General features: G+C 66.7%; 44 protein-coding genes and 2 pseudogenes (1 of these 46 running past the window's edge). 21 read left to right on the top strand and 25 right to left on the bottom strand.

The window, feature by feature from the left end; translation table 11 throughout:
• Positions 1 to 96: 96 nt before the first annotated feature.
• On the bottom strand, positions 97 to 654 hold the full coding sequence (locus tag ASG67_RS16745) for a helix-turn-helix domain-containing protein (protein ID WP_056532417.1): 558 nt from the start codon (positions 652 to 654) through the stop codon (positions 97 to 99).
• An 85-nt stretch (positions 655 to 739) separates the two neighbouring features.
• On the opposite strand from ASG67_RS16745, the gene ASG67_RS16740 reads away from it, so the two are divergent.
• The 3 genes from ASG67_RS16740 to ASG67_RS16730 are packed head-to-tail and all read left to right on the top strand — an operon-like array spanning position 740 to position 3007.
• Positions 740 to 1189 carry a DUF6456 domain-containing protein gene (locus ASG67_RS16740; protein WP_056532416.1) on the top strand — a complete coding sequence of 150 codons (450 nt, stop codon included), beginning with the start codon at positions 740 to 742 and terminating at the stop codon, positions 1187 to 1189.
• 25 nt (positions 1190 to 1214) lie between these two features.
• Positions 1215 to 2162, top strand: a complete 948-nt coding sequence (gene dapF / locus ASG67_RS16735) for a diaminopimelate epimerase (RefSeq protein ID WP_056532414.1) — start codon at positions 1215 to 1217, stop codon at positions 2160 to 2162.
• Between the two features lie 26 nt (positions 2163 to 2188).
• Positions 2189 to 3007, top strand: a complete 819-nt coding sequence (locus ASG67_RS16730) for an oxygenase MpaB family protein (RefSeq protein ID WP_056532413.1) — start codon at positions 2189 to 2191, stop codon at positions 3005 to 3007.
• Here the strand turns inward: ASG67_RS16730 and ASG67_RS16725 are convergent.
• From ASG67_RS16725 to ASG67_RS16695, 7 genes are all read right to left on the bottom strand, one after another.
• The gene (locus ASG67_RS16725) at positions 3004 to 3744 is read right to left on the bottom strand and encodes a GIN domain-containing protein (RefSeq protein WP_156460885.1); all 741 of its coding nucleotides are present in this window, start codon (positions 3742 to 3744) and stop codon (positions 3004 to 3006) included. The genes ASG67_RS16730 and ASG67_RS16725 overlap by 4 nt on opposite strands.
• A gap of 36 nt (positions 3745 to 3780) precedes the next feature.
• On the bottom strand, positions 3781 to 4512 hold the full coding sequence (locus ASG67_RS16720; protein WP_162244375.1) for a head GIN domain-containing protein: 732 nt from the start codon (positions 4510 to 4512) through the stop codon (positions 3781 to 3783).
• Between the two features lie 116 nt (positions 4513 to 4628).
• Entirely contained in the window at positions 4629 to 5162 is a 534-nt protein-coding gene (locus ASG67_RS16715) for a CarD family transcriptional regulator (RefSeq protein WP_056532407.1), read from the bottom strand.
• A 208-nt stretch (positions 5163 to 5370) separates the two neighbouring features.
• A complete protein-coding gene (locus ASG67_RS16710; protein WP_082543600.1) occupies positions 5371 to 6387 on the bottom strand; it encodes a proline iminopeptidase-family hydrolase in 1017 nt (338 codons plus the stop codon).
• 7 nt (positions 6388 to 6394) lie between these two features.
• Positions 6395 to 6736, bottom strand: coding sequence for a ferredoxin FdxA (gene fdxA / locus ASG67_RS16705; protein WP_056532406.1), 342 nt, complete (start codon positions 6734 to 6736; stop codon positions 6395 to 6397).
• A 51-nt stretch (positions 6737 to 6787) separates the two neighbouring features.
• Complete coding sequence (locus ASG67_RS16700) at positions 6788 to 7099, bottom strand: S4 domain-containing protein (RefSeq protein WP_056532404.1); 312 nt, start codon at positions 7097 to 7099, stop codon at positions 6788 to 6790.
• Positions 7092 to 9563, bottom strand: a complete 2472-nt coding sequence (locus ASG67_RS16695; protein WP_056532402.1) for a helicase-related protein — start codon at positions 9561 to 9563, stop codon at positions 7092 to 7094. Before ASG67_RS16695 ends, ASG67_RS16700 begins: the two co-directional genes overlap by 8 nt.
• A 210-nt stretch (positions 9564 to 9773) precedes the next feature.
• On the opposite strand from ASG67_RS16695, the gene ASG67_RS16690 reads away from it, so the two are divergent.
• Positions 9774 to 11246, top strand: a complete 1473-nt coding sequence (locus ASG67_RS16690) for a M23 family metallopeptidase (RefSeq protein WP_056532400.1) — start codon at positions 9774 to 9776, stop codon at positions 11244 to 11246.
• Positions 11247 to 11249: 3 nt separating this feature from the next.
• Here ASG67_RS16690 and ASG67_RS16685 read toward each other — a convergent pair whose 3' ends face one another.
• The gene (locus tag ASG67_RS16685; RefSeq protein ID WP_082543599.1) at positions 11250 to 12374 is read right to left on the bottom strand and encodes a DUF1176 domain-containing protein; all 1125 of its coding nucleotides are present in this window, start codon (positions 12372 to 12374) and stop codon (positions 11250 to 11252) included.
• A gap of 75 nt (positions 12375 to 12449) precedes the next feature.
• On the opposite strand from ASG67_RS16685, the gene ASG67_RS16675 reads away from it, so the two are divergent.
• A complete protein-coding gene (locus ASG67_RS16675) occupies positions 12450 to 13319 on the top strand; it encodes a 3-hydroxybutyryl-CoA dehydrogenase (protein ID WP_056532493.1) in 870 nt (289 codons plus the stop codon).
• A 2-nt stretch (positions 13320 to 13321) separates the two neighbouring features.
• Here ASG67_RS16675 and ASG67_RS16670 read toward each other — a convergent pair whose 3' ends face one another.
• The gene (locus ASG67_RS16670; RefSeq protein ID WP_156460884.1) at positions 13322 to 13978 is read right to left on the bottom strand and encodes a hypothetical protein; all 657 of its coding nucleotides are present in this window, start codon (positions 13976 to 13978) and stop codon (positions 13322 to 13324) included.
• 149 nt (positions 13979 to 14127) lie between these two features.
• Here ASG67_RS16670 and ASG67_RS16665 point away from each other — a divergent pair.
• The 3 genes and pseudogenes from ASG67_RS16665 to ASG67_RS16660 all read left to right on the top strand — a co-directional run.
• Positions 14128 to 15351 (top strand): annotated as a pseudogene (locus ASG67_RS16665) (esterase-like activity of phytase family protein); the annotation flags it as partial.
• A 174-nt stretch (positions 15352 to 15525) separates the two neighbouring features.
• Positions 15526 to 15639, top strand: a pseudogene (locus tag ASG67_RS19910) (PEPxxWA-CTERM sorting domain-containing protein); the annotation flags it as partial.
• Positions 15640 to 15730: 91 nt separating this feature from the next.
• Positions 15731 to 16282: a fasciclin domain-containing protein gene (locus tag ASG67_RS16660; protein ID WP_056532492.1), complete on the top strand. Its 552-nt coding sequence runs from the start codon at positions 15731 to 15733 to the stop codon at positions 16280 to 16282.
• 36 nt (positions 16283 to 16318) lie between these two features.
• Here the strand turns inward: ASG67_RS16660 and ASG67_RS16655 are convergent, their stop codons facing one another.
• Positions 16319 to 17083, bottom strand: coding sequence for a MerR family transcriptional regulator (locus tag ASG67_RS16655; protein ID WP_056532390.1), 765 nt, complete (start codon positions 17081 to 17083; stop codon positions 16319 to 16321).
• 48 nt (positions 17084 to 17131) lie between these two features.
• Positions 17132 to 18391 (bottom strand): NupC/NupG family nucleoside CNT transporter, encoded by a 1260-nt coding sequence (locus tag ASG67_RS16650; RefSeq protein ID WP_056532388.1) that lies wholly within the window; start codon positions 18389 to 18391, stop codon positions 17132 to 17134.
• 163 nt (positions 18392 to 18554) lie between these two features.
• Between ASG67_RS16650 and ASG67_RS16645 the strand changes: the two genes are divergently transcribed.
• The 5 genes from ASG67_RS16645 (at position 18555) to ASG67_RS16625 (ending at position 22206) form a co-directional block, all read left to right on the top strand.
• Complete coding sequence (locus ASG67_RS16645) at positions 18555 to 19223, top strand: queuosine precursor transporter (RefSeq protein WP_056532386.1); 669 nt, start codon at positions 18555 to 18557, stop codon at positions 19221 to 19223.
• Between the two features lie 63 nt (positions 19224 to 19286).
• Positions 19287 to 20201, top strand: a complete 915-nt coding sequence (gene argB, locus ASG67_RS16640) for an acetylglutamate kinase (RefSeq protein ID WP_056532383.1) — start codon at positions 19287 to 19289, stop codon at positions 20199 to 20201.
• An 86-nt stretch (positions 20202 to 20287) separates the two neighbouring features.
• Positions 20288 to 20590, top strand: a complete 303-nt coding sequence (locus ASG67_RS16635) for a YggT family protein (protein WP_056532381.1) — start codon at positions 20288 to 20290, stop codon at positions 20588 to 20590.
• A gap of 135 nt (positions 20591 to 20725) precedes the next feature.
• A complete protein-coding gene (folD, locus tag ASG67_RS16630) occupies positions 20726 to 21592 on the top strand; it encodes a bifunctional methylenetetrahydrofolate dehydrogenase/methenyltetrahydrofolate cyclohydrolase FolD (protein WP_056532379.1) in 867 nt (288 codons plus the stop codon).
• On the top strand, positions 21589 to 22206 hold the full coding sequence (locus ASG67_RS16625) for a MarC family protein (protein ID WP_056532489.1): 618 nt from the start codon (positions 21589 to 21591) through the stop codon (positions 22204 to 22206). Before folD ends, ASG67_RS16625 begins: the two co-directional genes overlap by 4 nt.
• A gap of 17 nt (positions 22207 to 22223) precedes the next feature.
• Here ASG67_RS16625 and ASG67_RS19055 read toward each other — a convergent pair whose 3' ends face one another.
• The 3 genes from ASG67_RS19055 to ASG67_RS16615 form a co-directional block, all read right to left on the bottom strand.
• Positions 22224 to 22391 carry a hypothetical protein gene (locus ASG67_RS19055; RefSeq protein ID WP_156460883.1) on the bottom strand — a complete coding sequence of 56 codons (168 nt, stop codon included), beginning with the start codon at positions 22389 to 22391 and terminating at the stop codon, positions 22224 to 22226.
• Between the two features lie 119 nt (positions 22392 to 22510).
• On the bottom strand, positions 22511 to 23314 hold the full coding sequence (locus ASG67_RS16620; protein WP_056532377.1) for a sialate O-acetylesterase: 804 nt from the start codon (positions 23312 to 23314) through the stop codon (positions 22511 to 22513).
• A gap of 101 nt (positions 23315 to 23415) precedes the next feature.
• Positions 23416 to 25197 carry a hypothetical protein gene (locus tag ASG67_RS16615; protein WP_056532485.1) on the bottom strand — a complete coding sequence of 594 codons (1782 nt, stop codon included), beginning with the start codon at positions 25195 to 25197 and terminating at the stop codon, positions 23416 to 23418.
• A 78-nt stretch (positions 25198 to 25275) separates the two neighbouring features.
• Between ASG67_RS16615 and ASG67_RS16610 the strand changes: the two genes are divergently transcribed.
• Entirely contained in the window at positions 25276 to 25695 is a 420-nt protein-coding gene (locus ASG67_RS16610; protein ID WP_056532375.1) for a GtrA family protein, read from the top strand.
• Positions 25696 to 25698: 3 nt separating this feature from the next.
• Positions 25699 to 26427 (top strand): class I SAM-dependent methyltransferase, encoded by a 729-nt coding sequence (locus ASG67_RS16605; RefSeq protein ID WP_056532373.1) that lies wholly within the window; start codon positions 25699 to 25701, stop codon positions 26425 to 26427.
• Here the strand turns inward: ASG67_RS16605 and ASG67_RS16600 are convergent.
• Both ASG67_RS16600 and ASG67_RS16595 read right to left on the bottom strand, forming a co-directional pair.
• On the bottom strand, positions 26329 to 27405 hold the full coding sequence (locus ASG67_RS16600; protein WP_082543598.1) for a glycosyltransferase family 2 protein: 1077 nt from the start codon (positions 27403 to 27405) through the stop codon (positions 26329 to 26331). The genes ASG67_RS16605 and ASG67_RS16600 overlap by 99 nt on opposite strands.
• A gap of 45 nt (positions 27406 to 27450) precedes the next feature.
• Positions 27451 to 28875 (bottom strand): M48 family metalloprotease, encoded by a 1425-nt coding sequence (locus tag ASG67_RS16595; RefSeq protein ID WP_056532371.1) that lies wholly within the window; start codon positions 28873 to 28875, stop codon positions 27451 to 27453.
• A 449-nt stretch (positions 28876 to 29324) separates the two neighbouring features.
• Between ASG67_RS16595 and ASG67_RS16590 the strand changes: the two genes are divergently transcribed.
• The gene (locus ASG67_RS16590) at positions 29325 to 31688 is read left to right on the top strand and encodes a TIM-barrel domain-containing protein (RefSeq protein WP_056532481.1); all 2364 of its coding nucleotides are present in this window, start codon (positions 29325 to 29327) and stop codon (positions 31686 to 31688) included.
• Here the strand turns inward: ASG67_RS16590 and ASG67_RS16585 are convergent, their stop codons facing one another.
• The 4 genes from ASG67_RS16585 to ASG67_RS16570 form a co-directional block, all read right to left on the bottom strand.
• Positions 31689 to 33788: a RelA/SpoT family protein gene (locus tag ASG67_RS16585; RefSeq protein WP_056532369.1), complete on the bottom strand. Its 2100-nt coding sequence runs from the start codon at positions 33786 to 33788 to the stop codon at positions 31689 to 31691.
• A gap of 90 nt (positions 33789 to 33878) precedes the next feature.
• On the bottom strand, positions 33879 to 34967 hold the full coding sequence (locus ASG67_RS16580; RefSeq protein ID WP_056532367.1) for a TonB family protein: 1089 nt from the start codon (positions 34965 to 34967) through the stop codon (positions 33879 to 33881).
• A 48-nt stretch (positions 34968 to 35015) separates the two neighbouring features.
• Positions 35016 to 35285: a DUF2061 domain-containing protein gene (locus ASG67_RS16575; protein WP_056532365.1), complete on the bottom strand. Its 270-nt coding sequence runs from the start codon at positions 35283 to 35285 to the stop codon at positions 35016 to 35018.
• A gap of 123 nt (positions 35286 to 35408) precedes the next feature.
• Complete coding sequence (locus ASG67_RS16570; protein ID WP_056532363.1) at positions 35409 to 36617, bottom strand: LL-diaminopimelate aminotransferase; 1209 nt, start codon at positions 36615 to 36617, stop codon at positions 35409 to 35411.
• Between the two features lie 138 nt (positions 36618 to 36755).
• Between ASG67_RS16570 and ASG67_RS16565 the strand changes: the two genes are divergently transcribed.
• The 3 genes from ASG67_RS16565 to clpS all read left to right on the top strand — a co-directional run bounded on the left by ASG67_RS16565 (position 36756) and on the right by clpS (position 39932).
• Positions 36756 to 38528, top strand: a complete 1773-nt coding sequence (locus ASG67_RS16565; RefSeq protein ID WP_056532361.1) for a PHA/PHB synthase family protein — start codon at positions 36756 to 36758, stop codon at positions 38526 to 38528.
• Positions 38529 to 38612: 84 nt separating this feature from the next.
• Complete coding sequence (locus tag ASG67_RS16560) at positions 38613 to 39437, top strand: phasin family protein (RefSeq protein WP_082543596.1); 825 nt, start codon at positions 38613 to 38615, stop codon at positions 39435 to 39437.
• A gap of 162 nt (positions 39438 to 39599) precedes the next feature.
• Positions 39600 to 39932 (top strand): ATP-dependent Clp protease adapter ClpS, encoded by a 333-nt coding sequence (clpS, locus tag ASG67_RS16555; RefSeq protein WP_056532357.1) that lies wholly within the window; start codon positions 39600 to 39602, stop codon positions 39930 to 39932.
• A gap of 132 nt (positions 39933 to 40064) precedes the next feature.
• Here the strand turns inward: clpS and ASG67_RS16550 are convergent, their stop codons facing one another.
• Positions 40065 to 40814: a Crp/Fnr family transcriptional regulator gene (locus ASG67_RS16550; protein WP_056532355.1), complete on the bottom strand. Its 750-nt coding sequence runs from the start codon at positions 40812 to 40814 to the stop codon at positions 40065 to 40067.
• A gap of 127 nt (positions 40815 to 40941) precedes the next feature.
• Between ASG67_RS16550 and murA the strand changes: the two genes are divergently transcribed.
• Positions 40942 to 42225 (top strand): UDP-N-acetylglucosamine 1-carboxyvinyltransferase, encoded by a 1284-nt coding sequence (gene murA / locus ASG67_RS16545; RefSeq protein ID WP_056532353.1) that lies wholly within the window; start codon positions 40942 to 40944, stop codon positions 42223 to 42225.
• Positions 42225 to 43964: a bifunctional metallophosphatase/5'-nucleotidase gene (locus ASG67_RS16540; RefSeq protein WP_056532351.1), complete on the top strand. Its 1740-nt coding sequence runs from the start codon at positions 42225 to 42227 to the stop codon at positions 43962 to 43964. Before murA ends, ASG67_RS16540 begins: the two co-directional genes overlap by 1 nt.
• A gap of 304 nt (positions 43965 to 44268) precedes the next feature.
• On the opposite strand, the gene ASG67_RS19735 is transcribed toward ASG67_RS16540, so the two are convergent.
• The 3 genes in view from ASG67_RS19735 to ASG67_RS16530 are tightly spaced (each overlapping or abutting the next) and all read right to left on the bottom strand, a layout consistent with a single transcriptional unit that may run on beyond the window.
• The gene (locus ASG67_RS19735) at positions 44269 to 44394 is read right to left on the bottom strand and encodes a hypothetical protein (RefSeq protein WP_268796299.1); all 126 of its coding nucleotides are present in this window, start codon (positions 44392 to 44394) and stop codon (positions 44269 to 44271) included.
• Positions 44391 to 44906, bottom strand: coding sequence for a phosphoribosyltransferase (locus ASG67_RS16535; RefSeq protein ID WP_056532349.1), 516 nt, complete (start codon positions 44904 to 44906; stop codon positions 44391 to 44393). Before ASG67_RS16535 ends, ASG67_RS19735 begins: the two co-directional genes overlap by 4 nt.
• Positions 44906 to 45983: the 3' portion of a cystathionine gamma-synthase family protein gene (locus ASG67_RS16530; RefSeq protein WP_056532347.1), read on the bottom strand. 236 nt of this gene lie beyond the right edge of the window; the window shows 1078 of its 1314 coding nt (coding positions 237–1314); the start codon falls outside the window, past its right edge — the gene reads right to left on this strand; its stop codon occupies positions 44906 to 44908. The genes ASG67_RS16535 and ASG67_RS16530 overlap by 1 nt, the downstream gene beginning before the upstream one ends.

Raw genomic sequence — 45983 nt, 5'->3', positions numbered from 1 at the left:
TGGCCAACGACCTCGCGTCGAAAGGCCGGATACGTTTTCGCAGACTGCTCAGAATATTAGACACAAACCGCTTGCCGACGGGGCGAGCCATACGTTTTACAACGACCTGACCAGCCGGACCGGCAGCGCGAGCCACGCCGGGTCGTCCACCTGCTCACGCGGGGACGCGGGCGGCAGCAAGCGGATCACCTGACCCTCGATCGCCACCAGCCGCCCGAACGCAAATCGGCCGGCGGGCCGGGGGGCGAGCACATCGCGGTCGAGCGCGCGGGCGAAGTCGGCGGGGGCCAGCGTTTCGCACCATAACATGTCGCCCGCTCGGTAATCGCCGGTCGCGGTGCCGACGGTGATCGCCACCATGCCCGGCAGGACCACGGGTGGGGCGGCGGTGGCGGGGCGCCGCAGGGCATGGGCGCCAGTTTCGTCCAGCAACGCTGCAATGGGCAGATCCTGCCGATCGGGCAGGCGGACCAGGTCGGCCGCGGCCACGCCCAGCGCGGCGGCGATGCGGTTCAGCCAATCGACCGACACTGTGCGTGTACCGGTTTCCAGCCGTCCGATCGTCTGTGCGGTGGTCGGCGGCACGCATGCCTGCGCGACCTGATCCAGCGTCATGCCCTTGGCGCGGCGAACCTCCCGAATGGCGGTTATCATCGAATTTCTCCAACCGGATAGGTTCGCCACTGTCCTGCAACCGTGCCGTTATGGCAAGCCCATGCCGTCGGATAGGAGATGACGGATGCGTGAACTGGTGGAACGGACCTTGGGTGGCGAGGATGGGTCACGCGGGCGGCGGGTGATGATGAACGTCGCCGAATCACCGCTCGGCTGGCTGCGGGCGCGGGGGCTGGTAACGCCCCGGCAGTTCGAGGCAGGGGAGCGGTTGCGCACCGATTACGAACGCGCCTCGCTCGGCCCCAGCGTGACAATGCAGTGGAGCGCCCGCGTCGACGGATCGCGCGGCGGGATGGCGGACGACCCCGCCACCGCGCAACTGGCGGCCAAGCGCGGCTTCGATGCGGCGGTGGCGGCGGCGGGGCCGGGACTGGCCGACATCTTGTGGCGGGTGGTGTGTGCGGGGGAGGCATTGCCGGCGGCGGAAAAGGCGATGGGGTGGCCGGCACGGGCGGGGCGGCTGGTCCTGACACTGGCGCTGGACCGTGTGGCATCCCATTATGGGGTTCACTGACCACCTGCACCCGGACCCCATTCCCATGCGCCTGTCGATCGTCAAATGCCACGGATCGGGTAACGACTTCCCGCTGATCGACGCGCGTGGGCTGTCGCTATCGGATGGCGAGTGGGCGGGCGTGGCGCGGGCGCTGGCGGACCGGGCGGGGCCGGTGGGGGGCGACGGCCTGTTGCTGTTGCTGGACGGCAATGCGACGCACCCGATCGGTTTTCGCATGTTCAATGTCGACGGATCGGAGGCGGAGACGTGCCTGAACGGCCTGCGCTGCGTCGCGCGGGCAGGGTTCGATGCGCTGGCCGTCGAGCAGGCGGGCGTGCGACTGGTGAACTCGCTGGCGACCGTGGCACGCGATGCGGATATCGCGGCTGGGGTGTACACGGTGCGCGAGACGGCGGGGCCGGCGTCGCTGGATGTCACACGTTGGCCGATGCATGTCGGCGCCAGCCGTATCGTCGATGCGGCCGTCGCGCCGCTCGGCGAGCGGCTGTTCACGGCGGTGGCGATCCCCAATCCGCATCTGGTGAGCTTCGTCGAGGCGATCGAGAAGCCCGAGCTGGTACGGATCGGCGAGCAATGCGAAGCGGCGCCCGACTGGCTGCCGAACCGCGGCAATGTCAGCTTCGTGGTGGTCGGTGCCGATTCGCTATTTGTGCGCACCTATGAACGCGGTGTCGGCCTGACCAACAGTTGCGGCAGTGCGATGGCGGCATCGACCTATGCGGCGTGCCTGACCGGCCGGTGGCGGTTTGGTGAGCCGGTGACGGTGCTGAACCGTGGCGGACTGGTCCGTGCGGTGGCGGACGAAGACGCCATGGTGACGCTGTCGGGCAATGCGACGTTCGAATGGGCTGGCGAGGTGACCGTCGATATCGCCGCCGGGGTTGCGAGCGATCTGGTGGTGACGGCGCGCTATCCGGCCGAGGTCGAGGCGTGGGCGGCGGTGGCGGCGCAGGCGACCGCCTTTCGTTGACGGGTCGGACGCCCCATAACTGTTTGATGGATATACGACAGGCGATCGGTGGACGGGTCCATGGGCTGGTGGGGTCCGGGGAGATGGACCTGTCGCGGCCGGCGGGCGATCCGGGGCTGTTCGGGCCGGGATCGGCTACCTGGGCGGTGCATGGCGACTTCACCAGCATGATGATCGGCGGCGTCTGTTCGCTGCTGGTACAGATGCTGCACCCCGCCGCGCTGGCGGGAGTGTTGGACCACAGCGATTTTCGCCGCGACATGACCGGGCGGCTGAAGCGGACGGCGCAGTTCATCTCCACCACCACGTTCGGGTCCACGGCGGCGGCGGAGCGGATGATCGGCCGGGTGCGATCGATCCATGACCGGGTGGCGGGGACGCTGCCCGACGGCACGCCCTATTCGGCGAACGATCCCGACCTGCTGACCTGGGTCCACGCGGCGGAGATCGACAGCTTCCTGCGGGCGCATCTCCGCTATCGCGATCCGGCGATGCCGGTCGCGCGACAGAACGCCTATGTCGCTGAGATGGGCGAGGTCGCGCGGCGGCTGGGCGCGGTGGACGTGCCGGCAACGCGGGCGGCGCTGACCACGTACCTGACGGCGATGCGGCCGGCGCTGCGCGTCGATGATCGCACGCGCGAGATGGCGCGGCGGTTATTGCGGCAGCCGTCGCCCAGTTTGCTGAACGCGCCCGTCAATGTGGTAATGATGCAGGCGGGCGTCGACCTGATGCCGCGCTGGGCGGCGACGCTGCATGGTTTAGATGTGCCGGTGGCGGGCAAGCCGGCTATCCGGCTGGGGGCGATGGGGGTGGGCCGGCTGATGCGCTGGGCGCTGCGTTAATTGCCTGTTCCACAGGTAACGGGGCCACCGTTGCCGCGACGGATGGTGCATTTGCCGTTGCCGGTCACGGTGACGCTGCCGACGCCGGTGTTCGATATCTGCGCTGTGTAACGGGCGTGGCCGGCGATGCTGCCGGTGCCGTCGAGCAGGACGATCAGGTCGCCTGCCTCCAGCTTGGCCGCGTCCAGTGTTGCCGGGCCGTTGGCGACGAGTCGCGCGCGGGTGGTGCGGCCGGCGACGGTAATGGTGCCGGCACCGACGATCGTCGCGTTTAGGTCGGTCCCGGTCGCCTGATCGACCGCCACGGCACCGGCGCCGGTGACGGACAGGTCGATGCGGTCGCCCTTGGCGGCGGTGGCGGTGATGCGGGCGCCGGCCACCGACGAGATTGCGGCGAGGGACGGGGTGCCGAGCGATACCGTGAGTGGCTCTCGATCGATAGAACCGTGCGGGCGCTCTCCCCAGGCGCTGGTGGCGGCGGGGCGGATGACGAGGGTGCGGCCGTCGAGCCGCACGTCGATCGCCTCTATTGCGTCACGACCGCCGGTGATGCGGGCGGCGGGGGACGCGCCGGTCGTGACGCGAACCTCGATCGGTCCATCGACCCGCAACCGGTCGAAGCTGCCGATGCCGACCGTCCGCTCCGCACCGAATGCAGGGGCGGCGATCAGCGCGAAGAGGAGGATGGCCCGCATCGGCGGACTGTCGCGCGGCAACGCGTCGGGCGCAAGTCGCACCGTGAGCCCGTCATAGGGTGACGGTGCGGCGGCGGATCAGCCGCAATGCACCTTGCCGGCGCCCATCTTCGTAACCGAGCATTTCGCGCCGCCGGTGATGGTGACGTCGCCCGACCCCATGATCGTCACGTCGGCGTTGCGCAGCACCGTCGCCTGCACGTCGCCGGCGCCGGCGATCGTCACCTCGGCGGTGTCGGCGCGCAGCGGCTGGGCGCGGACCTTGCCCGATCCGCCGATCGAAATCTCGAGCGACCGGGCGGTGCCGGCGGCGGCGATATCGCCCGATCCGCCGATCGCGAATTCGGCCTTGTCCACCTTCAGCCCGCGAATATCGAGCCGGCCGGAGCCACCGATATTACCATTGAACGACGAACCTTCGACCCGGTCGACGACGATCGTGCCAGACCCGCCGATGTCGGCACCGGTGATACGGGGCATGGTGATGAGGAAGCGGATCTTGTCGCTGCTGCCCCAATTGAAGCCCTTGCGACGCGACAGCTTAAGTGAGGTGCCGTCGCGTTCGATCTTGATCTTGTCGAGCGCGGCGGGGGTGCCGATGGCCTTGACCGAATAGTCGGGACCGACGCGAACCTCGACATCGCCACCCGCACCGAGGCCGATGCTGGTGAAATCGGTGACGGCATAGCTGCGCTCCGATCCCGTTCCCGATGCGGCGATGCCGTCATCGTCGGACCGGCCCATCGAACAAGCGGCAACCGGGATGGCGACTAGGGCGAGCAGAACGGACAGGTGGCGTGAGCGGATCATGAGGCATCTCCCCTTTGTGTATTGGTGTGTTAATACACAACAGTTAGGAGTGCAAACGAGAAAGGGCGGCCCGTCACCGGACCGCCCTTCCATATCGAACTGCCGATCGACGCCCGTCAGGCGGTCGGCTTATCTTTATTGTAGATCGCGGCGGCGGCACGGAGGATCTCGAGAATCTTCTCCTGTGCCTTGGGCTCGTCGACCTCTTCCATCGCAGCGAGTTCGCGGGCGAGGCGGCTGGTCGCCGCTTCGAAGATCTGGCGCTCGGAATAGCTCTGCTCGGGCTGGTCGTCGGCGCGGAACAGGTCGCGGACCACTTCGGCGATCGACACGAGGTCGCCCGAATTGATCTTCGCCTCATATTCCTGTGCACGGCGCGACCACATGGTCCGCTTGACCTTGGGCTTGCCCTTCAGCGTGTCCATCGCCTCCTGCATCGTCTTGTCGGACGACAGTTTGCGCATGCCCACGCTTTCGGCCTTGTTGGTCGGCACACGAAGCGTCATCCGCTCCTTCTCGAAGCGCAGCACATAGAGTTCCAGCGTCATGCCAGCGATTTCGGAGCGTTGCAGCTCGATCACGCGGCCGACGCCGTGCTTTGGGTACACGACATAATCACCGACATCGAAGGACAGTGCCTTGACAGCCATTTGCAAAGGGCCTTTCTGGATCAGATTCCGCAGGCGGGTGTGTGGCGGCGGGGGTGTCGCACACGAACCGGACGGGAATGATGGATCGAACGTCTCCAGGCGGGCGGTAATTTATACCGCACCCGATGACGCAGTTTAACATGTCTGTAAGAAAATTACCAGCGACAGGAATCGTGTAACGCGACCGGCGGCGGATTTTGCGTGGCCGTTACGCTCTGCGTGGGTCGTGGCGTGACAGCCAAGGGCGGAGCACGCCTAGCGTTTCATCCGGCCGGTCGCCGAACAGATGGTGCGATGCCCCCGGCACCACCGCGAATTCGGCGCCCGGAACCCGCATCGCGAATGCTTCGGCCGTGTCGGGCCGCGCCTCGTCATACTGGCCGACGATGAACAGCGTGCCGGGGCCGTCCAGCCGGGCGAGTAGCGGTTCGCCGTCATAGTCCTTCAGCGTGCCCGTCGCGACGAACTCGCTAGCGCCCCACATCGTCCGGTAGAGTAATGGGTTGAAGCCGCCGCCCTGGCGTGACTGACGGGCGGCCAGCGTCGCCGAGCTGGGCGGTTCGCGGCCGTTGAACTGGCGATAGAAGGCGCCGGTTGCGGCAGAGCAGGCGGTCTCGGCCGGGGGCGTGGGTGAATCGCAGGCGATCAGCGTCTTCTGCACCGCGGCGGGCAGACGGGTGCGCAGGATATCGGCATCGGCGATCCAGCTACGGGTCGAGATCAACGGGCTGGCCAGCACCAGTCCTGCCAGTGCCGCCGGTCGCCGCGCGCCATATTCCAGCGCGACCGTGCCGCCCCAGCTATGCCCGCAGACGTGCCAGCGGGGGATGCCGAGCGCGGTGCGGATCGCTTCCAGCTCATCAGTGAAGCGGGCGACGGTCCAGTTGGCGGGATCGTCGGGCCGGTCCGACCGGCCGCTGTCGAGCTGGTCGTACAGGACGACGGCGCGGTGCGGACCCTGGCGGGGGTCGGCGAGCGCCAGCGCATCCAGATAGCCGTCATGCGTGCCACCCGGTCCACCATGGACGAAGACGACGGGCATTTGCGGACCGGCGAGGTCGCCGTTGATGCGGACATAGACACGGCCACCGGTGACGGGGACCATCAGTTCGCGCGTCGGTGCGGGGAACCGGTCGAATCGGGCGAGCGCCGGTGCCGCCAGCCCGGCCATGACGCCGACCCCGATACCGGCGATCAGCGTGCGTCGGTCGAGCGCGGCGGTCATCGGCCGGTCAGTCGCCGGCGCCGGGTTCCGGATTGAAATATTTGTCGAACTTGCCCTCGACGCCCTTGAACTCATCGGCGTCGGGCGGCGTCTGCTGCGCGTTGCGGGTGACGTTGGGCCATTGCGCCGAGAAGGTGGTGTTCAGCTCCAGCCACTTCTCCAGCCCGTTCTCGGTATCGGGCAGGATCGCCTCGGCCGGGCATTCCGGTTCGCACACGCCGCAGTCGATGCATTCGGACGGATTGATGACGAGCATGTTCTCGCCCTCGTAGAAGCAGTCCACGGGACATACCTCGACGCAATCCATATACTTGCAGCGGATGCACGCGTCGGTGACGACGTAGGTCATGGGAAGCTCCGGAACATAACGCGGCGCTGCTATGCCGCATGGCGATAGACGTCAATCAAGCTGATCTTGCTGCGAGACGTTAGCAGCTTGCAGATCGATATAGCACCCCCCGGCTTCGGCGGGTGGGCCGCGCCGGTGCGGCAGCGATTCGATGCGCAGGACGCGGATCTGGCCGCCATGGGTAGCGAAGGTCAGGATGTTGCCGATGCGGACACCGACATGCGCGCGGTCGATCGCGCGGCCGTTCAGGCGGAGGTGTCCATCGCCGGCGATCGCCTTGGCCGCCTCACGCGTCTTGGCCAGTCGTGCCCACCACAGAAAGCGGTCGAGGCGCATGGTCGCGGCGCCCGGCAGGTCAGCCATGGCCGAACAGTCCCGCCAGACCGGCGAACGCATTTTCGCTCGCTGGCACGACGACCGCGCGTCGGGCGGGCGGGCGGCCGCGCCAGACCCAGGCGTCGTTCGCGGGACGGAAGCCGAGTTCGGTCATCAGCCGCGCGAGCGTACCCGGTTCCAGCCCGATCGAGGTGGCAAGCGCAGGGTCGGGCATAAACGGCTTGCGGCCGGCGCGGGCATCGTGCGCGGCGCGGGCGATGCGTTCGACCAGATCGACGCGCACCGCCTGTGCGCCGAGCGGACGGAAACCGGCGGCGACACTCGCGCCCGGTGCGTCGCGTAGGAGGACGGTGGCGCCGGCGACCGCCATATCTGGCGGAGTTTCGCGAACCGCCAGCAACGCGCGGCGCCATTCGGCGGCGGCGGGTTTCAGCAGGCGCGGGTCGAACAGGTCGAGCGCGCCGACGACGAGGCCGAACCCGCGCAATCGCCGCCGCTCCTCTGGTGCCAACGCGTCGAGCGACAGTCTGAGCGGCAGGCGTGGCACGATGCCGCCGGCCGACTCGACCGCCGCCGCGACCACGCGAAACGCGGACGTAGCGGCGGGATCGCGGGCGGCATCGGCCAGCGCGACGAGCGCCGGCACGCGGCGGCGAGCGGTGTCGGCGAACCAGCGCGCCAGCCGGTCAGCGATCCGGTCGCGCGCAGCGCGATCGAGCGAATCGAGCTCGTGGTCGAGCACCAGTCGCGGCCGGGCGAGCGATCGACCGGCCGCGAGGGTCGCGACGCGGTGGCCGGTCCACAATACCTCGCCCGCCGCCAGCGCGAACGCGGTGTCGGGCGCGTCGGCCAGCGCGGCGGCGCGGCGGCCGCGTTCGGCGCCGAGCCGCTTTTCGGCGGCGGCGAGCAGCATACGCTTGTAGCTGGCGCGGGCGCCGGGTTCGACGGTGAAACGGAAGCCGTCGAGGCGACCGATCGGGTGGTCCTCCACCGTCACCTCGCCCTCAGGCCCGACGACGACGGGCAGCGCGCCGGCATCGGCCCCGATCTGGCGGATCAGCGCGGTGGTGCGCTTGTCGACGAACCGCTGCGTCAGGCTGGCGTGGAGGCCGTCGGACAGGCGTTCCTCGATCGCGGCGGTGCGGCCGGCCCATTCGGCGGGGTCGGCCAGCCAGTCGGGGCGCTGCGCGATATACGCCCAACTGCGGATCGCGGCGAGGCGACCGGCCAGCGTCTCGACATCGCCGGCGATGGTGTCGAGCCGGGCGATCTCGTCCGCGAACCATTGGTGCGGGATGTGGCCGCGACCCTCGGTCAGGTGTTTGAATACGCGCTCGACGAAGCGGGTGTGTGGGTCAAGGCCGAGCTTGCGGAAATCGGGGATCCCGCACGCCGCCCACAGCCGCCTGACCATCGATGGATGGCGGGTACGGTCGCGGACCCACGGCTCGTCGGCCAGACGCTTCAGTACCAGCAGATCGGTCGAGGCGGGGGGCGCGCGCAGCACGCCGGGCGGTGGTGGGCGTTCCAGACCGGCGATCAGCGCGTCGACGCTGCCGGTGTCGGGACTGCCATCGCGCCAATAGAGGTTTTCGAGACGGGGAAAGCGGTGTTCCTCGATCGCGAAGACCTCTTCGGGCAGGAACGCGCCGGGGCCTTCGTCGACCAGCGCGCCGAACGTGCCATCGCGCTGGTGGCGGCCGGCGCGGCCGGCGATCTGCGCCATTTCCGCCACCGTCAGGCGACGCTGGCGCTGGCCATCGAATTTGTTGAGCGAGGCGAAGGCGACATGGGCGACATCCATGTTCAGGCCCATGCCGATCGCGTCGGTGGCGACGAGGTAATCGACCTCGCCCGCCTGGAACATCGCGACCTGCGCGTTACGGGTGCGGGGGGACAGCGCGCCCATCACCACCGCCGCACCGCCGCGCAACCGGCGCAGCATCTCGGCGACCGCGTACACCTCCTCCGCACTGAACGCGACGATGGCGGAGCGTTTGGGTAGGCGGCTGATCTTCTTCGCGCCGGCATAGCTGAGCGTCGAGAAGCGCGGGCGGCCGACGATTTCGGCATCGGGGACCAGCGCTTTCACCATCGGGCGCAATGCCTCGGAGCCGAGGATCATCGTCTCTTCGCGCCCGCGCATCCGGAGCAGGCGGTCGGTAAAGACATGGCCGCGCTCGCGATCAGCGCCCAGTTGCGCCTCGTCCAGCGCGACGAAGGCGGCGTCGTGATCGGCGGGCATCGATTCGGCGGTGCAGAGGAACCAGCGCGCCTGGGGCGGCACGATCTTCTCCTCGCCGGTCACCAGCGCGACGCTGGCCGCGCCCTTGATCGCGACGACGCGGTCGTAGACCTCGCGCGCCAGCAGGCGCAGCGGGAAGCCGATGATGCCGCTGGAATGCGCGGTCATCCGCTCGATCGCGAGGTGCGTCTTGCCCGTGTTGGTCGGGCCGAGAACGGCGGTCACGCCGGAGACGCGGCTGGTCATGGCCGGTAACATCGGGGCTCTCGCGTTGTTGCGCAACGGGTTATCGACGGTTCCGTGTCCGAATGCGGGTCGGCGCGAGGGTGCCACCGCCCGTCGCAGCCAGGCGGCATCGGCCGGCGGGTTAATTTGACTTTAGCAAGTCGCGTGCACAATCCTGACGACCGACGCCGGGGGGAACGGCGATATCATCCGTGTCGAGAGTGTCGCCCGTTGTATCTGAAAACCGATCAGGGTCTGGAATTCGCCGGCGGCACCAGCGCGCGTGGTTTTGGCCGAGCAGTGGCAGTTCCCGTCGCCAGCGACTGGCGTGCGCGCGCTGCGGCGATCGACTGGGTGCCCGATCTGGGTGCGCGGATCGGCAGCCGCGACTGGTGGCGGGGGCTTGCGACCTGCACGGCGCTGTGTGCCGCGACCATCGCATTGTCGCCCGGATTTCACCGGCCATTGGTGGGGTCCGTCCCCGCCCGGCTGAACGATGCCGAGCAGGAGCAGGCGCGCGCGCAGGCGATCGCGCCGCTGGCGCTGGGCAGCGGCACCGGCCGGCGGCTGGTGGACAGCGACCTGGTCCGTCCGCTCGCCGAGGCACCCGAGCGGCCGCAGATCGATCTGTCTGCCACACTGGGGCAAGGAGACTCCTTTCAACGGGCGCTAGAACGCGCCGGGGTCGGACGGCCGCAGGCGGACGAGGCGACACGGCTGGTTGTTGGGGCGGCATCGCTGTCCGATATCCCCGCCGGGACGCGCATCGCGCTGACGCTGGGGCGACGCGCCAGCCGGGCGATGCCGCGGCCGTTGGAGCAACTGTCGCTGCGCGCGCGCTTCGATCTGGCGGTGGCGGTGGTGCGTGACGGCAACGGGCTGCGGCTGGATCGCAAGCCGATCGCGGTGGATCACACGCCGCTGCGCATCCAGGGGCTGGTGGGATCGAGCCTCTATCGATCGGCGCGGGCGGCGGGTGTGCCGGCGCGGGCGGTCGAGGCGTATATCAAGGCGATGGCCACGCGATTGTCGATCGGCCGCGACGTGCAGGCAGCGGACAGTTTCGACATGGTGATCGAACAGGATCGCGCCGCGACGGGTGAGACGAAGCTGGGCGATCTGTTGTTCGCCGGGCTGGATCAGGGCCGCAAGGCGATCCGGCTGCTGCACTGGACGGGCAATGGCGAGCGCGATGCGGCGTGGTTCGACGCCGCCGGGCAGGCCGAACGGCGCGGCACGATGGGGATGCCGGTGGCGGGGCGCGTGACGTCGAATTTCGGGATGCGGATGCATCCGTTGCTGGGCTTCATGCGGATGCACAAGGGGCTGGATATCGCTGCCCCTTATGGCGCGCCGATCCTCGCGGCGATCGACGGTGTCGTCGCCAGCGCTGGGCGGAATGCGGGCTATGGCAATTTCGTGAAGCTGAACCATGCTGCTGGCCTTGCCAGCGGGTACGGCCATATGAGCCGGATCGCGGTGCGACCCGGGGAGCGCGTGCGGCAGGGGCAGGTGATCGGCTATATTGGATCGACGGGCATGTCGACGGGGCCGCATCTGCACTGGGAAGTGTGGCGCAACGGACAGTCGATCAACCCGCGCTCGATCTCGTTCAGCAGCGTCGCGCGCTTGTCGGGCGAGAATCTGCGGGCGTTCAAGCGGCAGGTGGCGAACCTGCTGGCGGTGAGGCCAGGCGGCCGCTGATCATCAGCGGCGGACGATCTGCGCCCGCCATGTCGGGATATAGTTGGGATTACCGCGACACTCGCCCATCTCGCTCTGTTCCGACAAGCGCAGGCGGGTGCCGTCCCAGACGAACGTTTGCGCGACGCCGCAATCGCCGAGGCCGCGACCCTTGGCGAAGCTGCGCAGTTCGCCGTCCTTCCACTCGCCGTTGACGACGCTCGATACCGCCGAGTCGGGGCCGGCGGGGGTTTCCGAAAAACCAGACGGCGCATCGGTGAGCGCCGGTTCCACCTGGTCGCCGCGCAGGATGAACATCGCCGCCGACATGTTGTATGCGCCGAGCGAGCAGGGCAGCAGCACCAGCGTCGCGCCGCCACCCAGCGCATAGGTTTCGGGCCGGAACAGGTCGCCATTATCGATCCGCGATGGCTCGCACTGCGCTCGGCGTCGCATCGCGGCGAGTTGTTGCTTGTTGGGGTCGGCGGCGGTGCCGCTGGGCGTGACGGCCTGAATGATCGGGGCAGGCTGCCGGGCTGGCACGGCGGATGCGGGTTTGTCACCTTTGGCGACGAGGGCGGTCGTGGTGCTGACCCGGCCCTGCTGATCGTCGATCCAGCGCAGCGCCGCCGAAGCGCCCTTTAGCGACAGACGCGCGCGGGGGCGGTCACCAGCCTCGATCACCACAAGTTTTTTTCCTGAGGCCATCGCCGTCACAGCCTTGTCCGCGTCGGTGCCGGTCAGGGTAGGCAGGGCTACCCGCCGGCCGTCGACCGTCACTGCGACCGGTTTGACGGCAGATCCGTCACCCAGCGGCGTAAAGGCGATTTCCATCGCACCGTCCGGCCCCGGCTGGCGCATGATCGCCATCGTGACGGGCGGGAATTCGCCGCCATCGGGGCCGAGCGAGGCGAGGGTACAGAGGCGGGTGTTGTCGCAACCTACCGCCCAGTCGCCGAAGGTCTTTAGCGTTCCCGGCTTCACGGCGGTGGCCGTGGCGGAGGACGCGGACGCGACGGCAGCGGAGGTAGCGGTCGCCACGGGGGCGGGCGAGTCAGCATTGGCGACGGTATCGGTCGCGGCCGGCTCGGTGGAGCAGCCGGCAAGGGCGGTGGCGGCCAACAGGGCGGCAGAGATCGTTACGCGCATGGCGATGATAACCGCCGCCTAGCCGCCTCGTTCCCCGATCTGTATGTCGGCCCCAAACGACATGGAGAGAGCATGATGCAGACGATAGGTGTGATCGGGGCGGGACAGATGGGCGCGGGGATCGCGCAGGTATCGGCCCAGGCGGGCTTTCGCGTGCTGCTCGCCGATGTGTCGCTGGCGCAGGCCGAAAACGGTCGTGCCGGTATCGCCAAGGCACTCGACCGACTGGTGACGAAGGAAAAGATCACCGCCGAGGCGCGTGACGCAACGCTGGCGGGAATCGAGCCGGTCGAGAGCGTCGCGGTGATGGGCGATTGCACGCTGGTGATCGAGGCGGCGACCGAGCGGGAGGCGATCAAGCGCCAGATTTTCGCCGATGTCGGAAAGGTGCTGGGCGCGGATGCGGTGTTGGCATCGAACACCTCGTCGATCCCGATCACGCGGCTGGCACAGGCATCGCCCGATCCGGCTCGGTTCGTGGGCGTGCATTTCTTCAACCCAGTGCCGGTGATGGGCCTGATCGAACTGATCCGCGGTCTCGCCACCTCGGACGAGACGGTCGCCAAGGTCGAAGCCTATGCGCAGGCGCTGGGCAAGCGGGTGGTGCGGGCCAACGACGCGCCGGGCTTCATCGTCAACCGCGTGCTGATGCCGATGTTGAACGAGGCGTGCTTCGCGTTGGGCGAGGGCGTGGCGACGATCCCGGATATCGATGCCGCCTGCCAACTGGGGCTGAACCACCCGATGGGGCCGTTGACGCTGGCAGACTTCATCGGCCTCGACACCTGTCTGGAGATCACGCGGGTCCTGTTTGAGGGGACGGGCGATCCCAAGTTCCGGCCGGCACCGCTGCTGGTGAAATATGTCGAGGCGGGCTGGTACGGGCGCAAGACCGGGCGTGGATTTTACGATTATTCGGGCGACGAGCCGGTGCCGACGCGCTGATCTCAGGTCAGGCGGGGCAGTTCGCTACGGGTGATCCTGCCGTCGTAATTGGTGTCGAGCGTGGCGAAGCGCTGTTCGGCGGCGGCCTGCATCTCGGCGCGGTCGATGCCGCGGTTCATGTTGCGGTCGGCGGCGACGATGGGTTCGGGCAGCGCGAGATAGCCGTAGCGGCCGGCACCCTGTAACCCGGCGCGGGTCGGGGTGGCGCCGCCTGGTGGGCCACCACGACCGCCGCCTCCCCGTTCACCGCTGGGCGATCCGCTGCGGCTGCCACCATTGCCGCCGCGCACGCGGATTTCCGGCGCCACCACGGTTTCGTAGCGAACGATGTCGGCCGGATCGATCTCGCCATCGACGCCTTGATCAAGCACCGCGAAGAACCGCATCGCATCGGCGACGAATTCGGCGCGGGTCAGGTGGCCGTCGCCGTCGCGATCGGCACCGATGAACCACAATTGGTCGGGGCTGTGCGCGGCGTGGAATGGTTCGCCGGCCGGGCTGATGAACAGGCGATCGCCCGGTGCCGGGCCGAAGTCCGGGCCGCCCGGCGGCGGGCCGTCGGGACGATGCGCGCAGCCGACGAGGCAGAGGGCGGTCAGCCCGAACAGCACGGCGGGGGCGAAGGCGAAGGCGGGGCAGGACAGAACGCGGCGGGGCATCGACAATGGCTCCATGAAGGTCCGCTGCCTCGGCCCGCCACGTTGCGTCGGTGTTTCAAAACGTAACAGGACGGGCGCCTCCGCCACCGGCCGTCACGTGGCTGTCACCGAAGTCCTGTTTATCGCGGATAATTAACAGGGGAATAACCATGCGCCATTCGTTTTCCGCCTCCGTGGCCGTCGCCGCCGTGCTTGCCGTCACCGCACCTGCCAGCGCAGCGACGCTGGTATCGCAATTCAGCGTTGCGGGCGGCACCACCGACCTGTCGGGTCTAACCGGCGCCGGATCGAACCGGCTGGGCGGGTTCGGATCGGACCTGAGCTATGACGCTGCGACCGGCATGTTCTGGGGCATGACCGACCGGGGGCCGGGTGGCGGCGTGCTACCCTATACGCCGCGGTTGCAGGGTTTCACGCTGGATATCGATAACAACAGCGGCGCGATCAACGGCTTCAATCTGCAAAGCACGGTGCTGTTCAAACAAGCGAACGGACAGGACTTCAGCGGCCTGAACCCGCAGATCCTGAACGGCAGCGCGGCGACGCTGGGCGGGTCACTCGATCCCGAAGGTCTGGCGAGACTGCCCAACGGCAATCTGTTGGTGTCCGACGAATATGGTCCGTCGGTGTACGAGTTCACGCCCGCCGGCAATTTCGTTCGTGCGTTCGCGACGCCCGCCAATCTCGTGTCCAAGGATGCCACAGGCACGACCAATTACGTCGATGGCCGTCCCACGATCACCACGGGCCGGCAGGACAATCGCGGGTTCGAGGGGCTGACGGTCAGTCCGGACGGCAAGACCGCCTATGCCGTGTTGCAGGACCCGCTGGTCAACGAGGGCCAGAACACCAATAACGGCACGACCAACTCCGAAGGCCGCTTCAGCCGCAACGTCCGCATCGTCGCCTATGACGTCGCAACGGGCGCGGAGAAGGCGCAGTACATTTATCAGCTGGAAGCGATCGCCGACATCAACGGCCGCATCCCCGGCACCTCGAACGATTTCAACATCAACGCGCAGGGCCGCTCGATCGGCGTGTCGGCGATCCAGGCGGTGAATGACGGTACGCTGCTGGTGCTGGAACGCGACAATCGCGGGTTGGGTGTGGACGATCCCACGGCGGCGATGCCCGTCGCCTCCAAGCGCATCTACAGGATCGACCTGGCCGACGCGACCGATGTCAGCAAGATCAGCCTGTCGGGCACCAACACGCTGCCCGCCGGGGTGAATCCAGTGGTAAAGACGGCGACGCCGTTCCTCGACATCGCCGCGGCGCTCCGCGCGATGGGCATGACCGTGCCGGAGAAGATCGAGGGCTTCGCGTTCGGACCGCGGCTGGCGGATGGCAGCTACACGCTGATCGTTGTGACCGACAATGACTTCTCGGTCACGCAGAGTGGCGCGGCCAACACCCAGTTCGACGTCTGCACCAGCGGCGCGGGCGGGACGAGCAGCCAGGTGGCGCTGGGTGCGGCATGCCCGACCGGGCAGACGCTGATCCCGAACCTGATCTACAGCTTCAAGCTGAGCGAGGCGGAATACCGCACGCTGACCGGCGCGGTGCCGGAGCCGACCACCTGGGCGATGATGGTACTGGGCTTTGGGCTGGTCGGTGCGGCGGCGCGGCGCCGGTCGCGGGTGCGCGTCCGCTTCGCCTGATCGATATCTGTCGGGGCTTTGCGTCGTTTTGCGGCGCGGCCCGTATCTTCTGTCGGCCGCCGCTGATGGTAGCCGACAGGAGACGATGTCCATGAGACGATCGATACGGACGATAATGCTGGCCGCCGCGCTTGCCAGCGGCGGCGCGGTGATCGCGGCGCAGAAGAACCCGATGGTCGGCGGCGCGGCGATGTATCCGACGAAGACGATCGTCGAAAATGCCGTGAACTCGCGGGATCACACCACGCTGGTCGCCGCGGTGAAGGCGGCCGGGCTGGTCGATACGCTGTCGGGACCGGGGCCGTTCACGGTCTTCGCGCCGACCAACGCGGCCTTTGCGAAGCTGCCGGCCGGCACGGTCGACACGCTGCTGAAGCCGGAGAACAAGGATCAACTGGTCGCCGTTCTGACCTATCACGTCGTGCCCGGCCGCATCACCGCCGCCGATATCGCCGCGAAGGCCAAGGCAAATGGCGGCAACGCGGTCTACACCACGGTACAGGGTGAGCCGCTGACGTTCCACAAGGCCGGCAGTGGCTGGGCGATCATGGACGGCAAGGGCCATATGGGCCGCATCACCATCGCCAATGTGATGCAATCGAACGGCATCATCCACGTGATCGATACGGTGGTCACGCCCTGACGGATGCGACGGGAGGCCGATTGGCCTCCCGTCCGTTCAGCCACCGCGGCGGAGGGCGCCGACGCTGGTGATGAACGCCCAGACCTGAGGCGGGAAGGGCGGTTTCTGTTCTCCCTTCCAGCTGTCCATGTCACCGTACATGCGGTTGACGCCGGTCATCATCGCGGGCGTCGCGACGCTGGTGAACGGGGCGAGCAACGCCTGCCATTCGTCGAAGAAGGCGCCGGCCCGATCGCTGGCGGGATCGAGCGGCAAGGCGGCCTCGATCCGCGAGGCGAGGTCGGTCCACTGGGCAGCATAGCTTGCTTGATCGAACCCCTCGGGCATCGTCGGGGCGGTGCGGGCGAAATCGGCCTTGGCCTCGTCCGACAGATAGCGGTCCGATATCGCCTGCCAGTTCTGTTGGGTCATCGTCGTGTCTCCTTGTCTGATGAGCGAGCAAAGGGTCGCGACGTCGATCGGCTCGCGGCGATCGAGGCGGGACTGAACGGCGAGGAGGAGGGCGCGCGCCTCGGCGATCTCGGCGGCGCGCGCGTCGATCGCGGCCAGTTGCGCGGTGATCAGGCGGGCAAGATCGACCCGGCGGTCTCCGAGCAGACCCGTGATCTGCGTCAGGGTAAATCCCGCGCGCTTCAGCGCGACCACGGCGTGGAGCCAGGCAAGTTCGCCACGGCCATAGATGCGGCGTCCGCCGGCGGTACGCAGAGGCCGGACCAGCCCGCGGGCTTCGTAGAATCGGAGCGCGCGCGGAGTGAGGCCGGTCGCGGATGCCACCTCGGTAATGTCGATCGTCTCTTCCATGAAACGGTCGATAGCGGTTGACGCTACGTCAACCGCAAGCGGAAAAATTCAGCTGATGAGCAATCCCGCCAGCGCCGCAGACATCAGATTGGCAAGGCTGCCCGCCACCAGCGCGCGGATGCCCAGCCGGGCGATCTGCGGACGCTGATTGGGGGCGAGGCTGCCCGTCACCGCCATCTGGATCGCGATCGACGAGAAATTGGCGAAACCGCACAGCGCGAAGGTGACGACCGCGACGGTGCGCGGCGACAGGACGGCGGCCTGCTTGCCAAGATCGATATAGGCGACGAATTCGTTCAGGACGATCTTCTGCCCGAACAGGCCGCCGGCGATCCCCGCCTCGCTCCACGGGATGTTCAGCAGGAACATAACCGGCGCGAAGACATAACCGAGCAGCCCCTGAAACGAGAGGTCGGCGATCCCGAACCAGCGGCCGACCCCGCCGAGCAGGCCGTTGGCGAGCGCCACCAGCGCCACGAAGGCCAGCACCATCGCGCCGACCGCGACGGCCAGCTTCACGCCGGTTTGCGCCCCCTGCGCGGCCGCCATGATGAGATTGGCGGGCTTTTCCTCGTCATGGCTCGCCTCGGCAATGGCGATTTTCTCTTCCTCGATGTTGTCGCCGAGCGGCAATTGGCCTTCGGGTGTTTCGTCGCGGTCGGGCATGATGATCTTGGCCATCAGGATACCGCCGGGTGCCGCCATGAAGCTGGCAGCGAGCAGATATTCGATCGAGATGCCCATCGACGCATAGGCGGCAAGGATCGTACCGGCGACGCCGGCCATGCCGCTGGTCATCACCGTGAACAGCTGCGCCGGGGTCAGCCCCGCCAGATAGGGGCGGATGACGAGCGGCGATTCGGACTGGCCGACGAATACGTTGGCCGCGGCGCAGAGCGATTCGACCTTCGATACGCCGATCACCTTTTCGATGCCGCCGCCCAGCCAGCGCACCACCAGCTGCATGATGCCGAGATAGTAGAGGATCGAGACCAGCGCCGCGAAGAAAATGATGACCGGCAGCGCCTGGATCGCGAAATTGCGGCCCAGCGGATCGCTCGCCAGCGCGCCGAACAGGAACGAGGTGCCGGCATTGGCATAGCCGAGCAGATTGGCGACGCCGCCCGACATCCATTGCAGCACATGCTTGCCCCACGGCACGTAGAGCACGAGCACCGCGATCCCTGCCTGCAACGCAAAAGCCGATCCGACCACGCGCAGCCGGATCGACCGGCGATCGACGGACAGAACATAGGCTATGCCGAGGATGACGAGAATGCCGGCGATGCCGATCAGGAAACGGCTCACCGGTGGCTTCCTGCCGAAAAGAAAGTCACGAAAGTCACGCCAAACGACCCCTTCTTCGGGCAAAACGCCCGTCCCATCCCCGGTTGAACCCGGCCACTCACCATAAAATGCGCAAAGAGGACAGCCGATTGTGCATCCGCGAAGCCGGCGCTAGCGTCCGACGATGGAAACCCCCGCCGCGCCCGCGCCCATGATCTCACTCTCGCTGTTCGTCTTTTCGGTCCTGTACGGCGGTATGGTGTGCATCGCCGGCGTGCTGGGGGTGAAGCAGGTCGCGCTGGGGCCGCTGGCGGTGGAGGCGGGGATCTTCGCCTTCCTGCTGCTGGTGGTGATGTCGAGCGCGATTGCCGAACTGCATGGCCAACGTACGGCGACCATGCTCGTGCGGCTGGGCTTCGTGCCGCTGATCGTGTCGGCGGTGCTGATCCAGATCGTGCTGCTGCTGCCACATGATCCGGGCATGTACCCGCCCGCAATCGACGCGTTTCCGGTAGTGGTCGGGCAGAGTTCGCGGATGATGCTGGCGGGGCTGGTGTCGTACGGCATCTCGCAGACGCTGAACGTGCTGATCTTCGCCAAGCTGTCCGGCGCGGGCGGCGCGACGGGCGGCGGGCGGCTGATGTGGCTGCGCGGGATGATCGCCAGCATCGTCAGCCAGATCGTCGATACGGTGCTGTTCATCACCATCTCGTTCCTGGGCGAGCGGCCGATCGTGGGGCTGATGGCCGGGCAGATGCTGACCAAGGTGGTGTTGTCGATCGTGCTGGTGCCGCCGGCGATATATCTGTTTGTGGCGATCGGGCGTCGGCTGGATCGGACGCCAGCGGCATAGGCTCAGATTCAGACACATGCAGGCGGGGTGACGGCGGGGGCGGGTGCCGTTAAAGGCGCGGCCATGACCAGCCACGCTCCCGATCCGGCCCTCCTCGCCAAGGCGGAAACGCTGACCGAGGCGCTGCCGTACCTGCAACGCTATGCCGGCCAGACGTTCGTCGTGAAATATGGTGGTCACGCGATGGGCGACCCGGAATTGCAGCGCGATTTCGCCGAGGACGTGGTGCTGCTAAAGGCGGTCGGCATCAATCCCGTCGTCGTTCATGGCGGCGGGCCGCAGATCGGCGCGATGCTGACGCGGCTGGGGGTCGAATCGCGCTTCGTGAATGGCCTGCGCGTAACCGACAAGGAAACCGCGCAGATCGCGGAGATGGTTCTGGCGGGATCGATCAACAAAGACATCGTCGGCTGGATCGGTCAGGCGGGCGGCCGCGCGGTCGGCATTTCGGGCAAGGATGCCGGGCTGGTGCTGGCCGAGAAGGTCGGGCGGATGGACCCCGATCCGTTGCAGGGCATCGAGCGCCATGTCGATCTGGGCTTCGTCGGTGAGCCGATCGCGGTCGATCGCCGGATCCTCGACACGCTGTCGACCGCGGGCATCATTCCGGTCGTGGCCCCGGTGGGCATTGGCGCGGATGGGCATACGTACAACATCAACGCCGATACGATGGCGGGCGCGATCGCATCGGCGATGGGCGCATCGCGATTCTTCCTGCTGACCGATGTGGCGGGCGTGCTCGACAAGCATGGGTCGTTGCTGACCGCGCTCGACCCCGTCGCGGTCGCCAAGCTGCGCGCGGACGGGACGATCACCGGGGGGATGATCCCCAAGATCGAGACGTGCGTGGCGGCGGTGCAATCGGGCGTCGACGCGGCGGTGATCCTCGACGGGCGCATCCCGCATGCGATGCTGCTGGAGATCTTCACGCGGGCGGGGGCGGGAACGCTGGTGAGCGCCAAGGCACAGGCGCGTTAACCGGACGCGCACCTAATCCGGCGCAGGGCTTCTATGGGGGGCTTCTGCTCCCTATAAAGTCATCACGTCCCCACCGGAGTCATGCCTTGATCGCGCTTCTTCAGATCGTCCAGTTGCTGCTCAACATCGTGTGGTGGATCATCGTCGTCCAGGCGATCCTGTCCTGGTTGATCGCATTCAACATCATCAACACGCATAGCGATTTCGTCCGCACGGTCTGGACCGCGCTCGGCCGGATGACCGAGCCGCTTTACCGGCCGATCCGGCGCATCCTGCCCGATTTCGGCGCGCTCGACCTGTCGCCGATGATCGTCCTGTTAGTGATCTATATCCTGGGGCAGATCGTGATCCCCAACATCGCAGCGAGCTATCTTAGCGCCGCTTATTGAGAGCCGCTGTTGAGCATCGGGCCGATGGCAACGTCGACGACGACCCGGTGACGATGTGCGGGTGAAGCGGCCGCACATCGACTACGGTGCCGCTGTGCTGGCGGAAATCGCCCACACGCTCTATGCGGCGGCGCCATGACCGCCACGATCATCGACGGCAAGGCGCATGCCGCCCGCCTCCGCGCCACCATTGCCACCCATGTTGCGACCTTTCGCGCACAGGCGGGCCGTGCGCCCGGTCTGGCCGTCGTGCTGATCGGCGAGGACCCGGCGTCGTCGGTCTATGTGAAGAGCAAGGGCCGCGCGACGCGCGAGGCGGGGATGGAAAGTATCGAGCACCGCCTGCCCGCCGATACCGACAACGCGACGTTGCTGGCGCTGGTCGAGGCGCTGAACGCCGATCCGGCGGTCGACGGCATCCTCGTCCAGCTGCCGTTGCCGAAGCATCTGGATACGCAAGGGGTGTTGCTGGCGATCGATCCCGACAAGGACGTCGATGGTTTCCACCCGGTCAATGCCGGGCGGCTGGCGACGGGGATGCCGGGCTTCGTGCCGTGCACGCCGCTTGGCTGCGTGATGCTGTTGAAATCGGTGCTGCCCGACCTGACCGGGCTGGACGCGGTGGTCGTCGGCCGGTCGAACATCGTTGGCAAGCCGATGGCGCAGTTGCTGATCGCCGAAAGCTGCACCGTCACCGTCGCGCACAGTCGCACGCGCGATCTGCCGGCCCGGGTGCGGCACGCGGATATTGTCGTCGCGGCGGTCGGCATCGCGAATTTTATCAAGGGCGACTGGATCAAGCCGGGCGCGACGGTGATCGATGTCGGCATCAACCGCACCGATGCCGGGCTGGTCGGCGATGTCGATTTCGCCGCGGCGGTCGAGGTGGCGGGGGCGATCACGCCGGTGCCGGGCGGGGTGGGGCCGATGACGATCGCCTGCCTGCTCCGCAACACCTATGTCTCGGCATGCCGCCGCACGGGTGTCGAGGCGGCGTTGTGATCGAGCTGTTCATCTCGTCGCTCATCACGTTCTTCGTGGTGATCGATCCGCCGGGCTGCGCGCCGATCTATGCCGGGTTGTCGGCGGGCGCGACGCCGATGGTGCGCCGGGCGATGGCGATCCGCGCGGTCGGCGTGGCGACGGCGATCTTGCTGGTGTTCGCACTGTTCGGCGAAGACCTGTTGAAGGGTCTGGGTATCGAACTCGCCAGTTTCCGCATCGCGGGCGGCATCATGCTGTTCCTGATCGCACTGGAGATGGTGTTCGAAAAGCGCACGCAACGTCGCGAGGATCGCGCCGCGAACCTGTCGGCGGACGAGGTGGAGGACGTGTCGATCTTCCCGATGGCGATGCCGATGATCGCGGGGCCGGGATCGATCGCGTCGGTGATGCTGTTGATGAGCCGCAATGACGGGATCGAGCGGACAGCGGTGGTGCTGGCGGCGCTGTTCACCATCCTTGGCCTAACGCTGGTGGCGCTGCTGGCGGCCGGTCCGTTGATGCGGTTGCTGGGGGCGAAGATCGAGGCGGTGATTACCCGGCTGCTCGGCGTTCTGCTGGCTGCGTTGGCGGTGCAGTTCGTGATCGATGGGCTGCAGGTGACGCTGCGCTGAAGTCCCGCACTGATTAATCAGTGCGGTCTCACCGTCGCAAGGCTGGCGTCGCCGACAAGTTGCTCAAGCGCGCCGTTAAGCGAGATGCCGACCATATCCAGGCCCAGCGTATCGGCCAGCTCAAGCGACTGGGTAATGAGGCGGGCCAGCGCGCGGCGCTGATCGGGGCGGGGAAGGTCTTGCATGGCCCGGCCCCTACGCAAAAGCGGATGGTTAAGGTGCACCGAGTTCGGAAACGGACTGTTTTCCTTTATAATGCCTACTGGTCCAGGGTGACTACCCGGACGACGGGTCTGGCACGCGTCTATTCGGTTGCCTGTGCGAGATGCGATCTAACCGTCGCGGCGAGCTGCTGACCCAGCCATGTCTGCGCGACCGATGTTAAATGGCATTTATCATCCTGCCGCCTGCTCATAGGAATGCGGTCTAGATCGGGACCGATCACGACCCGGTCATATTCCCGCGCCAGCCGATCGCGGGCGTCATCCAGCGGCTGCCATTTGGTTGGCGATTTGCCGCAGATGCTTTCGCGTGTGACGATCCAGGTCGCGGTTGGATCGACCGATATCAACTGACGAAGCTGGTCATAATATCTAGCGGCGGAGTTCTGCAGCGCGGCATTCGTTTCGCCCTGCATGAAAATGACGATCGGGTCGCGGTAACCCGTCGCCTTCATGGCGTTCAGCGTACGCCGCACCTTCGCCATTTGGGCAGGCGTGGTCCATTGTTCGATGGCCGATCCCGAGATCGAGATGTTGGCGATAATCGAAGGGTGGCCAAGCGCATCGGCAAAGGCCGGCCAGACCGATCCGTTGCGGCCGGTCGTTCCCGGCATCGGGTCCATCAGCGGATAACAATCGCCATCGGCGAAGGCATAGGCCGTGGCGGTCGTCCGGTGACGTTCGACGCCCGTGTTCGACGCATGCGACTGGCCAATCACCAGGAACGCTTGTGTCGATGGCGACGGGCAGGACCGGGATATCCGGGGCAGTCCCGTGACGATCTGTGTCCAACCACGGGTGGCGAGTTCATAGGACGCAAACACGGCAAGGGAGAGTATGAAGGCGACGGCGAGCGTGAGCGCGACCGCCCGGCGCGATAATGTCATCGGACGTCGGTTATCATGCCAATCCCGTGTCGAACGGGGAACATGGTCCGTAGCGGAGGGTTCGATCGCCGACGTTACCCGGCATCATCCGGTGTATGGGGTCAACTGATCCGGTACAGTCTATACGGTGCGCCGCGTGGCAGCGGCAGTGGCGTCAGCCAGTCGAACGACCCCCGTCGCGCGAGCTGATCGTAGAAGCCGCCGGGGTTTCGAGCGCGATAGATCGTCGATTCGCTCATGTTCGGACAGACCAGCAACAGGGTCGCGCGGTGTCGCTTCATGATGGCGTGCGCCTGATCGGGCGACCGGCTGAAGGCGTGCTGCACGTCGAGGATCGCGTCGCCGTTGCGATGATAGGGCCCTGCGATCGCATCGTGATGCGTGATCGTGATGAGACGCGGGCCGAGATCGACGAAGGTGAAGACGGTGGCGGCCGGATAGCGGTTGAGCGTCAGCAGCCGCGAGGTGCGCATGCACTCGCCCGTCGCGGCATTGACGCGGCGGGTATAGGCACTCGGCCGGTCGATCGGCAGCCAGCGGATGACCCAGCCGGCGAACAGGCCGGACACGAGCATGAACGCCGTCACGGTTCCCACTATCCGCACGACGGGCTTGGGATGATCGAGCAGCCACGGCAGGATCAAGGCCGCCAGCGCCACCGCGCCGGGAATTGCCAATAACGCCGCCGCTGGACCGGCGCGCGCCTGCCAGAACAACATCGCGACCGCGAAACAGGTGAACAGGGTCACGGCGACCCAGCCGATCAGCGCCGGCGTCCGCCGCGCGCGCCACGTGCCGACGAACGCGCCGATCAGGCCGATGACCGGCAGCGTGGCGATCGGAAAGGCGACGCGAAAGGGATGGGCGTAGAGCGGCTTGGCCTCGCGCACATTGGCGAGCCAGGTGCGGGCAAGTTCGGGCGATACCTGTTCGGGGCGGCCGAGACATTGCGGAAAGAACGCGGCGAAGCCGACCGCGATGATTCCGCCTGCCGCCACCGCCAGCGCAAGCCGGACGATCACCGATCGCGGCGACAGATAGGACAGGACGAACAACAGTGCGCCCGCTGCGATCAGCACGCTCAGCCATACCGGCGTCAGCGCGTCGCAACGCATCGCCCAGTTGGCGCGCGATGCGAACAGCGCGAACCCCGCCGCGCCGCCGCCGCCCAGTGTGATCGCGTAGATCTCCAGCCGCCGCTCCTCGCGCCGGTCCCATACCCAGCGGAGCGTCAGGATGGCGCCCGCCATCGCGCAATAGGGCAGCATCTCCAGCCCGATCGACAGCGACATCGCGCTGGCCAGGCCGACGAGCGCACCGCCGCGACCGGTACGGGGATCGCATAGGCCGGCGACGGTGACCGCCAGACAGGCGAGCTGCCAGCCGTGATGATCGATGCGTTCGGGCATGAACATCAGCATCGTCGTGGTGGCGCTCATCACCAGGAAGATCAGCGCCAGCGGCCAGGCGATCGGCCCGACCAGGCGGCGGACGGTGGCGGCCAGCGCCATCATCGCGACGCCGAGCGGCAACAGCGGCGCGATGCCGCAGGCCAGCCGCTCTGCCCAACTGGGCGACATGAAATGGCGGAACAGCAGGATCAGTCCCGCGATCGGCAGGTCGACGATGTGGCTCCAGTGGATGTCGAAGCCGACCGGCGGGTTCATCCGGTACTGACGCAGGTCGTACCAGTCCTGCCCGGCCATCCAGGCGCGCACCTGCATCAGACGCATATTGTCGTCTGTGTCACCCAGCGACAGCCAGCGGATCGCGCTCCAGCGGTCGAACACGAACCAGGCGGACACCGCGATCCACGCGATCAGCACGAACGCGATCCAGCGGCGATCCAGTTCCCGCTTCAGACCGGGGACACCATCCAGAATCAAAATGCTTTCCCCTTGTCCGTGCGCGTTATAGACGCCGGGGCTCCGCTCTAGGGCGAGCGAGGCAAAGGGCAAGCGGTGGCGGTATTATCAAGGCTGGATGCTTGGCGGCGCAGCGAGGTCTTTGGACAGCTGGTACGCTTTGCCATCGCCGGTGGGATCACCACGGCAATCTATACGGTCGTCTATTCGCCGCTGGCCAAATACCGGATCACGTCCGAACAGGTGGCGAATCTGGCCGGATATCTAGTCGCGATGATTTCCGGTTATCTGATCCACAGTCGCTGGAGCTTTCGCGGGCACGGCGCGGATGCGGGGCAGACGACGAAGCGGTTCTTCGCAGTGTCGCTGGTCAGTTACGGCGCAAATACGCTGTGGGTGTGGTTGCTGACCGACGACGCGATGCTGGCGGGGCCGTGGTGGTGGCCGCTGATCCCGGTGCTGTTCGTGACGCCGCTCGTCACTTTCCTGCTGAACCGCCTTTGGGTGTTTGCCTGAGCCATGGATCGGATCGTCTATGACCGCATGGCGGCGCATGATTCCACCCATTGGTGGTATCGGGCACGGCGCGACATCCTCGCTGATTATCTGAAGCGCTTTGGGGAATTGCCGGCGCAAGCAAAGATCCTGGAGATCGGGTGTGGCACCGGCCACAATCTGCCGATGCTGGCGCAGTTCGGTGAGATCGATGCGATCGAGATTGATCCGGCGGCGCGTGCAATCGCCAGCGAACGGCTGGGTCGTCCCGTCGGCGCGGCACCGCTGCCGGCATTGCCCGGCGTGCCGCGGGGGCATTACGATCTGATCGCGGTGTTGGATGTAGTGGAGCATATCGAGGACGACGTCGCGGCGTTGGCGGCGATGGCGAATTGCCTGGCGCCCGGCGGCAAGATCCTGATCGCGGTGCCGGCGCATCAATGGCTGTGGAGCGCGCACGACGTGGTGAACCACCATCACCGCCGCTATTCCAAGAAGACGCTGCGCTCGGCGATCGAGCGGGCAGGGTTGAAGGCCGACAAGCTCGGCTATTTCAACAGCCTGTTGTTCCCGCTGGCGGCGGGTGCGCGGCTGCTGGGGCGGATGACGGGGCGCGACGACAGCGATGATTCGCCGCCGCCGCCGGTGGTCAATTCACTGTTCGAGACGATCTTCCGGCTGGAGCGCCACATGGTCGGGCGTGTACCGATGGCGCCCGGCGTCTCGATCGTCGCGCTCGCCCGGCCGGCCTGACGCCAGCGGTCCGGCGCGGAAGCCAAGCGTCGCGTGGCCCTGGATCGGTCCGGCGACGTCGGCGACGATGTAGAGCGGCCGCCGCTTCGATTCGATGTACAGCCGGCCGAGATATTCGCCGATCATCCCGAGCACGAACATCTGCACCGCGCCCAACACGACGGTAACGAGCATCGTCGAGGTCCAGCCCTGCACCGCGGTGCCCGACAGCCAGCCGATCGCGATATAGACGATCAGGAGCAGCGATACCGCGGTCAGCGCGAGGCCGACATGGCTGGCGAAGCGCAGTGGGGCGGTGGAAAAGCCGGTGACGGCGTCGAAGGCGAGGCGGATCATCTTGCCGAGCGGATAATTGGTCTCGCCGGCATGTCGCTCTGCCCGGTCATAGGGAAACGGGACCTGCCGGAACCCGATCCACGCAACCATGCCCCGGATGAAGCGCGCCTGTTCCGGCAGCGACAGCAACGCATCGAGCGCGCGGCGGCTCATCAGCCGGAAATCGCCGGTGTCGAGCGGGATCGGCGTGTCGGTGACGCGGTCGAGGACACGGTAGAAGGCGGCGGCGGTGGCTTTCTTGAACAGCGTCTCACCCTCACGCCGGCGGCGGACGGCGTAGACCACGTCCGCCCCTTGTGCGGCCATGGTGCGGCGCATGTCGGTGAGGAGCTCCGGCGGGTCCTGAAGGTCAGCGTCGATGATGAGGATCTGGTCGCCGGCGCACAGGTCCAGCCCTGCGGTCAGTGCAAGTTGGTGGCCGTGGTTGCGCGACAGGTTGATCGCGACGAGGCGGGGATCAGTTTTCGCCAGTTGCTGCATCACCGCCCAGCTGTCGTCGCGGCTGCCGTCGTTGATGAACACGATCTCGTGATCGTCCCCCACCGCCGCCCGCGCTGCGGCGGATACGCGGGCGTGGAGCAGATCGAGGCACGCAGCTTCGTTATAACAGGGGACGACGACGGACAGCGCGGGGCGATACATGACCCGGTGTTGTAGCGGCGCAGGGGCGGGGCGTCATGCGGGTTCTCATCCCGCCACCACCAGCTTCACCAGCGTACCGGGCGTGAGCGTTGCGCCACCACCGAGGCCGTTGAGCGTTACGAAGCGTTCGCGGCGATAATCGGCATAGGCCATGCGCGCCGCCAGCGTATCGACGGTGTCGCGCGGACCGACCGTGACGATGCGGATCACCTTGCCGCGCACTTTGGCGGTATCGGCGACGGACAGCGGCGCGACGCTGGCGAGCAGCGGCTGGAACGGGCCGGTGCCGCTGCCCGCCGGCGTGACCAGCGTGAAGGTGTAGACCGAAGTGGGGAAGCGATACGCGACGACGGTTGCGTCGACCGCACGGCCATTGGCGGCGGCGCGGATGGTGCGCAGCGCATAGGACACGCCGTTGGCGCTGCCGGTCTGCGTCTCGCCGTTGCCGGCCGCCGCACCCAGCGCCTGAAAGCGCGCGGCGATTGCGGCGTCGAGGCTGCTGGCGGTCGAGGTTTGGAACTGCGCCTGTCCGTTCGGGCCGGCGATCGTCACCGCATCGGCACCATTGGCCATGCGATAACCGGCCGGCGCGGTGAAGCGGATGCGGAGCGCGGGATGGCGAAAGGTCTGGCCGTCGATCATGCCCTGCGTCGGGTCCTCGTCATAAGGCATGCCGTCGAGCATCCGCAGGAAGGCGGTGTCCTGCGCCGGCGTGGTTTCGGGCTTGCCCGTTGCGGCCGCGAGCTTGGCGGCGCGGCTGACGCGTTCCTGGCTGTTGGGATGGGTGGAGGCCCAGCCGGGGGCGGCGTTCGCGTTGCGCCCGGCGACCTGCGCGGACAGGTCGCTTGAGGCGGCGAGCGCGCTCAGCATGTCGGCGGCGGCATAGGGGTCATAGCCGGCGGCGGTCATGTAGCGGACGCCGAGGCCGTCCGCCTGATATTCCTGATCGCGTCCGTATTTCAGCGTGTAGAGTTGAGCGCCGCTGCCGATGACCTGCGAAGCGAGGTTGCTGCCGGTGAGGAGGCCGGCGCCCGCGGCGAGGATCGATCCGATCTTCGAGCGCGTGTTGCGGCTGGCGGCGTGGCGGGCGGCGACATGGCCGACCTCATGCCCCAGTACCGACGCCAGTTCCGCCTCTGAATTCATCAGCGCGAGCAACTGGCGCGTGACATAGACATAGCCGCCCGGGATCGCGAACGCGTTCTCCACGGGCGAATTGAGCGTGGTGATGGTGAAATCGCCGGTCGCGTTCGACAGGCCGGACTGCACCGCCACCCGCTTGCCCACCCGTTCGACATAGGCCGCCTGCGGCCCGCGATACGCACCGCCATATTCGGCGATCAACTGTGGGTTGGCCTGCGCCCCCTGTTGCCGGTCGGAAGCGGAGATCGAGCGCGTCTGCTGCGCCGCGACCGGCGCGGCGATGGTCGCGGTGGCCAGCAACAGGCCGGCGGATAGGCGGATGGTCATCGATGTCGTCCCCTTCGAGCAGATGAGAAAGCACCGATGCGGGCATGGTTCCCAGCGACGGTCGTGTCCGCCGGCGGGGGCGGAAAGTCCCGAAAGTCACACCTACCCACGCGCGCGATCGTGCGCGTGGGCACGGGGGAACATCGGGGTGGCAAGACGGCGATGCGGCGGCGGTACGGGAAGCCGTGCCTGTAGGACAGGCTGGCCTGGTATCGGATCGTCAAATGATCGCGTTTTCGGCTCCGACGGTTGGCGGTAACACCGTCGGTGGTGTTACCGGGATTGCCGGACATGAACCATCATTTGGCAAAGGCATGGCTTTCATCGCCGTGGCCCGGGACATGCAAAAAGACGCCTGCAGACACACGATCCCGCGGCGATGGCCTTGACAAAATTAGTCTGACAAGATGATCGGTATCGCCAAGGCGAAAAGTCGGGAGAGGAATTTCATGCGAGGCTGGTCATCGGTCGTCACAACGATATTGTTGGCAAGCGCCGCGCCGGTTGCGGCGCAGGCGCCATGGCAATCGCCAGCGCAGGCGGCGAGCGGCAGGCTGGCACTGACGGACAGGAACAGCGACGGCGCAAGCTTCCGTATCCCTGAAGGGGTGTTGCGGATCACCTTCTGGGGCGATCGGATCGTTCGCGTCACCGTGTCGAAGACGGCGGAGACGCCGGCCGCCGGGATGGCCGTGATCGGTGCGCCGGCGAAGGTTGCATGGACGATGGCCGAAGAGGTCCAGCGGTTCCTGTTCACCACTCCGGCGATGCGGATCGCGGTGGACAAGGCGACCGGCGCGGTCGCGTTGCTGGGTGCCGATGGCAAGCCGGTGATCGGTGAAGCGGACCCCGGCACCCGCAGGATGGGCGACACGCCCGCGCCCGACGGGGCGGTGCAGCAACGGTTCGAAATCACCGGCGGGCAGGCGATCCATGGGCTTGGCCAGCATCAGGCGGGGCTGCTCGATTATCGCGGCAACACCGTTCGATTACAGCAGGCGAACACCGATGTCGGCGTACCGGTGCTGGTGTCGACGGCGGGTTACGGCCTGTTCTGGAACAACCCTGGGGTGACGGACGTCGCGGTCGATATCCCGCAGGCGGTGAACCGCATCATGTTCCGGTCACAGGCAGGATCGGGCGTGGATTATTTCCTGTTCGCCGGACCGGGGGTCGACGACATCATCGGTGCCTATCGCCAGTTGACCGGGCAGGCGCCGATGATGGCGCGCTGGACCTGGGGATTGTGGCAGTCGAAGGAACGCTACGCCTCGCAGGCCGACTTGCTCGGGGTGGCCGCCAACTATCGCCGGCTCGGCATCCCGCTCGACGCGGTGGTGCAAGACTGGCAATATTGGAAGCCCGGCGAATGGGGCAGCCACCGGTTCGATCCCGCCCGCTTCCCAAATCCCGGCGAGATGATGGATATGCTCCATCGCCAGCACATCCACAGCATCATATCGGTGTGGCCGCATTTCGATGTGGGGCTGGATACGACGAAAGCGCTCGATGCGGTACAGGGGCTTTACGCTCCCACCTATCCCAACGTCTATCCGGCGGGGCAGGGACGATGGTACGACGCGTTTTCCGCACCGGCGCGCGCGCTGTACTGGCGCCAGATCTCGGAGCGGATCGGTGCGCTGGGGTTCGACGGCTATTGGCTGGACGGCAGCGAGGCGGAACTGGGCGGCCGTTGGGGCGAGATGCGCGACACGTCCACGGCGGCCGGGCCGGGCGCGATCGTGTACAACGCGTATCCGCTGATGCACACCATGGCCGTCCATGACGGCATGGCGCACGACATGCCCGACAAGCGACCGATCATCCTGACCCGTTCCGCCTGGGCCGGGCAGCAGCGCAATGCCGCCGTCACCTGGTCGGGCGACGTGGCGGGGCGCTGGGACGTATTCCGGCGGCAGGTGCCGGCGGCGGTAAATTTTTCAATGAGCGGTATCCCCTATTGGTCGGCGGATATCGGCGGCTTCTTCGGCGGCAACCCGAAGGATGCGGCTTACCAGGAACTGTTCACCCGCTGGCTGCAGTTCGCGGTATTCAACCCGATGTTCCGCATCCACGGTACCGGCGACGGCAAGGAACTCTACAATTTCCCGGAAGCGGCACGCGGCCCGTTGCTGGATGCGGTCGCCCTCCGATACCGGTTGCTGCCCTTCCTCTATGCCCAGTCGTGGCAGGTCACGGATCGTGGCGCCTCGTTCCTCTATCCGCTCGGCATGGCCTTTCCCGGTGACGAGGCGGTGCGCAACGTCCCCGACGAATATATGTTCGGTGCCTCGCTGCTTGTCAGCCCGGTCCTCGAAAAGGGAGCGACCACGCGTAACGTGGTGCTGCCGGCGGGACGTGACTGGTATGATTTCTGGACCGGGCAGCGGCAGCCGGGGGGGCGGCGGATCGCCGTGGCGGCACCGATCGGCCATCTGCCACTGCATGTCGCGGCGGGGACGATCCTGCCGCTCGGATCGCCGGTGCAATATGCGGATCAGTCGCCGTCGCTGCCAGTGGAACTGCGGATCTATCGCGGGGCGGACGGGCGCTTCACGCTGTATGACGATGCCGGCGATGGCACCGGCTGGCGTCGCGGCGTGCATGCCACCATTTCCTTGACGCTGGACGACAAGGCGGGGGTGTTGACGATCGGCGCGCGGCAAGGCCGCTATCCCGGCATGACGGCGAGGCGGTCGTTCCGGATCGTCCAGGTTTCGGCCGGCGGCGGCACCGGATTGGCGCAATCCGCGGGCAGGGATGTGCTCTACGCCGGTCGCAGGATCGAAGTTCGGCTCGATCCGTCGAGCTGATCAGACCCGCTCCACCGCATTCACGGCGTCCAGCGCGCGGAGGGCGGCGATCAGGCGCATCAGTTGCTGGACGTCGTGGACCTCCACATCGATCGCGTTGGTGTGGAAGCGGGCGTCGCGGGTGTCGAGGCGCAGGTTAATGATGTTGGCGCGGTGCTGGCCGATCACCGTCGCCAGCAGGCCGAGGACGCCGGGTTCGTTCTTCACGGTAACGGAGATGCGCGCGACGGCGCCCTCGGTGCGTTCCCCCCATGACACGTCGACCCAGTCGGTCTCGTTGTCAGAGCGGTCGGCCAGTTCGGTCAGGACGACGCAGTCGATCGCATGCACCTCGATCCCCGCATCGGGACGGCGCAGGCCGACGATGCGGTCGCCCGGCACCGGGTGGCAGCAGATGGCGAGGTCATAGGCGACACCGGGGGTCAGGCCCTTGATCGACAGGGCGCTGGATTGCGGCGCGATCGCGGCGATATCGGCGCCGGCGGAACCGGGCATCAGCGCCTCCATCACCGCCGCGTCCGATAGCGTGCGCCGCGCGATGGCGACCATCAGCGAACCTTCGTCGGGCAGCTTCAACCGCTTGAGAGCCTGTTTCATGGCGTCCACGCCCAGCGTGGCGGGCAGGCGGGCGACGATGTCTTCGTATAGTTTCTCGCCGAGCGTCACCTGTTCGGCGCGCTCGGTCTGGCGCAGGTGGCGGCGGATCGCGGCCAGCGCCTTACCGGTCACCGCGACGTTCAGCCAGCCGGGCTGCGGCGTCTGGCCGGCGGAGCGGAGGATCTGCACCTGATCGCCATTCTCGATTACGGTCGACAGCGGCACGACGCGGCCATTGATCTTGGCGCCGACCGCCTGATCGCCGAGATCGGTGTGGACGGCATAGGAGAAGTCGATCGGCGTCGCGCCCTTGGGCAGCTGGATCAGCTCACCCTTGGGCGTGAAGGCGAAGATGCGATCCTGGTACATCGCCATGCGGGTATGTTCGAGCAGTTCCTCGGGACTGTCGGCGGTGTCGAGGATTTCGACGAGGTCGCGTATCCAGCTGACCTGTGCATCGTGGCGCTCGGCCTGTTTGTAGGTCCAGTGCGCGGCGAGGCCGAAATCGGCCTCCGCATGCATCGCCGGCGTCCGGATCTGAATTTCGATGCGGGTCTGTTCGGCGGTGATGACGGTGGTGTGCAGCGAGCGATAGCCGTTGCGCTTGGGGGTGGAGATGTAATCCTTGAACCGGCCCGGCACCATCGGCCAGCGGCGATGGATGACGCCCAGCGCGCGGTAGCAATCCTCCTCGGTCGGGACGAGCGCGCGAAAGGCCATGACGTCGGACAATTGTTCGAAGCTGATGTGCCGCTCGTTCATCTTGCGAAAGATCGAATAGGGATGTTTTTCGCGGCCGGTGACGTCGGATTCGATGCCGCCGCGCGACAGCAGCAGCTTCAGGCCGGATGCGATGCGGGTGATTCGGTCGCCGCCGCCGACCTTTAATTGTTCCAGGCGGCGGGTGATGCTTTCGAATGCTTCCGGTTCGAGTTGCGCGAAGGCGAGCGTCTGCATCTCCTTCATGAATTCGTACATGCCCACCCGCTCAGCGAGGGGGGCGTAGATATCCATCGTCTCGCGCGCGATCCGGCGCCGCTTCTCGGGCTTGGCGATGTGGTGCAGCGTGCGCATGTTGTGCAGGCGGTCGGCGAGCTTCACCAGCAGCACGCGGATGTCGTCGGACATCGCGAGCAGGAACTTGCGCAGGTTCTCGGCGGCGCGCTCGTTATCGGTCTGCGCCTCGATCTTGGACAGCTTGGTGACGCCGTCGACGAGGCGCGCGACGTTGGGGCCGAAGAGGCGCGCGATCTCTTCCGGGGTGGCGACGGTATCCTCGACGGTGTCGTGCAGGATGGCGGTGACGATCGTCTCGGCATCCAGCCGCAGGTCGGTCAGGATGCCGGCGACCTCGATCGGGTGGCTGAAATAGGGGTCGCCGGACGCGCGCTTCTGGCTGCCATGGGCGTGCATCGAAAAGACATAAGCGCGGTTCAGCAGAGCCTCGTCCGCGTCGGGATCGTAGTCGAGGACCCGATCCACCAGTTCATATTGTCTCAACACGGCCCTAAGATGGCGGCTGGGTGGGCCGCTTTGCAACAGAATAGATCCATAGGCCGTGTCTGGCGCAGTCGATATTAGTCGTTAAGCGACCTATGGCGCCATTTCGGCGGCGGGGGCCGTGTCTGCCGGTCGCAGCACGAAAAGGATGCGGTCGACGCAGCCGGACTGACCGGTCGGCGATGCCGCCAGTTTCGCGCCGCCGAGCATGCGCACCGCCTGTTCGCCGAACTCGGTGCTCGGTTCGCTGGCCAGCACGCGCAGATTTCCGGTTGCGCCCCATGGCGCGACGTCGAACGCCACGACCGCCCAGCCTTCGATCGCGCGGCGACGCCATGGGTCGGGATAGGTGAGCAACGGCCGCGTCACCCAGTCATGCTTCACCGGGCAGTTGCCGTTCGCCGGTGCGAGCGTCGCCTGATCGGGCATCACGGGCGCCGCCATGTTCTTTGGCGCCTGCCGGAACGGGAAGAGGCATCCGGTCCGCGCGCCGGGGGTGTAACGCCATGCCTTCAGCGCCTTGATCGACGCGGCATTCAGCGGAGCGTTCCCCGTCCCCTCCACGACGCGGACGTTGGCCGGGCGGCCGCGTACGTCGATATCATATTGCAGCATCGACCAGTTTCTCAGCCCCGGTGTGCCGGGCAGCATGCGAAAATCGGGGTAGACGCGGACCAGTGCCTGCGGTTGGGGATCGTTGCGACACGTGGCGCCCGCCGGGGGAAGCCTGTCCCAACCGGTCCGCGGCAGCACGCCCATGGTGGGCGAGATGGTGTAGGACATCAGGTCCGCGACCGGTGCCGCGGCCATTGGTGTCAGCCGTGCGGTATAGGCGATGGTGCAATCGCTCCGCGCCGCGCCGGCGGGAAAGCGCGATGCGGCGAGCGATGGGGCGATATCCTCGCCCTGCCAGACATAGCCCTCGCCGGCGCGGGCGATCGACAGGGGGCGGCCGTTGGCGTCGATGCGAAAGGTATAGGTGGCAGGCCGAAGGGCCTGGTCACCGCCCGGCCAGCGCAGGCCGGTCAAGGGCCGGCGGATCGGCGTGCCGGTTACGGCGAAGCCGGCGCATCGCACCGGCCCCGGCATCCAGGCGAACAGTTGTTGCTCGGCCGGACCCGACATGACGACGGGCGAGACTTGCGGGGTGGTCATGGTGGCCAGCAGCAGGGAAGCGAACATGGGCGGCAGGATGGCGCGCCGTCAGGACGGGCGCAAGTCAGCCACCCATCAGCCGACAGGGGCGGTACCTTCGCCGGACTGATCGGGCACGACAATGGCGGGGCGGCGGCCCCAGTGGACCAGCGACCAGGCGCGTTCGTGGAAGTAGAACAGCGCGATCTTGGTGATGACCTCGGTCCCGGCGATCGATCCGGCGATCTTGGCGTCACCGGAGAAGATCATGCCGAGGATGAACGTGTCGATCGACCCGACCGTGCGCCACGATACCGCCTTCACGAACGAACGCGGGTGACTTTCCAGACCGTTGAACAGGAACATGCAGTATCCTCCGGCGATCGTGCCACCCCGGCGCATAATCGGGCGGAGCGACGGTGGCGAACAAGAGCGGCGATGGGACGGTCAAGATAATCCATCGCCGCTCGCGTGGTCAGCCGGCCCCCATCACCCCGCCCCCTGCGCCGGGGTGTTGACGCCCATGGATTGCAGGTAGCGCTTCACGTTGCGCGCGGCCTGGCGCAGGCGCTGTTCGTTCTCGACCATGGCGATGCGGACGAAGCCCTCGCCATTCTCGCCGTAACCGACGCCGGGGGCGACGGCGACCTTCGCCTCGGTCAGCATCTGCTTGGAGAATTCGAGGCTGCCGAGATGGGCGAGCGCCGGCGGCAGCGGCGCCCAGGCGAACATCGAGGCGCGGGGGCTGGGTATATCCCAGCCGGCGCGGCCGAAGCTTTCGACCAGCACGTCGCGGCGCTTGTGATAGAGCAGGCGGTTGCGCTCGACGATGTCCTGCGGGCCGTTCAGCGCGGCGCAGGCGGCGGCCTGGATCGGGGTGAAGGCGCCGTAATCGAGGTATGACTTCACCCGCGTCATCGCCGCGATCAGCGTCTTGTTGCCGACCGCGAAGCCGATCCGCCAGCCGGCCATGCTGTAGGTCTTGGACAGCGAGGTGAATTCGACCGCGACATCCTTGGCGCCCTTCACCTGCAGGATCGAGGGGGTCGGATTGCCGTCATAATACAGCTCCGAATAGGCGAGGTCCGAGATGATCCACACCTTGTTCTCCTTCGCCCACGCGACCAGCCGTTCGTAGAAAGCGAGATCGACCGCCTCGGCGGTGGGGTTCGATGGATAGTTCACCACCAGCACCGAAGGACGCGGCACGGTGAAGGCCATCGCACGCTCCAGGCTTTCGAAATACGCCTCGTCCGGGGTCGTCGGCACGGCGCGGATGGTGGCGCCGGCGATGATGAAGCCGAAGGTGTGGATCGGGTAGGACGGGTTGGGCGCGAGCACGACATCGCCGGGCGCGGTGATCGCGGTGGCGAGGCTGGCCAGCCCCTCCTTCGACCCCATCGTCACGACGACCTCGGTCTCGGGATCGAGATCGACGCCGAAGCGGCGGCCGTAATAATTGGCCTGGGCGCGGCGAAGGCCGGGAATCCCCTTCGACTGCGAATAGCCGTGCGCGTCGGGTTTGCGCGTGACCTCGATCAGTTTTTCGATGACGTGGTCTGGCGGGGGCAGATCGGGATTGCCCATGCCCAGATCGATGATGTCCTCTCCACCCGCGCGCGCCGCCGCCCGCATCGCGTTCACTTCGGCGATGACATAGGGGGGCAGGCGCTTGATGCGGTAGAACTCGTCGGACATGTCTGTTGGGCCTTCGATGGAAACCGCGCCCGCCTTACGCCGATTAACGATGCGGCGAAAGCAGTGAGGGCCCCGATGTCGGGCGTTGGCCGGGACGATGCGTTCGGGTAGGAGCCTTGCGAAACCAGAGAGGATGTCATGGCAGATACTCCCGCCAAGCCAGAGAACGCCGAGTCGCGTCCCGACATGCCCGCGCTGGAGGATTTGCAGCACTGGACCTGGGTGATGGGCCGCGCGCAGCAGATGATGATGGAGCAGGGTCTGGCCGCCACCCCGGCCTTTACCGTGCCCGGCATCAACGATCCCGCGACCGTCAAGGCTGGGCTGGAACGCGCGCGCGATTTCTGGGTGGACAGCGTGGCGATGTGGAGCCGCTTCCTGACGCCGGGCGAGGCGCCCGCTGCCGCCGCCGCCGCCGCCGCCGCCGCCGCGGCGCCGCCCTCGACCGATCGCCGGTTCCGCAGCGAGGCGTGGCGCGAGCCGGTGTTCGATCTGGTCCGCCAGAGTTACCAGATGATCGCCGATCACATGCTGCGTGGCGTCGATGCGGTCGAAGGCGTCGAACCGAAGCAGAAGCAGCAGCTGCGGTTCGCGACGCAGACCTTCGTCGATGCGATGAGCCCGACCAATTTCGCCTGGACCAACCCGGAGGTGATCGAGAGGACGATCGAGACGCGGGGCGAGAACCTGTTGAAGGGCTTGCAGAACATGGTCGCCGACATCGGTCGCGGCCAGATGACGCATACCGACGGCACGTCCTTTGCGCTCGGTCGCAATCTGGCGATGACGCCGGGGCAGGTGGTGAAGCGCACCGACCTGTACGAGCTGATCCAGTATTCGCCGACGACCGACAAGGTGATGGCGACGCCGCTGGTGATCTTTCCGCCGTGGATCAACCGGTTCTACATCCTGGACCTGACGCCCGAGAAGAGCTTCATCCGCTGGGCGGTGGAACAGGGGATCACCGTCTTCATGGTGTCGTGGCGCTCCGCCGACGCATCGATGAAGGACGTGGTGTGGGACGATTATGTCGCCGCGCAGATGGATGCGGTCGATACGATCCGGGCTCTGTTGGACGTGCCGTCGGTGCATACGATCGGGTATTGCGTGGCGGGGACGACGCTGGCGGCGACGCTGGCGCTGCTGACCGCGCGCGGCGAGGCGGCGAAGGTGGCGAGTGCCACGTTCTTCACCGCGCAGGTGGATTTCGCGGATGCCGGCGACCTGCTCCACTTCGTCGACGACGAGCAGTTGAAAATGGTGGAGAAGCTGTCGCCGGACGGGTTCCTCGATGGCCGCTACATGGCGATGACGTTCAACCTGCTGCGCGGGCGCGACCTGATCTGGAACTACGTCACCAACAATTACCTGATGGGCGAGGATTACGCGCCGTTCGACCTGCTCCACTGGAATGGCGACACGACGAACCTGCCGTCACGCTGGCACCTGTCGTACCTGACCGATCTGTACCGTGATAACCTGCTGGCGAAACCGGGGGCGATGATGGTGGATGGCACGCCGCTCGACCTATCGATCGTCAAGACGCCGAGTTATATTCAGGCGGGGCGCGAGGACCATATCGCGCCGGCCGAAAGCGTGTGGAGGATGACCGATCATTTCACCGGGCCGTTGCGCTTCGTCCTGGCCGGATCGGGGCATATTGCGGGCGTCGTCAATCACCCGGCTGCGGGCAAATACCAGTATTGGACAAACGACCAGGCCGTGACCTCGCTGGCGGATTTCGTCGCCGGCGCGAAGGAGACCAAAGGCAGCTGGTGGCCGGACTGGCGGGCATGGCTGGCCGAGCAGAATACCGACGGTGACGTGCCGGCCACCGGGCCGCGTGTGCCGGGAGAGGGTTCACTGCCCGCGCTGGAGGCTGCACCGGGGCTGTACGTCCGTACTCGCTAAATTTGTTGCACTGCACAAAAACGCTATTGAACGGTTGGCGATAGTTCTATATTGTGCAGTGCAACAAAGGAGTGGAGGCGGCTTATGGCTATGTCAGGGGGCAAGCGCCCCGGGCGCAAAGTTAACCAGGTAACGGCAACCAAGACCCCGTCTTCGATTCCAGCGGCGCTCGCCAACCCGGCGATGGTCGCGAAGAAAGTCGTTGCTGCCGTTACCGCCAAGCCGAAGCCCGCCGAAATCGTCAAGGCACCAGCTAGCAAGCCAGCTGCGACAAAGGTTCCTGCCAAGCCGGTCGAGCCTCCTGTCGCTGCCAAGGCCGCCCCTGTCGTCAAGCCGCCCGCTGTGGCGCCGATACCGGTGTTAGCCGCGCCAGTCGTCGAAGCGGCCGCTGACGTTGCGGCCAGTATCGAGCCAGCCAGTTCCACGCTTATCGATTCCGTTCAAACCGCCAAAGAGGACATCATCATGGACGCCACCACCGCCACGAACGCCGCCGCCGAGAAGACCCAGGCCATGTTCGCCGAAGCCAATGACCGCACCAAGGGTGCCGTCGAGAAGGGCACGAAGTTCTTTCAGGAAATGACCGAGTTCAGCAAGGGCAACGTCGAGGCGATGGTCGAGTCGTCGAAGATCGCCGCCAAGGGCCTCGAGTCGATGGGCCAGGACGCGGCTGCCTATGCCAAGACCTCGTTCGAAAGCGCTTCGGAAGCGCTGCGCACGATGGCGTCGATCAAGTCGCCGACCGAGTTCATGAAGTTCCAGAGTGATTATGTCCGCTCGATCTTCGATGGCATGGTCGCCCAGACGTCGCGCGGCACCGAAGCGTCGCTGAAGCTGGTCGGCGAGGTCGCCCAGCCGATCTCGAACCGCGTCGCGATGGCGGCCGACAAGATGAAGGTGGTCGCGTAAGCGATCCCCTGCCGCCCGTCCGGGCGGTGAGGTGAAGGGGCGGTTCGCGACAACGCGGGCCGCCCTTTTCCGTTTTTGCGCAGGTTTTGCCGCGTATCGGGACTTGCCCCGGGCGACGCACATGCCATATTTCGGCGACACATGCAGAGGCGAACGATTTTCATGGCCGAGCGCCGCGACGGCGACGGGACTGATGGCGGCACAGGGACCGGTATCGCCACCAAGACCCGTACCCGCACGAAACAGCCGACGCCGTACCGCGTCCTGATGCTGAACGACGATTACACGCCGATGGAATTTGTGGTGCTGTGTCTGCAACGATTCTTCCGGATGGACATGGAAGAGGCGACGCGGGTGATGCTTCACGTCCACCAGCGCGGTGTCGGCGTGTGCGGCGTGTTCTCATACGAGGTCGCCGAGACGAAGGTCGGGCAGGTGATGGACTTTGCCCGGCAGAACCAGCATCCGCTGCAATGTACGCTGGAGAAGGCTTAGATAGATCCGGCGCTGATTGCGTCGAACTTTCGTGATGCCGATGCGTCGTCATTGCGAGCGTAATTACTGACATCATCGCACCGGTCTCTACTTTAGGAAGAACGGCGAAGGTTCGGGAGTTTGCTGCTCGCCCTATCGCGGATGCGGCAGCCAGCCGAAATCGAGCCCGGCATACCGATCGACATAATTGGCGGTCTGCGCCAGCCGGGTGCTGTCCAGCACCGTGAAGCGGCCACCGTCGCGCGCGAGCAGGCCGTCATCCTCCAGTTGCCGCAGCATCCGGTTCACATGAACGGCGGTCAGGCCCGTCGCGTCGCCGATCTCCTCCTGCGTGATGCCGGGAAAGAAGCTGATCGGGGCGTCATCCTTCGCCAGGCTGTCGCCCGCCGCGCGCAGGCGGTGGCGGAGTTCCAGCAGCAAGCCCGCGACGCGTGCCTTGGCCGACGTGCGGCCGATCGCGGCGAGGCGATCGGTCATCGCCACGCGCTCGATCTGTTCCAGCGCGGTGATCGCTGCAGCCAGTCGCGGGTGACGCTCGAACAGCCCGGCCATCGCGCTGCGGTCGAACGGGCTGACGACGGTGTCGGTCAGCGCCATCAGCGTTTCAGGCGACGTGCCATAAGCGAGTGCGGCGGTGGCGAGGAAGTCGCCCGGGAACAGGAAACGCAGGATTTGCCGGCGCCCGTCGTCGAGCAGAACATAGCTCATCATCATGCCCTGTTTCAGGACGAACAACTCGGTCAGCCGGTCGTTTTCGCTGAGCAGCACGGCGTTGCGGCGCAAGCGTCGCTCACGCTCTCCCAATTCCGCCAGGGCCGCCTTTTCACCGGGCGTCAACGCGATCAGATCGCCGATGCGATCGGCGAAGCAACTATCCGGCACGTGCGCGATGATCCCCCGTCAGAACACGGATTATGCGCTACCTATCAAAATTTGCATTAAAGTCGATCAACCAAGGGGTTCTGTGCCGACGCTTGCACGATACGCCGGGGGCGATAGGGAGGGGTGCATGGATCGCATCATCATCCGCGGCGGCAATCGCCTGACCGGTCGCCTGCCCATTTCGGGCGCCAAGAACGCGGCGCTGACGCTGATGCCGTGCGCGTTGCTGACCGACGAGCCGTTGACGCTGCGCAACCTGCCGCGGCTGGCGGACGTGGACGGCTTTGGCCACCTGCTGAACCAGCTGGGCGCATCGACGTCGATCGAGGGGACGCGGCCCGAGGATTTCGGGCGGGTCATGACGATCCGCGCGGGCAAACTGACCTCTACCGAGGCACCGTATGACATCGTGCGCAAGATGCGCGCGTCGATTTTGGTGCTGGGGCCGGTGCTGGCGCGGGCGGGCGAGGCGCGGGTGTCGTTGCCGGGTGGCTGCGCGATCGGCAACCGGCCGATCGATCTGCACCTGAAGGCGCTGGAGGCGATCGGCGCGGAGCTGGAGATGGCGGCCGGCTATGTCCGCGCGACGGCGCCGGGCGGGCGGCTTACCGGAGGGCGCTATCGTTTCCCGATCGTGTCGGTCGGCGCGACCGAGAATGTCGTGATGGCGGCGGTGCTGGCGAAGGGGCCGAGCAGGATCGAGAATGCGGCGCGCGAGCCGGAGATCGTCGACCTGTGTCGGTGCCTGGTCGCGATGGGCGCGCGGATCGAGGGGATCGGCACCGAGACGCTGGAGATCGAGGGCGTCGAGCGGCTGCACGGCGCGACCTATGCGGTGATGCCCGACCGGATCGAGGCGGGCAGCTATGCCTGCGCGGCGGCAATCACCGGTGGCTCGCTGGAACTCACGAACGTATCGGCCGACGATATGGGCGCGACGCTGGCGGCGCTGACCGAGGCGGGGGTGAAGGTGGAGGCGCGGGCCAATTCGGTGCTGGTGTCGGCGGACGGTCCGCTGAAGCCGATCACGCTGACCACCGCACCCTTCCCCGGCTTCGCCACCGATATGCAGGCGCAGTTCATGGCGATGCTGTGCAAGGCGGACGGCGCCAGCATGCTGACCGAGACGATCTTCGAGAACCGGTACATGCACGTGCCCGAACTGGCGCGGATGGGGGCGGACATCACCGTCAGCGGCCGAACCGCGGTAGTGCGCGGCGTCGACAAGCTGGTCGGGGCGCCGGTGATGGCGACCGACTTGCGCGCGTCGATGAGCCTGATCCTGGCGGGGCTGGTCGCCGATGGAGAGACACAGGTCAGCCGCATCTATCACCTCGATCGCGGATATGAGCGGCTGGAGGAGAAGCTGTCGGCGGTGGGAGCGGATATCCAGCGGCTGGGCGACGGCTGATGCGTGGCCTCGCGGCGCTGGTCGCGGCGGCGTTGCTGGTGGGATGCGTGGGGCGGACGGCAGCGCCGGTCACCGGCGTGGCGGCGGGGCCGGTCGAGGTCCATGTCATCGCCTTCAACGATTTCCATGGCAATCTCGAACCGCCCAAGCTGTCGATCGATGTCGCGGGCGCGGATGGCAAGCCGGCCGCGGCGCCGGCTGGCGGGGCGGCGTATCTGGCCTCGGCGATTGCCGAGCTTCGGGCACAGGCGGCGCATTCGATCACGGTGTCGGCGGGGGACATGACGGGGGCAAGCCCGATCGTGTCGTCGTTGTTTCTCGACGAGCCGACCATCGCGGCGATGAACCTGATCGGCGTCGACCTGAACGCGGCGGGCAATCACGAATTTGACCGCGGGATCGATGAATTGCGGCGGCTGCAGAATGGCGGCTGTGCGAAGACGGGCAATGGCGAGCCGTGTCGGCTGGACCGGTTTGCGGGCGCGCATTTCTCGTATCTGGCGGGCAACACGATCGACGCGTCGGGGCACAGCGCGTTTCCTGCCACCGCGATCCGCGAATTTCGCGAGGGCGCGCGGGTGGTGAAGATCGGCTTTATCGGGCTGACGACGCGGGCCACGCAGACCTATGTCAATCCGACCGGCATCCCCGGCATCCGGTTCGCGGACGAGGCGGACACCGCCAATGCGCAGATCGCCGGCCTGCGTGCGGGCGGCGCGGATGCGATCGTGCTGCTGATCCATGAGGGCGGCGCGGCCGAGGGCGGGCCGAACGACTGCACCGCACTGTCGGGGGCGATCCGGCCGATCCTCGACCGGCTGGATACGCGGGTCGATCTGGTCGTGTCGGGGCATACGCACCGTGCGTATATCTGCGATTATGCCGCCTATGACCCCGCGCGCCCGTTCCTGCTGACCAGTTCGGGCAAATACGGGACGCTGGTGACGGATGCGGTGCTGGCAATCGATCCGGCGACGCACCGGGTGTTGGCCAAGCGGGCGCGCAATATCGTGGTACAGAATGATGGGTATGTCGGTGCGGACGGCAAGCAGGTTGCCGTCACCGATCGTGCCCCGCGCTATGCGCCCGAGCCGAAGGTAGGGGCGCTGGTGGCGCGATACGCCCATGCCGCCGCGCCGCTGGCGTCGAAGCCCGTCGGCTTGCTGACAGGGCCGCTGGCCAAGGCAAAGGAGGGCGCGGGGATGACCGAGACCACGCTCGGCAACCTGATCGCCGATTCGCAACTGGCGGCAACCCGGGTCAGCGGCGCGCAGATCGCGCTGATGAACCCTTATGGCATCCGGACCAGCCTGAACCCCGCTCCGGATGGCAGCATCACCTACGCCGATCTGTATGCGGTGCAGCCGTTCGGCAACACGCTGATGGTGCGGGCCTATACCGGCGCGCAATTGCGGGCGGTGCTGGAGCAGCAGATCGACCGAAAGATCGTGATGAGCGTTGCGGGCATGACCTATGCCTACGATCGCTCGCGGCCGGCGGGATCGCGGATCATGGACGTGCGGGTCGGGACTGCGCCGCTTGACGACGCGGCGACGTACCGGGTGACGGTGAACAACTTCCTCGCCTTTGGCGGCGATGGTTTCTCGACGTTCACGGCGGGGCGTGACGTGGCCGGGGGCCCCAGCGACCTTGATGCGCTGGTGGCGTATCTGGCGACGGGCAAGCCGGTCGGGCCGCCGGCCACCGGGCGGATCGTGGATCGTACGCCGGTGCGGTGACATCTGCCTGGATCGTCATTGCGGGGAGTGAAGCAACCCCGAGCGTTTAAGGTGTGGCTCTGGGTTGCTTCGCTATGCTCGCAATGACGGCTGGATTTCAGTCGTCATTGCACTTCTGATCGGGCTTATCGCAGCCGCAGGGTCGCCAGCGCTCGGTCTATCGCCGCTGCCGCCTGAGCCTGCGCCAGCATCGCCTTTCCCGCATAACCGATCCGGGCGACCGCGTAGCAGCGATTGCACTAGACGGTTCGCCAGTCGGTAGCGGTGATCTGTGGGCTAATGCCGGCGTCTTCCGACTACGTGGTCAAGCGGCCGCCATCAACGACCGGCCATCGAACGTAAGCGACACTCGCGCGCCGGTGGGGCGACCGATCCGCAGGTGATCGGCGGCGCTGGTGAAGGTGGCGGCGGCTAGCAGCAGCGCGATCATGCGATCCGCTCCGGCACCTCCGCGGCATCGTCGGCGATGGCGGCGGGCGGCGCGACCGCTTCCCAGGGGAACACGAACCAGTCTTTGGTCGTGCGGCGGTCAATCGTGCGGTGGCGATAATCGACGCGTTCGGCCGAGCTTTCGTTATCGATCAGCGTGGCGAAACGCACCGCGCCCGGTACGGCGCCGGCCGCCGCCAGTGCAGTGCGCAGATGCGTGATCGTGCGGCCGGAATCGTTGATGTCGTCGAGGAACAGCAACCGTTCGCCGTCGCGGGTGCGCGCCGCCAGCTTGACCAACGGTTCGTCGGCGAAGTCTTTGACCTGGCTTGAATAATCGACCGACAGCGTCGGCAGGCCGCTGGCGTGGCTGAGAAAGACGGCCGGCACCAGCCCGCCGCGACCGACGCCGATAATGAAATGCGGCGCCCACGTATCCGCCGCCAGCTTGGCGGCGAGATCGTGGATCGCAGTCAGGAAATCCGACTGCGAAATATCGGTAAAGACCGGCATCAGATGGCATCCAGCGCTTGCGTAAAATCGGCGATCAGGTCGTCGGCATCCTCGACCCCGATCGAGATGCGGACCAGATTGTCGGTAATGTCGAGCGCCGCCTTGCGTTCGTCGGACACCGACAGATGCGTCATGCCGGCTGGGTGGCTGGCCAGCGTCTCGGTGCCGCCGAGCGACACGGCCAGCTTGGCGATACGCAGCGCATCGAGGAAAGCGAACGCCTCTGCCTCGCCACCCTTCAGATAGAGCGAGAAGGTGGAGCCGGCGCCGGTGCAGTGACGGGCATAGATATCGGCCTGCCGATCGTCGCGGGGGAAGCCGAGATAGCCGACGCGTTCAACCTTGGGATGATCGCGCAGATACGCGCAGACCTTGGCGGCATTCTCGCCGGCGCGGCTCATCCGCAGTTCCAGCGTCTCCAGCGATCGGAGCAGCATCCACGCGGTGTTGGGATCGCAGATCGTACCGATGGTGTTGCGCATGGCCCGGATCGTATTGATCTGCGCCTTCGTCCCCAGCACGCCGCCCGCGACCAGATCGGAATGGCCGCCGGCATATTTGGTCAGCGAATAGACGACGATATCGGCACCGTGGCGCAGCGGCTGATGCCAGAGCGGTCCGAGGAACGTGTTGTCGATCGCGATCGGCGGCTTGTCGGGAGCATCGCCGAAGATCGCGTCGCGGCTGGCGGCCACCGCCTCGACATCCACCAGTACGTTGGTCGGGTTGGCGGGGCTTTCCAGATAGATCAGCGCGACATGGCCGGTCGCCGCCTTGGCCATCACCGCGTCGATTTCCTCCCGGGTCGCGCCGGCGGGGAAGTCGAGCCATTGTACGCCGAAGCGGCCGAGCACGCGGGCGATGAGCGTCTCGGTCGCGGCATAAAGTGGGCCGGAATGGACGATCGTGTCGCCGGGTTTGACCATCGACAGGAACAGCGTCGCGATCGCCGACATGCCGGATGAGAAGGCGAGCGCGTCCTCCGCCTCTTCCCAGATCGCCAGACGGTCTTCGAGGATTTCCTGATTGGGGCCGTTGAAGCGCGAATAGACCAGACCCTCGGCACCGCCGGGGCGC

Origin of the sequence: Sphingomonas sp. Leaf339 (assembly GCF_001426195.1) — a bacterium.
Classification (GTDB): Bacteria; Pseudomonadota; Alphaproteobacteria; order Sphingomonadales; family Sphingomonadaceae; genus Sphingomonas.
The sequence above is the reverse complement of the archived record's forward strand: the minus strand, read 5'-3'. Positions and strand labels throughout refer to the sequence as shown.

What these genes read in the sequence shown, in the direction of transcription:
- ASG67_RS16745 (WP_056532417.1), bottom strand. Translation starts at nt 654, where the DNA reads ATGATAACCGCCATTCGGGAGGTTCGCCGCGCCAAGGGCATGACGCTG.
- ASG67_RS16740 (WP_056532416.1), top strand. Translation starts at nt 740, where the DNA reads ATGCGTGAACTGGTGGAACGGACCTTGGGTGGCGAGGATGGGTCACGC.
- dapF (WP_056532414.1), top strand. Translation starts at nt 1,215, where the DNA reads ATGCGCCTGTCGATCGTCAAATGCCACGGATCGGGTAACGACTTCCCG.
- ASG67_RS16730 (WP_056532413.1), top strand. Translation starts at nt 2,189, where the DNA reads ATGGATATACGACAGGCGATCGGTGGACGGGTCCATGGGCTGGTGGGG.
- ASG67_RS16720 (WP_162244375.1), bottom strand. Translation starts at nt 4,512, where the DNA reads ATGATCCGCTCACGCCACCTGTCCGTTCTGCTCGCCCTAGTCGCCATC.
- ASG67_RS16715 (WP_056532407.1), bottom strand. Translation starts at nt 5,162, where the DNA reads ATGGCTGTCAAGGCACTGTCCTTCGATGTCGGTGATTATGTCGTGTAC.
- ASG67_RS16710 (WP_082543600.1), bottom strand. Translation starts at nt 6,387, where the DNA reads ATGACCGCCGCGCTCGACCGACGCACGCTGATCGCCGGTATCGGGGTC.
- fdxA (WP_056532406.1), bottom strand. Translation starts at nt 6,736, where the DNA reads ATGACCTACGTCGTCACCGACGCGTGCATCCGCTGCAAGTATATGGAT.
- ASG67_RS16700 (WP_056532404.1), bottom strand. Translation starts at nt 7,099, where the DNA reads ATGGCTGACCTGCCGGGCGCCGCGACCATGCGCCTCGACCGCTTTCTG.
- ASG67_RS16695 (WP_056532402.1), bottom strand. Translation starts at nt 9,563, where the DNA reads ATGACCAGCCGCGTCTCCGGCGTGACCGCCGTTCTCGGCCCGACCAAC.
- ASG67_RS16685 (WP_082543599.1), bottom strand. Translation starts at nt 12,374, where the DNA reads ATGCGCGTAACGATCTCTGCCGCCCTGTTGGCCGCCACCGCCCTTGCC.
- ASG67_RS16675 (WP_056532493.1), top strand. Translation starts at nt 12,450, where the DNA reads ATGCAGACGATAGGTGTGATCGGGGCGGGACAGATGGGCGCGGGGATC.
- ASG67_RS16670 (WP_156460884.1), bottom strand. Translation starts at nt 13,978, where the DNA reads ATGCCCCGCCGCGTTCTGTCCTGCCCCGCCTTCGCCTTCGCCCCCGCC.
- ASG67_RS16660 (WP_056532492.1), top strand. Translation starts at nt 15,731, where the DNA reads ATGAGACGATCGATACGGACGATAATGCTGGCCGCCGCGCTTGCCAGC.
- ASG67_RS16655 (WP_056532390.1), bottom strand. Translation starts at nt 17,083, where the DNA reads ATGGAAGAGACGATCGACATTACCGAGGTGGCATCCGCGACCGGCCTC.
- ASG67_RS16645 (WP_056532386.1), top strand. Translation starts at nt 18,555, where the DNA reads ATGGAAACCCCCGCCGCGCCCGCGCCCATGATCTCACTCTCGCTGTTC.
- argB (WP_056532383.1), top strand. Translation starts at nt 19,287, where the DNA reads ATGACCAGCCACGCTCCCGATCCGGCCCTCCTCGCCAAGGCGGAAACG.
- folD (WP_056532379.1), top strand. Translation starts at nt 20,726, where the DNA reads ATGACCGCCACGATCATCGACGGCAAGGCGCATGCCGCCCGCCTCCGC.
- ASG67_RS19055 (WP_156460883.1), bottom strand. Translation starts at nt 22,391, where the DNA reads ATGCAAGACCTTCCCCGCCCCGATCAGCGCCGCGCGCTGGCCCGCCTC.
- ASG67_RS16620 (WP_056532377.1), bottom strand. Translation starts at nt 23,314, where the DNA reads ATGACATTATCGCGCCGGGCGGTCGCGCTCACGCTCGCCGTCGCCTTC.
- ASG67_RS16605 (WP_056532373.1), top strand. Translation starts at nt 25,699, where the DNA reads ATGGATCGGATCGTCTATGACCGCATGGCGGCGCATGATTCCACCCAT.
- ASG67_RS16600 (WP_082543598.1), bottom strand. Translation starts at nt 27,405, where the DNA reads ATGTATCGCCCCGCGCTGTCCGTCGTCGTCCCCTGTTATAACGAAGCT.
- ASG67_RS16595 (WP_056532371.1), bottom strand. Translation starts at nt 28,875, where the DNA reads ATGACCATCCGCCTATCCGCCGGCCTGTTGCTGGCCACCGCGACCATC.
- ASG67_RS16590 (WP_056532481.1), top strand. Translation starts at nt 29,325, where the DNA reads ATGCGAGGCTGGTCATCGGTCGTCACAACGATATTGTTGGCAAGCGCC.
- ASG67_RS16580 (WP_056532367.1), bottom strand. Translation starts at nt 34,967, where the DNA reads ATGTTCGCTTCCCTGCTGCTGGCCACCATGACCACCCCGCAAGTCTCG.
- ASG67_RS16575 (WP_056532365.1), bottom strand. Translation starts at nt 35,285, where the DNA reads ATGTTCCTGTTCAACGGTCTGGAAAGTCACCCGCGTTCGTTCGTGAAG.
- ASG67_RS16570 (WP_056532363.1), bottom strand. Translation starts at nt 36,617, where the DNA reads ATGTCCGACGAGTTCTACCGCATCAAGCGCCTGCCCCCCTATGTCATC.
- ASG67_RS16565 (WP_056532361.1), top strand. Translation starts at nt 36,756, where the DNA reads ATGGCAGATACTCCCGCCAAGCCAGAGAACGCCGAGTCGCGTCCCGAC.
- ASG67_RS16560 (WP_082543596.1), top strand. Translation starts at nt 38,613, where the DNA reads ATGGCTATGTCAGGGGGCAAGCGCCCCGGGCGCAAAGTTAACCAGGTA.
- clpS (WP_056532357.1), top strand. Translation starts at nt 39,600, where the DNA reads ATGGCCGAGCGCCGCGACGGCGACGGGACTGATGGCGGCACAGGGACC.
- murA (WP_056532353.1), top strand. Translation starts at nt 40,942, where the DNA reads ATGGATCGCATCATCATCCGCGGCGGCAATCGCCTGACCGGTCGCCTG.
- ASG67_RS16540 (WP_056532351.1), top strand. Translation starts at nt 42,225, where the DNA reads ATGCGTGGCCTCGCGGCGCTGGTCGCGGCGGCGTTGCTGGTGGGATGC.
- ASG67_RS19735 (WP_268796299.1), bottom strand. Translation starts at nt 44,394, where the DNA reads ATGATCGCGCTGCTGCTAGCCGCCGCCACCTTCACCAGCGCCGCCGAT.
- ASG67_RS16535 (WP_056532349.1), bottom strand. Translation starts at nt 44,906, where the DNA reads ATGCCGGTCTTTACCGATATTTCGCAGTCGGATTTCCTGACTGCGATC.